At 39.5% G+C, this 57,671-nt stretch carries 54 protein-coding genes (1 of these 54 running past the window's edge); 37 read left to right on the forward strand and 17 right to left on the reverse strand.

Annotated features, from left to right (window positions below):
* From LG34_RS12450 to LG34_RS12480, 7 genes are all read right to left on the reverse strand, one after another.
* Window positions 1-1,141 (reverse strand): prealbumin-like fold domain-containing protein (locus tag LG34_RS12450; RefSeq protein ID WP_242979899.1); only part of this gene is annotated, 1,141 nt, incomplete at its 3' end.
* A 56-nt stretch (window positions 1,142-1,197) separates the two neighbouring features.
* The gene (locus tag LG34_RS12455) at window positions 1,198-4,395 is read right to left on the reverse strand and encodes an ATP-binding protein (protein ID WP_109216358.1); all 3,198 of its coding nucleotides are present in this window, start codon (window positions 4,393-4,395) and stop codon (window positions 1,198-1,200) included.
* Entirely contained in the window at window positions 4,392-5,012 is a 621-nt protein-coding gene (locus LG34_RS12460; RefSeq protein ID WP_181369366.1) for a DUF5038 domain-containing protein, read from the reverse strand. Before LG34_RS12460 ends, LG34_RS12455 begins: the two co-directional genes overlap by 4 nt.
* Before the next feature lie 10 nt (window positions 5,013-5,022).
* Window positions 5,023-6,714: a lysozyme family protein gene (locus tag LG34_RS12465; protein WP_109216360.1), complete on the reverse strand. Its 1,692-nt coding sequence runs from the start codon at window positions 6,712-6,714 to the stop codon at window positions 5,023-5,025.
* Between the two features lies 1 nt (window position 6,715).
* On the reverse strand, window positions 6,716-7,624 hold the full coding sequence (locus LG34_RS12470; RefSeq protein ID WP_109216361.1) for a hypothetical protein: 909 nt from the start codon (window positions 7,622-7,624) through the stop codon (window positions 6,716-6,718).
* A 15-nt stretch (window positions 7,625-7,639) separates the two neighbouring features.
* Entirely contained in the window at window positions 7,640-8,350 is a 711-nt protein-coding gene (locus tag LG34_RS12475; RefSeq protein ID WP_005333522.1) for a hypothetical protein, read from the reverse strand.
* 18 nt (window positions 8,351-8,368) lie between these two features.
* On the reverse strand, window positions 8,369-8,746 hold the full coding sequence (locus LG34_RS12480) for a hypothetical protein (protein ID WP_005333524.1): 378 nt from the start codon (window positions 8,744-8,746) through the stop codon (window positions 8,369-8,371).
* A 448-nt stretch (window positions 8,747-9,194) separates the two neighbouring features.
* Here LG34_RS12480 and LG34_RS12490 point away from each other — a divergent pair, with 448 nt between their 5' ends.
* From LG34_RS12490 to LG34_RS12530, 9 genes are all read left to right on the forward strand, one after another.
* The gene (locus tag LG34_RS12490; protein WP_179960461.1) at window positions 9,195-9,506 is read left to right on the forward strand and encodes a helix-turn-helix domain-containing protein; all 312 of its coding nucleotides are present in this window, start codon (window positions 9,195-9,197) and stop codon (window positions 9,504-9,506) included.
* A 155-nt stretch (window positions 9,507-9,661) separates the two neighbouring features.
* Window positions 9,662-10,375 (forward strand): hypothetical protein, encoded by a 714-nt coding sequence (locus LG34_RS12495; protein WP_005333529.1) that lies wholly within the window; start codon window positions 9,662-9,664, stop codon window positions 10,373-10,375.
* Window positions 10,376-10,460: 85 nt separating this feature from the next.
* Window positions 10,461-10,790, forward strand: coding sequence for a DUF1648 domain-containing protein (locus LG34_RS12500; RefSeq protein WP_022415592.1), 330 nt, complete (start codon window positions 10,461-10,463; stop codon window positions 10,788-10,790).
* A 61-nt stretch (window positions 10,791-10,851) separates the two neighbouring features.
* Window positions 10,852-11,085 (forward strand): LPXTG cell wall anchor domain-containing protein, encoded by a 234-nt coding sequence (locus LG34_RS12505; protein ID WP_005333531.1) that lies wholly within the window; start codon window positions 10,852-10,854, stop codon window positions 11,083-11,085.
* Between the two features lie 55 nt (window positions 11,086-11,140).
* Window positions 11,141-11,524: a hypothetical protein gene (locus LG34_RS12510; RefSeq protein ID WP_226850873.1), complete on the forward strand. Its 384-nt coding sequence runs from the start codon at window positions 11,141-11,143 to the stop codon at window positions 11,522-11,524.
* A gap of 225 nt (window positions 11,525-11,749) precedes the next feature.
* On the forward strand, window positions 11,750-12,424 hold the full coding sequence (locus LG34_RS12515; protein ID WP_109216362.1) for a response regulator transcription factor: 675 nt from the start codon (window positions 11,750-11,752) through the stop codon (window positions 12,422-12,424).
* Window positions 12,397-13,650: a sensor histidine kinase gene (locus LG34_RS12520; protein ID WP_005333534.1), complete on the forward strand. Its 1,254-nt coding sequence runs from the start codon at window positions 12,397-12,399 to the stop codon at window positions 13,648-13,650. Before LG34_RS12515 ends, LG34_RS12520 begins: the two co-directional genes overlap by 28 nt.
* 95 nt (window positions 13,651-13,745) lie before the next feature.
* On the forward strand, window positions 13,746-14,417 hold the full coding sequence (locus LG34_RS12525; protein WP_172676439.1) for an ABC transporter ATP-binding protein: 672 nt from the start codon (window positions 13,746-13,748) through the stop codon (window positions 14,415-14,417).
* 5 nt (window positions 14,418-14,422) lie between these two features.
* Complete coding sequence (locus tag LG34_RS12530; RefSeq protein WP_242979900.1) at window positions 14,423-16,879, forward strand: ABC transporter permease; 2,457 nt, start codon at window positions 14,423-14,425, stop codon at window positions 16,877-16,879.
* 495 nt (window positions 16,880-17,374) lie between these two features.
* Here LG34_RS12530 and LG34_RS12535 read toward each other — a convergent pair whose 3' ends face one another.
* From LG34_RS12535 to LG34_RS12570, 8 genes are all read right to left on the reverse strand, one after another.
* Window positions 17,375-18,298 carry a S1 RNA-binding domain-containing protein gene (locus LG34_RS12535; RefSeq protein ID WP_023921587.1) on the reverse strand — a complete coding sequence of 308 codons (924 nt, stop codon included), beginning with the start codon at window positions 18,296-18,298 and terminating at the stop codon, window positions 17,375-17,377.
* A gap of 19 nt (window positions 18,299-18,317) precedes the next feature.
* Window positions 18,318-20,288 carry a VirD4-like conjugal transfer protein, CD1115 family gene (locus tag LG34_RS12540; RefSeq protein WP_022415647.1) on the reverse strand — a complete coding sequence of 657 codons (1,971 nt, stop codon included), beginning with the start codon at window positions 20,286-20,288 and terminating at the stop codon, window positions 18,318-18,320.
* Entirely contained in the window at window positions 20,278-21,384 is a 1,107-nt protein-coding gene (locus tag LG34_RS12545) for a hypothetical protein (RefSeq protein ID WP_022415648.1), read from the reverse strand. The genes LG34_RS12540 and LG34_RS12545 overlap by 11 nt, the downstream gene beginning before the upstream one ends.
* Before the next feature lie 109 nt (window positions 21,385-21,493).
* Window positions 21,494-22,195, reverse strand: coding sequence for a DUF6100 family protein (locus LG34_RS12550; protein ID WP_005333541.1), 702 nt, complete (start codon window positions 22,193-22,195; stop codon window positions 21,494-21,496).
* Between the two features lie 6 nt (window positions 22,196-22,201).
* Window positions 22,202-22,729, reverse strand: coding sequence for a DUF5697 family protein (locus tag LG34_RS12555; protein ID WP_005333543.1), 528 nt, complete (start codon window positions 22,727-22,729; stop codon window positions 22,202-22,204).
* 328 nt (window positions 22,730-23,057) lie between these two features.
* On the reverse strand, window positions 23,058-23,906 hold the full coding sequence (locus LG34_RS12560; RefSeq protein WP_005333545.1) for a MerR family transcriptional regulator: 849 nt from the start codon (window positions 23,904-23,906) through the stop codon (window positions 23,058-23,060).
* 132 nt (window positions 23,907-24,038) lie between these two features.
* A complete protein-coding gene (locus LG34_RS16550; RefSeq protein ID WP_005333547.1) occupies window positions 24,039-24,569 on the reverse strand; it encodes a hypothetical protein in 531 nt (176 codons plus the stop codon).
* Between the two features lie 2 nt (window positions 24,570-24,571).
* Window positions 24,572-25,747 carry a MarR family transcriptional regulator gene (locus tag LG34_RS12570; RefSeq protein ID WP_023921589.1) on the reverse strand — a complete coding sequence of 392 codons (1,176 nt, stop codon included), beginning with the start codon at window positions 25,745-25,747 and terminating at the stop codon, window positions 24,572-24,574.
* An 897-nt stretch (window positions 25,748-26,644) separates the two neighbouring features.
* On the opposite strand from LG34_RS12570, the gene LG34_RS12575 reads away from it, so the two are divergent.
* From LG34_RS12575 to LG34_RS12635, 14 genes are all read left to right on the forward strand, one after another.
* A complete protein-coding gene (locus LG34_RS12575) occupies window positions 26,645-26,833 on the forward strand; it encodes a helix-turn-helix domain-containing protein (protein WP_021923573.1) in 189 nt (62 codons plus the stop codon).
* A 17-nt stretch (window positions 26,834-26,850) separates the two neighbouring features.
* Window positions 26,851-27,951, forward strand: coding sequence for a site-specific integrase (locus LG34_RS12580; protein WP_109216364.1), 1,101 nt, complete (start codon window positions 26,851-26,853; stop codon window positions 27,949-27,951).
* The gene (locus tag LG34_RS12585; protein WP_109216365.1) at window positions 27,948-28,322 is read left to right on the forward strand and encodes a plasmid mobilization protein; all 375 of its coding nucleotides are present in this window, start codon (window positions 27,948-27,950) and stop codon (window positions 28,320-28,322) included. Before LG34_RS12580 ends, LG34_RS12585 begins: the two co-directional genes overlap by 4 nt.
* 131 nt (window positions 28,323-28,453) lie before the next feature.
* Entirely contained in the window at window positions 28,454-29,419 is a 966-nt protein-coding gene (locus LG34_RS12590) for an AAA family ATPase (RefSeq protein ID WP_330414768.1), read from the forward strand.
* Between the two features lie 114 nt (window positions 29,420-29,533).
* Window positions 29,534-29,905, forward strand: a complete 372-nt coding sequence (locus LG34_RS12595) for a TnpV protein (protein ID WP_055306314.1) — start codon at window positions 29,534-29,536, stop codon at window positions 29,903-29,905.
* Between the two features lie 151 nt (window positions 29,906-30,056).
* Complete coding sequence (locus LG34_RS12600) at window positions 30,057-31,262, forward strand: plasmid recombination protein (protein ID WP_109216366.1); 1,206 nt, start codon at window positions 30,057-30,059, stop codon at window positions 31,260-31,262.
* A 125-nt stretch (window positions 31,263-31,387) separates the two neighbouring features.
* Window positions 31,388-31,594, forward strand: coding sequence for a helix-turn-helix domain-containing protein (locus LG34_RS12605; RefSeq protein ID WP_109216367.1), 207 nt, complete (start codon window positions 31,388-31,390; stop codon window positions 31,592-31,594).
* Window positions 31,595-31,606: 12 nt separating this feature from the next.
* Entirely contained in the window at window positions 31,607-32,509 is a 903-nt protein-coding gene (locus LG34_RS12610) for a Dam family site-specific DNA-(adenine-N6)-methyltransferase (RefSeq protein WP_158564707.1), read from the forward strand.
* 11 nt (window positions 32,510-32,520) lie between these two features.
* On the forward strand, window positions 32,521-33,267 hold the full coding sequence (locus LG34_RS12615; protein ID WP_109216369.1) for an HNH endonuclease: 747 nt from the start codon (window positions 32,521-32,523) through the stop codon (window positions 33,265-33,267).
* Between the two features lies 1 nt (window position 33,268).
* Window positions 33,269-33,754: a hypothetical protein gene (locus LG34_RS12620; protein WP_109216370.1), complete on the forward strand. Its 486-nt coding sequence runs from the start codon at window positions 33,269-33,271 to the stop codon at window positions 33,752-33,754.
* 12 nt (window positions 33,755-33,766) lie between these two features.
* A complete protein-coding gene (locus LG34_RS17265; protein WP_278286493.1) occupies window positions 33,767-33,889 on the forward strand; it encodes a hypothetical protein in 123 nt (40 codons plus the stop codon).
* 11 nt (window positions 33,890-33,900) lie between these two features.
* On the forward strand, window positions 33,901-34,869 hold the full coding sequence (locus tag LG34_RS12625) for a caspase family protein (protein WP_109216371.1): 969 nt from the start codon (window positions 33,901-33,903) through the stop codon (window positions 34,867-34,869).
* 15 nt (window positions 34,870-34,884) lie between these two features.
* On the forward strand, window positions 34,885-35,268 hold the full coding sequence (locus LG34_RS12630) for a TIR domain-containing protein (protein ID WP_109216372.1): 384 nt from the start codon (window positions 34,885-34,887) through the stop codon (window positions 35,266-35,268).
* Window positions 35,269-35,611: 343 nt separating this feature from the next.
* Window positions 35,612-36,019: a hypothetical protein gene (locus tag LG34_RS12635; RefSeq protein WP_118231298.1), complete on the forward strand. Its 408-nt coding sequence runs from the start codon at window positions 35,612-35,614 to the stop codon at window positions 36,017-36,019.
* A gap of 328 nt (window positions 36,020-36,347) precedes the next feature.
* On the opposite strand, the gene LG34_RS12640 is transcribed toward LG34_RS12635, so the two are convergent.
* On the reverse strand, window positions 36,348-37,598 hold the full coding sequence (locus LG34_RS12640; RefSeq protein ID WP_181369369.1) for a site-specific integrase: 1,251 nt from the start codon (window positions 37,596-37,598) through the stop codon (window positions 36,348-36,350).
* Between the two features lie 176 nt (window positions 37,599-37,774).
* Entirely contained in the window at window positions 37,775-38,371 is a 597-nt protein-coding gene (locus LG34_RS12645; RefSeq protein WP_109216375.1) for a helix-turn-helix domain-containing protein, read from the reverse strand.
* A 281-nt stretch (window positions 38,372-38,652) separates the two neighbouring features.
* On the opposite strand from LG34_RS12645, the gene LG34_RS12650 reads away from it, so the two are divergent.
* From LG34_RS12650 to LG34_RS12715, 14 genes are all read left to right on the forward strand, one after another.
* The gene (locus LG34_RS12650; RefSeq protein WP_109216376.1) at window positions 38,653-39,048 is read left to right on the forward strand and encodes a hypothetical protein; all 396 of its coding nucleotides are present in this window, start codon (window positions 38,653-38,655) and stop codon (window positions 39,046-39,048) included.
* Entirely contained in the window at window positions 39,049-39,534 is a 486-nt protein-coding gene (locus LG34_RS12655) for a hypothetical protein (protein WP_181369370.1), read from the forward strand.
* A gap of 71 nt (window positions 39,535-39,605) precedes the next feature.
* Window positions 39,606-39,968 (forward strand): plasmid mobilization protein, encoded by a 363-nt coding sequence (locus LG34_RS12660; protein ID WP_109216378.1) that lies wholly within the window; start codon window positions 39,606-39,608, stop codon window positions 39,966-39,968.
* The gene (locus LG34_RS12665) at window positions 39,947-41,782 is read left to right on the forward strand and encodes a relaxase/mobilization nuclease domain-containing protein (protein ID WP_109216379.1); all 1,836 of its coding nucleotides are present in this window, start codon (window positions 39,947-39,949) and stop codon (window positions 41,780-41,782) included. The genes LG34_RS12660 and LG34_RS12665 overlap by 22 nt, the downstream gene beginning before the upstream one ends.
* A gap of 147 nt (window positions 41,783-41,929) precedes the next feature.
* Window positions 41,930-42,151 (forward strand): helix-turn-helix domain-containing protein, encoded by a 222-nt coding sequence (locus tag LG34_RS12670; RefSeq protein ID WP_015525478.1) that lies wholly within the window; start codon window positions 41,930-41,932, stop codon window positions 42,149-42,151.
* 1 nt (window position 42,152) lies between these two features.
* Window positions 42,153-43,760, forward strand: coding sequence for an N-6 DNA methylase (locus tag LG34_RS12675; RefSeq protein ID WP_109216380.1), 1,608 nt, complete (start codon window positions 42,153-42,155; stop codon window positions 43,758-43,760).
* Complete coding sequence (locus LG34_RS12680) at window positions 43,747-44,871, forward strand: restriction endonuclease subunit S (RefSeq protein ID WP_109216381.1); 1,125 nt, start codon at window positions 43,747-43,749, stop codon at window positions 44,869-44,871. Before LG34_RS12675 ends, LG34_RS12680 begins: the two co-directional genes overlap by 14 nt.
* A gap of 3 nt (window positions 44,872-44,874) precedes the next feature.
* Window positions 44,875-48,309, forward strand: a complete 3,435-nt coding sequence (locus tag LG34_RS12685) for a type I restriction endonuclease subunit R (RefSeq protein WP_109216382.1) — start codon at window positions 44,875-44,877, stop codon at window positions 48,307-48,309.
* A 51-nt stretch (window positions 48,310-48,360) separates the two neighbouring features.
* The gene (locus LG34_RS12690; protein ID WP_109216383.1) at window positions 48,361-51,390 is read left to right on the forward strand and encodes an SIR2 family protein; all 3,030 of its coding nucleotides are present in this window, start codon (window positions 48,361-48,363) and stop codon (window positions 51,388-51,390) included.
* 62 nt (window positions 51,391-51,452) lie between these two features.
* Window positions 51,453-51,734: a hypothetical protein gene (locus LG34_RS12695; RefSeq protein WP_242979901.1), complete on the forward strand. Its 282-nt coding sequence runs from the start codon at window positions 51,453-51,455 to the stop codon at window positions 51,732-51,734.
* 140 nt (window positions 51,735-51,874) lie between these two features.
* Window positions 51,875-55,582 carry a hypothetical protein gene (locus LG34_RS12700; protein WP_109216384.1) on the forward strand — a complete coding sequence of 1,236 codons (3,708 nt, stop codon included), beginning with the start codon at window positions 51,875-51,877 and terminating at the stop codon, window positions 55,580-55,582.
* 14 nt (window positions 55,583-55,596) lie between these two features.
* Window positions 55,597-55,788: an ATP-binding protein gene (locus tag LG34_RS12705; RefSeq protein WP_109216385.1), complete on the forward strand. Its 192-nt coding sequence runs from the start codon at window positions 55,597-55,599 to the stop codon at window positions 55,786-55,788.
* A 132-nt stretch (window positions 55,789-55,920) separates the two neighbouring features.
* On the forward strand, window positions 55,921-56,943 hold the full coding sequence (locus tag LG34_RS12710) for a type IV toxin-antitoxin system AbiEi family antitoxin (protein WP_109216386.1): 1,023 nt from the start codon (window positions 55,921-55,923) through the stop codon (window positions 56,941-56,943).
* Window positions 56,940-57,671 carry the 5' portion of a hypothetical protein gene (locus LG34_RS12715; protein ID WP_109216387.1) on the forward strand. It continues 99 nt past the right edge of the window, so 732 of the gene's 831 nt are visible here — the first part of the coding sequence; it begins with the start codon at window positions 56,940-56,942; its stop codon lies beyond the right edge, outside the window. The genes LG34_RS12710 and LG34_RS12715 overlap by 4 nt, the downstream gene beginning before the upstream one ends.

Below are 57,671 nucleotides of genomic sequence, written 5' to 3' on the forward strand. Positions count from 1 at the left end.
AATGCGGAAGACAGACGGTCTTGCCATCACTGGTATAGTAAAAGGCATCGCCGCTTACAAAGGAATCTTTGGTAAAATGCATCTTTCCGGAAACATCTGTTTTTAATACCCAGGTACGTGCCGGTTTCTTTCCAGCTTCCGCAGGATCACTGTCAGACTGCTCGGTATAGAACTTGACTGTAAATTCTGCGTTTGCAAGGGAAGCTGCTCCCTGTGGGGAGGCTTTCTTTGTTTCGGCATCCAGCTTTTCAAGCACCAGATTCATGGGATTATTCTGCGGAATATCTGTTACGTTTGCAGCAGAAGTCTGTTCTGCTTTTACGGTGACTTTGTGAGCTTTGGTGTCTACAATGTAGCCTTTGGAAGAAGAGAGCTCTTTTATGGTATAATCGCCTTCCTCCAGTTCGCCGGATCTGGCATACCCGTTTTCATCAGTGGTCAGTTTCTGGATGAGCTTCTCACCCTGATAGATCCCATACACAGCACCCTTTAAGCTGTAATTCGGATTCCCGTCCGATACGCTTCCGTTGGCAGAAGATTTTTTCAGTTCGATCCAGCCGTTTGGAACCTGATACCAGCTTCCGGCAATGGTCTGGCTGCCCTGTCCCGGAACGATGAATGCCCGGAAGCCTTCCGGCGGGTTCGGAAGTCCCTGAATGGCACTGGCTACTTCCAGTGCTTTATCAATATAGGACTGCGGGGCGCCATGGAAAGCTCCGGTGTCAGCGGAATTACCGGCATAGATGTAAGCGACAACCAGATGTCCGATGACATAGCTGTTATCATCACTCCAGCCACTGAAATATTTATCCTTGACGACTTTATCGTAGCCGTAACCGCCGTTTAAGTAGTAGAGCGCTTTTCTGAGCGGGGAGTTCTGGCTTAAAAGGTCATAGGAATAGGAACCAGAGGAAGGTGTTTTCTTCAGTGGTTCCACGCAGTAGGCAGTATTGCTCCCGTCAAAGCTCATGCGGGAGGTAAAATAGCTGCCGTAAGGGATATTGGCACCTGCCTTATAGCTGATGGTGCCGTCGGCTGCATGAACCGGAAAACTGCCGGAAAACAATGCGCCGACTGCGACAAGGACTGCCAGCAGCATAGCCAGCGTCCGTCTGGTATAGGATTTGTATGTCTGTAACATAAGTCTCCTCCTTCTTGAAGTTCAAATGAAAAGGGCAGCGTCAGTGCTGCCAAAAGTTACACAGCCTGTTTCTTCTGTTTCGCAAGGATTTCCAGAAGCTCCTGCCGATCTGTGGTAATCAGCTCCTTTTCCAGATTGGAAGCCTTAAATTCCACAGTGATGTTATTGTTGTTGGTTGAGATCAGACCGTTGCCCCGCTGGAAATGGGTGATGTTCATTACTTCTGTTTCCGATAGATGCAGGATAGTCTTCACCCGCTGTGCCTCTTCATCCTCCATGTTCAGGATAATCTTGGTCTTGCAGTTATTGATGATACCCTTGCCGTACTTCCCGTCATCCAGAGCAAAGAAGTCGTTTAAATCCTGTGTGGCAAAGATGCCGGCTCCGGAGTAAGCACGGATGATCTTGGCAATCTCCAGTACGAATTCCGCTGCAAGCCGGTTGCTGGATGCACCGATGAGCTGCCAGACCTCATCGACAAAGATGGCTTTCTCTTCGGTACGGTTTTCCTTCGCTTTATCCCAGACATAATCCAGGGCAACGAACATGCCGACCGTTAAAAGATCGCTGGAACCGGTCAGTTCGGAGATATCCAGTACCGTATATTTATTGGTCAGGTCCACATTGGTCTGCTGGTTAAAGGAAGAAGCAGAACCGTGAACCAGGCGGTTCAGGATATGAGCCAGACGTTTGGTATCCTCGCTTTCCAGCAGGACATTGTAGACATCCTCCAGAATGGGCATCTTTTTGTACTGCTCCGGATGCTGCGGATCTGTCAGGGATTCATTTTTATGTGTAATCCCTTTTCTGGCATAGGTTTTGATTAGGGCTTCATCCAGAAGCTGCTTCTCCTCATGGGACATATCCGGGATCAGCAGACTGAAGAAGATGTGAAGCCTTTGGATCTTGCCTGCCAGTGCGGAGGCATCTAGTGTCGGTCCGTCCAGCAGTTCATTTACAGAATTGTCTACCTTCCGGATTTCCATGATGTTGATACAGTTCTTACTGGCAGGAGAGATCTGGATAAATTCTCCGCCGACATTCCTTGCAGCCCGGTAAAATTCGTGTCCCTTTAGCGGAGCGATGATGAACACCTGGATGCCTTTTCTTCGCATCCTTAGTGCCATGGTCTGCATGGTGAAGGTCTTTCCTGCTCCCGAACAGCCTAAGATACAGATGTTGCTGTTCTTGTACTGCCTGGAATCAAAGATATCCGCAATGACCAAGGAATTGTTATGCTTGTTTACCCCAAAGAGGATTCCGTTATCATCGCAGATACTGTAGCTGACGAAGGGATAGCAGCTTGCCGCCCCGGAAGTCAGTACGTTCCGCTTGGACAGCTTAAAAAGCTTCTTGTCCAGATTTGCCAGCGGCAGAGAGGATAAAAATCCCTGCTCCTGTAAAAAGTAGCAGGAGTGTAAGTTCATATCCTGCGAGATCAGGAGCTTTTTCATTTCCTGAATCCGCCACTGCAGTTCTTCCAACGTGGAAGCAGTAATGGTGATGAGAAGATTCATGTAATAGAAATCTTCGTTGTTGGCAAGTCCCTGCTTCAGAAAATATCCGGAGCGGATGGCAGAATCCAGATCGTCATAATCAGTGTTGGTATCGGACGCATCCTTTAATTTGGAACGGTTGATACGGATCTGCTGACCGAGACGCTGCTGAATCTTGTCCTTTGGCTGTTTCTGGAGAAAGAAATCAATATCAATCCCTTCCCCGGCATTGACAAGGAGTGACAGCCATCCGGGAGTTACCCGGTTTTTGTAGCCGTCAGACGGCACAAGCAGGTAGGAATGGTAAAGCCCATTGATCTGCACATAATGGGAGTGCTTGAAATCCACACTTTCCGGTGCGAGAAACTCGTTGATCCGGATGTGATCCAGTTCCTCCATGCGATTTTCCTTTGTATAGGCGGACAGTACAGTGCTGATCCGGTCCGGAAGCGGAACCTCCGTACAAAGGGTACGGTTTAACAGTGTGTACAGGACATCTGTGGTAAATTCATCCTCATTGTCATGGGTGACCACTTCATTCCCGCACTGGTACAAAAAGGTTTTGGCAGTCTGTGCCGCTGTCTCAAGAGCAGCAAGAATTTCCCGTTCTTCTTCTTTCCGGTTGATATTAAACGGTTCATATTCAAAAATCAGAAAGAATCGTCTGGAAACCGCTTCTCTGGAACTTAAATGCTGAACGAACTGGATATAATCCCTTTGCAGTTCCTGACAGTGGGGATCTGTTTCCCGTTCCAGCTCCAGCCGGGACTGCTCCAGATGCTTATTGATGTCTGCTTTTTTGGAGATCATCTTGATCTGGAGTTTGACCGGGCTGATCTTTAAGTAACTGATAAAGCTGTAGATAATGCCCTGCTGTTCTCTGGCACTTCGAAGCAGGAAGTTGATTGGTTCAATCTCCAGGATCTTCACGTACCGTCCGTCTGTGGTATAGACGATCCCGTTTGCGATTTTTTCCACCGGAAGATAATCCTCCAAGGTCTGGTCTTTCTTTCGCTTTTTCCGGGAAACGGGGTTTGCCGTGGCAGATGAGGCGTCCTTCTTGGAACCCCCCTTCTTTTTCTGCTCTTTTTTTGCCGCCCGCTTTTCGGAAACTGCCCGTTTTTCTTCCTCCTTTCGTCTCCGGACTTCCGTTTTTTTCTGGATTTTTATCTGTTTCGCCGCCTCTTTTTTCTGTCGGCTGGCTTCTTTCTGCTCCCACTTCAGATAACGGATATCTTCCTTTGCCTGTTTTTTGATGCCCCGCTTGGTGGAGGTATCAAACTGCCGGTGTTCTTTTTTTTTACTTTTTGGCGGGGCTGGTGCGTCCGGTTCAGACTGCGGGGGAGCCGATGCCATTACTTTGGAAGGCTTTGCCATTTTTTCTGCTTTCCGGTGTTTCTTTGTCTTTGGCTCTTTGGAACGTGGTTTCCTGAGTGGCTTTCCTTCCGGAAGACTGTCGGACCTCCAGATTACCCTGCGGTTCACTACAAAACGCAGGGCATTCATCAGAAAGGCAGTGATGCTCTCTCCGCCGATTCCAATCAGGGCTACCATTGCCGCCGGAAGTGCGGTCATGCAGAGAATGATGATGCGGGCAGTCAGGGACAGCGGCAGGTGGAAAACAGGGATACCGATTGCCAGGGAAAGAACAATGCTTTCTATGGCATTGCGGATGTCAAAAGTTCCGTTTAGGATCTTGCCTTTCTCAATGAAGTTGGGCGGGATAAAGGAAACCGGTGTTTCTTCTGGCTGTGTCATGGCTGCACCTCCTTTTTCGTATCTTTCGCATCTTCCGAAGGTGTGGAGGCACTGCCGGATTCTGTGTCCGGAGCTTCCGGGCTGTCAGAAGTATCCGGATACCCGCCTTCTTGCAGGTGTTCGATGTCCTGCGAAGTCAAGGACGGCAGGGAATCATCGGTCTGCTTTTCGTAAACAGTCGTATCTGCAGAGACCTGTACCCCGTCTTCTCCAAATAAAAACACACCCGTCGGGGTGTGGTAGGTAACCGGAAGCGTATCCTGATCGGAAAGTGAAAACATCAGGCAGACGGTTGTTTCGGTAGGGTAGCTGGTTTTTTCCGGCAGGAAGGTGATGCTTGTCTGTTCTTTTTTGACATACTCTTTTAGGTAGACAGGAAACTGCTCTTTGAGAGAAGCAATCTGGCTGTCGGAGAAAAATGCTTTTAAAGCAACAAAATCCAGATATTCCGGCATGGGGGTATCGGAATTTGTTTCTGTTGTTTCCTTTGCCGGTTCCCTGCCTTTGTTTCCGGAAGCTTCTTTTTTCTGGCTTTTCCAGAAACTGGGGAGAACCAGTCCGGCAAGCAGCAGAAACAGCATCAGAAAAATGGAAAGAATCACTTTTGTTCTGTTCATAATGGCTCCTTTATCTTTTGTCGAAGATCCAGTAGGCATTTGCCGTGGCATGGATTTCCGACATCATATCAAATTCACGGTTAATATAGTTCTTTGCGTCACTGTCATTGGGATCATTGACCAGTATCTTGCCGTTTGCCGTAACACCCCGGAGCACGATGAAGTGCCCGCCGCTGGTGAAAAGTCCTGCCCGCTGAGAGGAGATGACCGGACGGCCTTCGGAGAGTGCCTGAAGTACCGTATTGGCATTGCTGGTCTGTGTGACGTTGCCACAGCCGAAATGACTGGCTGCAGCCTGAAAGTAGCTCCAGTAGGTTCCAACTCCCGGCTTATAATAGGAATTCCCGCACCATGCCACCGCATCCGGAGGGGTAATAGTGTTCCCGGTCAGGTAGCTGGCGATCATGGCAAAGCTGGTAGGCCCGCATCCGGAAGATGCGATGGAGCTGCCGCCATAAGGGATGTTCCCGTAATCGGTCTGGAGATAGTGCGGAATCTGCATTCCGTTTGCCGGATAGCTTCCGCCGGTATTGGTAATCTGATAATACCGGAGAACATGCTCCACATATTCCTTGTCCCCATACCGGTCATAATGCCAGTTCGGACGGGCACACATCATATCCGAATAAGCAATGGCGTTTTCTTTGGTATAGCCGCCGTCACGTTCCATTGCCCAGTCGATATAGCCGGAGCCGTAATTGTAACCCTGAAGTGCCAGCTTGATGCGGTCCAGGTCGGTAGGTCCGGTACATCCTGCTTTATCCAGTGCATACTTTAATTCCTGAATCCCACATTCGATGGAATAAGCAGGATCGGTGATGCCGTTGGGGACATGGGGGTATTTCTTATTAAAGCCGCCTTCTGCCGCCTGCATGGGATCGCTTCCACGCCCGCCGCTTTCCTGCATCATGACTGCCATGAGGAGTTCCACATAAGCTTCCATGCCGTATTTCTGTGCGACCTGCTGGATGGTAGCCCGGTAAGCCAGCACCTCATCGCTGACACCTACCGCCATGGCAAGACCGGAAGCGGAGCCGCCAAAGAACATGGTCAGGTTTTCCACATAACTGTCTGCCGTTTTTTTCTGCTTATCGGTCAGATGAAAGACGTGATCTGCAAAGTAGGCATCTCCGGCATAGCTGACCGTGTAGGTATGGCGGGTAAAAGTAACCTTTCTGGGTGGTGCATTTTCCTCTTCTGCCGGAACTTCTACCGTGACCGTTTCTGAAGTAACGTCATAAGAAAAAAGCCCGTCCTCGTTTTCCCGGATCAGGCTTTTGAGTTTGCTGATATTTATATTTTTATAGTCATCCTGGCTGGCACAAAACTGTGCGATGAGCTGGTTCGCATTTACGATGATACTGGAAGCGTAAGGATCGCTGATAGAGGCAGTATCTCCTTCTGGGAGTCTGGAAATTCCCGCATTGATCTTAGCAAGCAGTGCATCATGGCTTTCTTGAAGCACCTCCACGATTGCCTGATTGGAAGCCCGGATATTTTCACTGATTACCGTGTTGCTGGTCAGTGCTCCGGTATTTTCAGTGAGGTCTCCGAAGACGAGTCCCGGAAGCATGACAAGGAACAGCATGGGAAGCATCAGTACACCGCCGACGGCTGCTCCGGTTTTCGCAAGGGTGCGCCTGTGCCGGAATACTGTACCGATGACAGCAAGAGGACTGCCCATCAAGGCTGTTTTTGGCATGTTACATACGCTCCTTTCGCTGTGGGGCTGGCGGCAGTTTCTGGACAATGGATTCATTGTAGGCTACTTTGCCGTTGCCGGAAGTATATGGTGTTTTTTCTACCGTATCCTGTGCATACTGCTTGTACCAGGTGGAACCGTCTACGGACTGCACCGTAGAGTAGGAGCCCTGAGTCGGAGCTGCATACTGGTCGGCATGGTACAGGGCAAAATCCCGGTTCCCGGAACTTCCGGTTTCGGTACCGGTGATCCGTCCGCCGCCGATTTCTACATTATCATAGGAAGAACCGCCGCCCGGCTTGATGCCCATATAGGAAGTAAAGGCTTTCTGTGCGTCTGCGCCCTTGATGGAACCCACCTGACCGTAATTTCCCTGTGCAATGTTGCTGATGACCTGATTGGCAAAGTCTCCGCCTTTGTTCAGGGATGACTGGTAAAGCATGTTCCCGATACTGCTGTGTTCGGTATAACCGGTTGCGGAATTGACCGCTTCCCTTTGTACCTGTCTTCCCACCGCTCCGGCAAGCCCGCCGGATAGGAAGCTTCCTGCGACAGCCGCACTTCCGGGAGAAGAGGCTTTGCGGTAGCCGCCACCACCATGGGAACGCATGGAACCGGTCAGGCTCCGTCCTGCAATCAGAAGTTCAGCCATCATGTTTCCTCCGGTATTGCCGACATTGATGCCAAGCGATGCCAGAAAAGAATCAATTTTCTGGGATACCTTTAAAAAGGCAATGGCACACAGGAACCAGACGAAGACATTTCCGGTTACCGCCTCCTTTCCCTGACTGGCAACTGCCGCTTCCACGTCTGCTTCCGTAAGCTCCGCTGCAAAGACCGGCATGGAGCAAAACAGTACCAGACAGGCAGTTAATACCAGGAATGGTATGAGTTTCTTTCTAAGTTTCATTTTGGTCCTCCTTTCTTATAGGGATAACGGATTGGCAAGGAAGGTGCCGACCATAGAAGTAAACAGCCGCAGGCACCACGCATTCATCAGCAGCAAAAAGAACTGGCCGCCAAGCATCCGGCACCAGCTTTTGAAGATATTTCCGGTTGACTGGCTGGCACCCATGGAAAAAGCTGCCGGGGCTGTGTAGACCAGTACCCCCAGAAGAATATAACGTTCTGCCGCTTCAAAGAGCAGCTTGATGTAGTTCCACGCCAGAATCAGTACCAGAATCAGTGCAATGATGGCTACCGCCCCATTTGCACAGACTCCCAGGATGACTGTGACTACGGAGTTAAAATCCGCAAATTTTAAAGGCGGCAGGTCTTCCGTCAAAATCCAGTTGTACGGTGTTCCTGAAATCTTCAGGAGCAGATCCACAATATCTTTCGCATAGAAGGTGAGAAAGATAAAGAGGAAGGAACGGATGGACAGCTTAATGGGATCTTCCGCTTCGATACCGGCTCCCATAAAGTAATTTTTAAAGAGCTGCCATACCCAGTTTAAGAGGATCAGCCCGATGCCCAGTGCCAGAAAGACCTGATACATGGTCTCGGCTGCAGGAAAGTAGCGAAGAAACGTATCCATGGAACAGCCCAGAGCACCGAGGACTGAAGTGGTGATCAGATCCAGAATGTTCATGACCTGTTCGGCAATCCATTCCACGATTCCGTCAAGTATTCCCATAGTGGCATCTCCTTTCGTCTATCCGTTCCATTTTCCGCCTGCAAAGAACGGGGTGATGTAAGCCATGATAAAGCCAAGCCCGTTTAAGATCGCCCAGGTAATGACGATACGCTTGAGCCATGCACGTGATTCGTCCACGGTTTTTCCGCTTTTGGAAAAATTCATCATCAGAAGGGCAACCGATGCAGTTACAACTGCAGCAATGGTGGAAATGAGGATAATCTGGTTATAGACATCCTTCATGATCTCATTGGCTTTGGTCCAGATGGTAGCGGCAAAAACCGGCTGTGTGTATCCGCAGAGGACTGTGACAGCCAGAAATGCAGCATACAGGCATCTGCCATAATTGACATGCCGTTTTGTGTCCGGCGGAGCGTTTTTCAGTTTGTGTTTCACGTAAAAGTACCTCCTTTTTATAAGAGCGGCAGGAGAATTACCTCCCCTGCCTTTGCTTATGGTTTTCCTGCCTCAAGAAAGGACGCAGCCCGGTCAATGCAGGCTGCGTCCTAAATCAAAGTATGAAATTGTAAAGATCCTCCTATCTTACAGAAAAAACGCAGCTTATTTGCCGCAGGAGAGGCTTCCCATACGGCAGTGCTGCGTTTCGTTCTGCATATAATTTTGACAATATCAATTTTAACATGGGTAAATTACCGCTACAATCGCAGGACTGTGCCAGTTACAGACGATGGAGTGCCAAAAATGTGACCAACGCTAAAAGCGTTATAAATGCAATCCTTATGGATACTGTAAGCGTGATTTGCAACCAATTATACTGGATTTACATGACTAATGCTTTAAGCGTTAGTGAATACTGGAAGGAGGAGGTGTGCGTGTGAAAGGAATGGGAAAGGCAATCCGCAGGTACAGGGAAGAGGCAGGAATTACGCAGGAGAGACTGGCTGAACTGGTGGATATCAGTACCAACCATCTGGGTGCGATTGAGCGGGAAGTGAAAACACCTACGATGGAAACATTTGTAAAGCTGTTGAATGTATTAGGTGCGGAACCGAATGAAGTGCTGAAGGAAGTGATTCCTCTTACCAGAATGGAACATACTTCTGTAGTGGAAGGAAAGCTGGAAAGGCTCACACCGAAGAAGCAGGAAAGCGTGCTTCGGATGCTGGATGTGATAATTGAAGAGATGATGAAATAGAAGCTGTCTGCGAAATTGCCGCAGGCAGTTTTTTTGAAAGCTGTATATGCAATAAAACACATAAAAATATGCGATTTATGATGAAAGTGATTGTAAGATTTGATATAGTAATCCTAAAAGCATTATAAAACTAATTCTTAAAGGATGACTATAATATGAAAAAGGGATATGTGGGATTATTGGCATGTGCGTCAGGAATTCTGATCGGACTGGGAATCAGCCGGCTGGATCTGACAGGTTATCTTGAAAAAACACAGGAGCAGGAATATCACCCGGTAGAAAGAAAGGTGCCTGAATCAGTAGAAAGCAAGCTGAAAGATCCAAAACAGTGCTGGCTGTGTGGAAGCGATGAACGGAGTATGATGGATTATTTCCGGAAGTTTGACGATCTGGGAGTGATCTGTACCAATCACTGGTATGTGATGGATATGCATATCCGGAATCATGATGAGGACGGGAATCTTACCGGCCCGCAGGGAAACGGGCATATGGGTTATACCGGGACAGGAGAAGGCGGCTGCTTTTTCCATACGGAGCAGATGTCGGATTACGGGATTTCCGAAGTATCGGTGGATTACGGGGAAGATAGTATCTTCGATGTGAAAAAAGTACAGAACCATCTGTGTCAGGAATGCCTGGATAAGCTGGTGGAAAGCATGGAGGTATTCTGTGAGGAAACGCAAAAACCCAAGCCCCGTGATCTGGTACTGGTGGATTTTCAGACATTGGAGCTGTACGCCATTCAGGAGCATAATGCGGGATACTTTATCCGGGATTATTATGTGGAAATTGAGTCGGAGGAAGATGGGGTGGAAGTAAAGGCATTTTACTGCCCGAAGCTTAATAACGGGAAAAAGGATGGAGAATAAATTGAGGTTTGCATTGGTGAGGAGTATAATGTAAGTACGTGTTATGTATTGGAAAAACTTGAATTTAGCAGAAAGAAGGATTGTTATGAAATTTATCAATACTAGAAAATTCACATGGATAATTTGTATAATAGGATTTTTGCTTGCTCTTGTAAGTATATTTTTTTTACCGAGTATTATTCCAGTACATTTTGCAAATGGGATTGCGGATGATTATGGAAGAAAAATACAAATATTTTTATTTCCTATATTACAAGTGCTTATCACTTTTTTGACTGGACGAGAAAAAGTAAAATATTGCCTGACACATTCAAAAACTTTCTTAACGGACATTCAGTTTAATTGGATGATAGATGGTGTACTTTTATTGGTAATGTTTGCAGAAATATGGGTTATCTATGCTTCATTTGCATAGAAATACTTGCATAACAATTTACATTTGATTGAGCAGATAAAAATGATTTGAGGTGGTAGCAATGAAAAAGCGATTGGGAATCATAGCCGGAATTTTAGGAATTGTATTGGCAGTCATTGGCATTGTACTGAAGCAGAAAGAAAACACAGCCGTTTCTGTTATTGGTGGTGCGGATGGCCCGACTTCTATTTTCATAGCAGGGAAGTTAAATGGTGATAATTTTATTTTTATGATTGTAGTTGGAATTATTTTATTGATTTTGGCAGGAGTTATTTTTTACAAACGTAAGCATTAAGTTACAGTTTTTTAGACTGTGTATGGCGGAAGAACCGGGAAAGTGTAGATATATCATGGGGATTTTGGAAAAAAATAAAAAAAGTAAGGGTACAGCGTTTGTCTATGATGAGAATAATGATTACTATAAGATGGAAATAAACGGGATTGAATTTGTCTGTGACAGTATACATTCCGATTATGAGAAGCATGCAGTTGAACTGGCACAGGCGTATGAGAAAAGGCTGCCGGATATCGTGGATTATCTTATGCCGGATATAAAGGAGATGTTTGGAATTACAAATCCAGATGTAATAGCAAACTCACTAGGAAAGCCGAGTATAGATTTGGATAGAGGAACACTGACTTATCTGGAGCACACAATGGACAGCCTACATATTATTGAAATGGAATTTGACGGTATCTTCACGGCATTCTATAACTCCTGTATTGATGGATAGGACTTTAGTAACATAGAGCTGCAGTTGTCTACAGCTTTTATCCAGACTTCGGATGTTACAGAGAAGCAATCAGAAATGGATTGATCGATTTCTGAAGCAGTATCCGGTGAAATCCTTGAACATATGAAGGAAAAGTATGTATGTTAATTTTATTTTTATTGTAGACAAAAGATAGGACTGATATGATAAAAGAACAGGTTATTACAAATAGAGGTGGAGTATTTGATGCAGAAAATATTATTACTGGAGGATGACTTGAATCTAAATCGGGGAATTGCCCTGTTACTTTCACGGGAAGGGTATGAGGTTCGTCAGGTTTATACAATAAAGGAAGCAAAAGAAGCATTTCAAAAAGGAGATTATGCTCTTGTTATCAGCGATATTACATTGCCGGATGGTACAGGACTGGATTTTGGAAGGATGGTACGTGCAGGTGGAGATACATATCTTATCTATCTTACGGCTTTGGATCAGGAAATAGATATTGTAAATGGTTATGATACAGGGGCAGATGATTATATTACCAAACCATTTTCACTGATGGCTTTGGTGTCGAAGGTGAACGCATTGATGAGACGGCTTTCTAAGGTACAGGCACAGATTATGTCTTCCGGAGAGATTACGGTGCATATGAAAACGATGCAGGTGTATAAAGGGGATGAACCAGTTACTTTAAGTAAGAAAGAATTCTCTCTGTTGCTGTATCTCTGGGAGAATGCAGGACAGATTGTTTCAAAAAAAAGTATCCTGGAGCATGTATGGGATATAGACGGTCAATTTGTCGATGATAATACGGTTACTGTCAATATAAGCAGACTGAAGAATAAACTTGGAACAGAAGAGATAGCGAATGTGAGAGGACTGGGATATATATGGACCGGAAAGGTAAACAAAAATTAAAACGGTATTTTATCGTATATGTAATCTTTGCAGTATTTTTTACAGTAGGAATGTATCTGATAACAAAGTATGAGGAAAATGCGAAAGCAACGCAGATAGCACTGCTCCTTGCAGAACATCCTGAACTGGAAGGGGAAATAGTTGCAATCTGGGAAAAGTCAGGAACAGTAGATTTTATAAGAGACCGGGACGATCAGAAGATAGAAAGAGTCGTACAGATGCTGGAAGAAACTTATGGTTATCACTCAGGGAGTGGATCTTCAGATGTGGTTATAAGGATTATCTGGGGAATTGGATTACTAGTGGGAGTCATAGTATGTAGCCTGTTCTTGTACCTGGACCGAAGAAAAAACTGGAGCAGATACGGTGATGAGGAACAATTACAGCAATTATATGAATGTCTGCAGGAATTCAGAAAAGGAAAATTCCAAACATATCCTGAAGAAACATCAGAATCGGAACAATGGTTAAAGGTGTGGGAATCTGTAAAGGAGCTGGGGCAATATTTCGAAGATTTGAAGGAACGTCTGGAGCAGGAAGAAAATGGTACGAAGAGTCTGATTACAGATATTTCCCATCAGTTGAAGACTCCGCTTGCATCACTCCGGATGAGTCATGAGCTGGTGGCAGAAAATCGGGTTACAGGAGAAGAACAGAGGGAGTTTCTGGAGCAGGAATCACAGGAACTTACCAAACTGGAACAGCTCTTGAATGAACTGGTAAATCTTTCAAGGCTGGAAACACATATGATCCAGATACATTCGCTTCATGAAAGCCTGAAGAAAACGCTAACAGAGGCTGTCAGTCAGATTTATATGAAGGCAAGAGGAAAAGATATTTCCATTCAGGTGGAGATGGATGATGATATAGTTGTGAACCATGATTCAAAATGGACGGTAGAAGCATTAACGAATATCCTTGAGAATGCAGTCAAATATTCACCGGAACATACAACGATTACAGTGAGGACGCAGGAGCTAGCAAGCAATGTGCTTATTGAAGTAGAAGATGAAGGAATGGGCATTCCTGCGGAGGAACTGCATAAGATCTATCAGAGATTTTACCGGGGAAGGAAAGCAAAGGAACAGGTAAAAGACGGAGCGGGTGTCGGTCTGTATCTTGCCAGAAAGATCATAGAAGAACAGGGGGGGACAATAGCAGCCAAAAGAAAGGCTGAGAAAGGTATGATATTTAAAGTGACACTGCCGCTCATAATAGGAGAATAGTCGGAACCCTTACAAAACTGTTATGGTTGTTGTAAGGGTTTTGTAATGCAGGAATGTTATAGTAGGGGTATGAAATGGAAAGGGGACTTGAAGATATGAGTAGTATTTTAAAAGTAGAAGATCTAGTAAAGTATTATGGAGAAGGCGAGAATCAGGTGAGAGCCGTGGATCATACAAGTTTACAGATAGAGAGAGGCAAGTTTACAGCTATCGTAGGACGTTCCGGCTCCGGAAAATCTACACTTCTGCATCTGATTGGAGGGCTTGACAGACCGGATTCCGGCAAAGTATGGATTGATGGAACCGATATCTATTCTCGAAAAGATGATAAACTGGCACAGTTTCGAAGAAAGAAGATAGGATTTATCTTTCAGGATTTTAATCTGATTCCATCGCTGAATGTGTGGGAGAATATCGTTCTTCCGCTGGGACTTGATAATCGCAAGGTAAAGCCGCGGGAAGTGGAAGATATTCTCAAAAAAATCGGACTGCAGGATAAGAAAGATGCGATGCCGTCTGCTTTGTCTGGTGGACAGAAACAGAGAACTGCGATAGCCAGGGCATTGGTGACAAGACCGGCGATAATTTTGGCGGATGAGCCGACTGGAAACCTTGATTCCCAGACTGAGCTAGAGGTTATGAGCCTATTGAAAAGCTGCGTGTCGGATTTCGGGCAGACGCTTATCATGATTACCCATGATGAAACGATTGCCCAGATGGCGGATGAAATGATTATCATTGAAGATGGCAAGGCGGTGAGAAGATAATGAAGATGACGACCAGAGTTGCATATTGCAATATGCGGCATTATAAGAGCAAAAACATACTGATTGGAATTGCCATTATCCTGACAACATTACTGCTGTTCGTAATCCCATCAATCGGAAAAGATATGGTGGAAGTGAACTTTGCGGTAATCAATAAGATTTATCCAACATGGCATGCCCTTTATCGGAACGTGGACGAGAGTACAGTTATGAAACTGGCGGCACATCATGATGTGAAAACTTACGGACTCCGCAGCGATGCGGGGTACATGAATCTGGAAGATGCGACGGTTTCCATGATGTATATGGACAGAACAGGGATGGAACTTTATAAAGTGAAGCTGAAAGAGGGGCAACTTCCGCAGAAAGAAAATGATATTGTGGTTTCAAAAGGAATACTGGAAGCATTAGGACAGAATGGGAAAATCGGCGACACTATCACAGTACCTTATCAGATTCTGAAAGATGACGGACTGGATTATACGAAGGAGAAAGACTTTCGAATCTGTGGTTTTTTAGCAGATAATGAGAGCAGCAAAGAACAAAAACAATATACATCATTGGTTTCAGAGGCCTTTCTGAAAGCGGAGATACCGGTAGAACAGGTGAAATATCGGTTTTTACTTCAGGTGAATGGACAGAAAGGAAATACGACTGCAGATTATACAGAGACGATACAGAATATTGCCAGACAGTTCGGGATTTCCGAGGATGACATGAATATTAATAAAGAGTATCTTGCAGCAAATTATGTGGATCCGGCTACAATTCCGGTGATTGTAGGAATCATGCTTATTGTTGTATTGGCGGGCATTATCACAATTTATAGTGTTTATTATGTATCTATGAACCAGAGGGTTCGGGAATTTGGAAAGTTAAAGGCAATCGGGGCTACGAAACGGCAGCTTAGACAAATCGTACTAAGAGAGGGAATGGGAGTGGCGTTGTTTGCCATTCCGATAGGACTTTTGATCGGAACAGTTGCTGTGAAAGTTGTACTTCTCCAGTTTGTAGAACATGCAAAGGATTCAAACGTACTTATAACAGAGGCATACAAGGTTGTAGCTAAAGGAGAAGTCCAACTTTATTATTGGTGGATTTATCTGTTGGCAATTGCAGTGACTCTGTGTACAGTGTATCTGTCACTGATGAAGCCTATGCGTATGGCGGCGAAGGTATCAGAAATAGAAGCTATGCGTTACCAGGGAGGCAGTAAGCGACAGAAAAGCAGCAGGAAGGGATATCAATTTCTGAATATCGGACGACTGACCAAGAGAAATCTTGCAGAGAATAAAAAGAAGAGTACTATCACGATTGTATCTATGGCCGTTACCGGAATATTTGTCATGATGGTAGCAACGGTGCTGTCTTGTGCAAATCCGATGGAAAGTGCAAAGAGTTCGATTGTGGGGCAATATGAGATTTCTCCAATTGTGGAATCCGGGAATAAAGAGCATCCTGAATATGAATGGGCGGAGGTTCAAAAGAATAATCCATTAAATGAAGGACTAAAGCAGCAGATAGAGGAGCTTGACGGTGTTGAGCGGGTAGATGTGTTTACCGCGTTGAAGGTATCAGGAGGACCTTTTGAAGAAAAAATTGGAACCGAATTTATCAATGGAGTGCCGGAAGAATACGCAGAAGAGCTGAAAAAAGGAATCACTGAAGGCAATGTCACATACGAGGAATTGAAATCCGGGGATAAAGTGATTCTGGACCGCGCGCTACTTCACTGGTATCCAGATATTAAAGTGGGAGATAAGCTGAAACTCAATATTCATGATGGAGATAATACCTTTCAAAAAGAGATTGAAGTGGCAGCAATTGGTGAATATGGAAGAGGTCTGACAAACTATAACTGTCTTATCATGGCAAAAGAAGGGGCAGAGAAACTTACCATAAATAATTCTTCCAGCTATTTTCAGGTGATTGCAGATAAGGATTATGATGAGGCACTGGAAGCATCTCTACAGGCTATTGTGGATGGATCAGGCAGACTGCAGATGCGTACCTGGAAGAATGAGTACGATACATGGGAAAATGCCATGCAGATGACTAGAGGTGCATGTTATGCATTTATCATCATTCTGGCAGCAATCAGCATTATGAACTTGATTAACACAATGATCAATAGTGTCCATGTGCGAAAAAAGGAGCTTGGCATGATGCAGGCAATCGGAATGTCGGACCGTCAGTTGATGAAGATGCTCCAGTTGGAAGGTATATTCTATACAGTAGGCACTCTTATTATCAGTATCGGAGTGGGAAGTCTTGCAGGATATCCGTTGTTTTTATATGCAAAGCGTACAGGAATGTTTGATATCAGCACATACCATTATCCGGTAACAGCAGCTATTATTATAATTTTAACATTGTTTGTGATACAGATGTTATTGGCAATATTCATTGCAAAGTCAGTAAGGAAAGATTCATTGATAGAGAGAATTCGTTTCAGTGAGTAAGAATATAAATTTCTGATGTTTAATGCAGATACTAATCAATGTCATAATAAAAAGGGGGACTTGATTTCTCAAATCCCCCAGTGTATAATGAACTCAAGAAAGGTATTCAGATGCAAAATCTGATGCCCTCAGTTAAATTTTATATTCTATGTATAAGTCATAGCATCCAAAACTTTCCTAGGGTCGTGGATGCTATTTCTTATTATGTCGATCTATATAAGTCAAAGCCGCAAAAATTACCAATAGTAAAGTCAATACTTCCATTGTATTCATGGGCATCACCCTCCTTGGATACTAGAGGGCAAAATCGAAATGCATCCGTCTTTCCGGTTCAGTAATACCGAATCAGTATAACACGTTACCGTTTTCAGTACAATAAGGTAATGGTCTGAAAAATACTTTATTCTGTCACCTTATGTAGCTGTATCGTGAGTATTTGCTGGACTAATTGGTGCTGTATATGAAAAAAAGCTATTTAAAAATAAGGTGGAAGCCTTATATGGTCTGCTTGATGATGCGGGTGATGATGCCGAGGGCAACATTACGCTCTTCATCAATATGCGTCACCACAAAGGATACCTGATCCTTTTTCCCGACTGTCCGGCTGTCATAGCAGGAGTGGGCAATGGCATTGACACCGATGGAGAGCCGGACAAAGACGGTGCCTTTATGGATGTCTTCCACAGTTCCGGCGTATTTTCCCTGAATCTTACATTTTTTCATGTTTTCCTTGCTGGTGTTGCCTTCCACACTTTTGACATCTGCGTGGACAATGACCTGCTCCGGTGAGTCTGCCCGCACATCCAGGATGCGTACCAGGATGTGATCGCCTACCTGGAAGCGTTCTCTGGCATCACCCATCCAGTCGAAGGACAGGTCTCTGGCAAGAATGGAGGTTTCCACACCGAAAATTTCTGCCCGGACTACCTTTTCCGCAACAGCAATGACTCTTGCCTGCACGATACGGTCTTCATAAACTTTCGGCATTCCGGAAGCATCTTTATCCAGATAGAAGATCTGGCGTTTCTTCAGCATCGCTTCTTTCCGGCTGGCGACAATGCTGCGTGTCTTCGGATCTAATCCCTTAATCAGAAAATCAATCTCACATCCAAGCATATTGTTGAGGATTTTGTTCTGCCGCAGAGCAAGCTCCCCATAATCGTGTGCTTCATCCTGCATGAGATGGATCATCATCTCAGTTACTGGGATGACAGTACGGAAATCCTTGTAGTAAACCACGGCAATGAGGCTGCCGTTTTCTGTTTTCTCGATACCGCCAAGCATTCCGGTTAAGATCCGGCGGGTACGGTAGGCATTCTGGATCTCATGCCAGGTAAGGTCTGAAATGGACTGGGCTGTTTCCAGCTTCGCATCGGAATCCAGAGTTAAAATAGGTGTGTTGGTTGTTTCGTTTGGCATCATAGTGTCTCCTTTCAAATTATGACATGATAGAATCTTTATCTAAAGGAACCATGTCTGTGTGATCCGAATAGTTATCTGCTGAGAAGTCATCCGGGAAATCGTGATAGCCAGGTTCCTGATAAACGCTTTGCTGGTCAAAGTGCGGTTCAGCTTTTTTCTTTTTCTGCTTTCCATAAGAAGCGGTTTTTTTCGGGTGGGAAGCAGGAATAGTTGGAGTGTACGTATATTCTTCACTACATGCTCCTTTTCTCCATTCCGGAATATGTTCGGAAGCCTTCCGGGGAATGAGTTTTTGGGCATCCGGGTGCAGGGTGTAATCGTATTTTTCTACCTGCAGTACCTTCTGACCACGCAGGATAATCAGTGCAGTATCCAGCGGGAGCCGCAGGATCTCATCCGGAGTTAAGAGCTTTCGTTTCCCGATGGATCTGGTCTGGCGGTATTCCGGTGTATAATCGGATACCCTCCAGCTATTTAATTGTTTGGCTTCGCTGCTGACACCAACGGTCACATCACCGGAGCGGTTAGAGATAAATGTAGCAGTTACCTCATCCGTACAGCCTAAAAATAGCTGAGTGTCGCAGTTCCCGATGATTTCCTGCCATTGGTTTAAGGGATACCGGTTCTGCATCTGAGGCAGGTTTTGGAAAATGCAGGAAATACTGAGGTTTCGACTTCGGATCACGGAAATCTTTTTGTTGAGCGATAGGATTGCTCCCGTATTCGCCAGCTCATCAGCCAGGATATGTACCGGAACCGGCAGTTTTCCATCTTCCCCATAGGTGTCTGCATAACGGACCAGTTTGATAAATACGAAGGTCATAAACAGGGAAGAAAGAAAATCAAAAGTGCTGTCTTGATCCGAAGTGATGCAGAAGTATGCACATTTTTCTTTTCCCGGCAGCGTCAGGTTGATCTCATCATAGGAAGTGATCTGGCGGATCAGCTTGTTCTGGAATACCTGAAGTCTGGAACCGAGTCCGATGATGACGCCGGAACGTACCGTGTCACTTGCCTGCTTATAGATGCAGTAGGGGACTTTTGCCGGATGGGAGACCGGAAGCAGGTCAAAGAGGCTGTTCAGTTCTTTTTCCGAACTCATGGTCAGGAGTTTGTATACCTGTCCGATATTCTTTGCCTCCGGTGGGAATCCCTGATCCACATAGAGAATCAGAGCTTTTAATAAGTTCATCTCGGCATTGTCCCAGAAGTGATCGCCTTTGGCAGAACCGGTATTCTGGATGATGACATCAGCAAATACCTGTGCCATGGTTTCCTGTCCGCCAATTTCACCCAGACAATTCCAACTATCCGAGTTTTCCGGGTTTACAAGATTAAAGGATTTCACGATATATCCGGCATTCTCAAGGTAAGTGGCTGTACTTTCGTACAATTCCGATTTTGGATCGGTGATGATGAGGCTTTCCCCGCGGGCAACACACTGGAAGATCATGTTGCGTGCAAAGGCCCGGCTTTTCATGGAACCGCTGGCACCGTAAACGGCAATATTCCGGTTCATGCGGGTATCCTTCGGGAGACAAACGGCTTTTCCGTTCAGTTTTCCAAGAATGGTTCCCTTGTGTTTCTTGACATCATTCGTAAGCTCCAGTACCTGATGCATTTCCTCCAAAGTCATAAAACCGGAAGTCCCATAGGTTCCCTTTGTGGAATAATTCAGGTTCCGGCCCCGGTCTGTTATTTCCCCGTTTCGGTCAAATCCCATACGCATGAGAAGGAAGGTCAGGAGTCCAAAAGCTGCCAGACATAGAAAAATCCCATACAGATTGTACGGGAAAGCAGTCAGGGCATCCAGACAGGCGAGCGGGTGCGGGGAGGGGATCTGCGGGGCAGTTCCGTTTCCGGCAAAATTGCCGGCAGATTCCCAGGTCTGATAGTTGCGGATAAATTGAGCAACATAGCCTCCTGCATAGAGGGTGCAGAAGGTGATCGGAAGCATATAAATGAGCTTCCACCATTTACGGTTCATGTAAAAACCCCCTTTTGAATTTGCAAAGGTCAATACTGGAGAAATGGATTGTGGCAGTTAAGTATTTTTTCAGGACCGGAATCTGAAAATCGAAACAGATCAGGTTCCCGGATCTGCCGTATACATTTAAGCCGGTATTGAACCGGTTGATTCGCTGCATGTCAAAATCATAAGCAAGAAGGATGGGGTTCCCGGAAGCATCCGTGGCATCATGTTCCAGTGGAATTGAATCGCTGCGGCAGCCCAGATCGGACAGCAGGAGGTTGTCCAGCTTTTCCATGATCTCAGGGTGAACCAGCAGTTTTAAAAGCACTTCCCCTTCCGGAGTATTGGGAAGGTAATGGAAATGCTCGAAGGAGGTGTCCAGCATAAACAGGCTCTTTTTGTAGCCTCCGGTACTGGTAAACAGCCGGAAAGCCATTTCCATGTCGGTTCCGGTCATGATTGCCCGGATCTGTGGATGTCCGTTGTAAGGGTAGCCTTGCAGGTAATGCTGCAGGAAGGCGTTTAAGCGGACTTCCGTTCGATATTCCCATTTCAGGACTCCGTTTCCCGTGTTATAAAGGACATAGACACATTGCGGTGCCATCAGGATGCCCATGCTGCGGGAGTTCCTAATCTTCGTGGTCTCCGGGCCCAATTCCTTAATTTCTCTGGAAGCGTAAAAAAGAGGAAGGCTTCGCATACCGATGGAACCAGCTTCGCGGTGATTACAGAAGATGTCAGGTTTTACATCCGGATAAAAGGGAATCCCGGCATGAAGGAGTGTCAGATACGTTTCGGCTTTCTGATGTAAGCGGATACGTCGGGATACTTCACTTCGGATGAGGTTCGTCTCGGTATTGCCGGTCAGATAGCACTGGAAGCGTAGCGGCGAGACAGATAACAGCATCTCTTTCGCAGCTTTTGTAAGACGGTAGCCTCTGAGAGCATCCCGGTAGTGGGTACGGATGAGGTGTTCCGCCTTCAAATCCGTAATGAGTTTTTCCGCATAGGAGGCACTTGGGATGAGTCTGTTTAGCTGGTCTGCGGGAAATTCCCCGCACATCCCTATCATTTCCAGTAAGCGGTATTTCGTAGTGTCAGGTCTTATCAAATAAGCATCACCTCAATTCAGTTCTTACCCATGCAAGCCTATACTTGGGTAAATCTCCGGTGGTTTGGAGATAAAAAAAGCAAGAAAACAAAGTTCCCTGCGGTGGTTCTTACCGATGTCGGATTTCTGCCTGAGAAGTCAGGAGATTTTCCGACATGCTTTCGTGATGATTTTTCTGGTTCTGCAGCCATTTCGGAAAGTCAGCTTTTTCCATAACCGATACCAGTGTACAGTCCTTTAAGCCAAGCTGTGTCGTGTAGTAGGAATCACAGAAAAAGCCGCTGTCATCTGTCAGAACATAAGTACAAAGTGTATCCAGAATCTGTTTAAACTCCAGATTGTCATAATCCCGGATACGTCTTTGAGGAAGTTCCCTGTCATATATTTGACTGAAACATATCACGCAGTCACGATAGAGGGGCAGGGCATTTTGTTTTACATACTCCCGAAGCATATAATTAAGCGGTTCATGGAGAAATGCAGTGTTTGTGTGGACTCTTCGTTTCGGAAGCAGTCCGGGAAGCGTAATGGTGAGAATCCCCTGCTGTTCTGCAATCCGCATTCCCTGTGCATCTGCCGCTTTGGGAAGATAAGCTGCTTGATTTGGGGAGAGAGCCGGACAGACAAGGTTACGCATCTGGCAGGCAATCCGCTCCGCCCGAAGAGCAGCACTGACGCTCAGTTCCTCAAAATTTTTATCATAATTCTGGATATCAGTGACCTTCAGAGCGTAAACGGTATTCGTCAGTTTTTGCAGCTCCCCTTCCAGTTTTTCAAGCCGCTGGTAAATGGTTGGTGTATTTTGCGTCATAATAACCTACTTTCTCATGTAGTAACTGACAGCACCGGATTCATTTACAAGGCAGTAAGCGGCTACATCATCAATGGTGATTTTGGCAGCCTGGCTTTCGGATTCTAAGACAATCAGGCGTTTGGAACCATGTGATGGGATACTTTCCATCACATGATTGATCAGAGCCTCCTGTTCTTCACCGATATAGATGATTTCGTATTGTTCATCTTGCGAAAAGAAATTGAGCTTGATTGGAAATTCGCCACTGGTGTGGTATACAACACCTTTCTTAAAATCCAGCAGTACCCAGAAGCATGTAATTATAGCATAGTCAGGATTCTCAGCAGACTGCTGGCTGTCACAAAGAAGGTCATGCTCTTTATCGTAAATGATGCGCCCTTGTTTGATGAGGCTGGTAATCAATGACTTGATAGACTGCTCATGTCGGGAGAAAAGTTGTAAAACCTGGTCATACCTCAGAGTATGGTAAGTGGTAATGAACCGTAAGAGCTTGGCTCCCTCTCCTTGATAGATTTCGTTCCTTGTTTTCATGATTGACTCCCTTCTATATATAATAGGAAACTTTATACATATGGCTGTACGTACAGGATACGTTTGGTATTGTAAGTATAGTGTACGTACAAAGTACATAGAACCTGCTGTCAGCGATTGAATTTACAGGTACAAAAAAAGCACCATCTATGGGTGCTGGAAATAAGGAAAACTATAAGCAATACCTATTGTAGCATGGGTAATTTTACGCTTCAATCGCAGAAGCAGGTCATTTCTGTGCCATTTTCACTGGTTGGCATAAAAAAAGCAGGAAACCATTTTGATTCCCTGCATGGTGTATTGTTGTGCTTTTGTGTAGTTCTAATGATTACTTGTCTTTATAAAATGCTTCGAAAGCTTGTGCGAAGAATTCGGCTGTACCATTGCCGTATTTTTCATCTATCATAGGTTTGATTTTTTCATTACGGTAATATTGAGCCTGTGCAACCATCAGACCGTGTTCTTTCTTTATCTGTGAAAGTTGTTTCATAAGAAAACCGTATTCGGAAACAAGTTCTCTTACTTCAGAAGAATCTGGTGAACATACTTTTTTAGCTGCTAATTTGTATAAAAGATTGTCAAATTGTTGGTTGTAACTTTCTGCAGCCTCTTTGCTAATAGGATTGTTGGCAACAGACAGGAATTGCTCTTTTCCTCCATACCACTCAACAACTTTAGCATAGCCTTTCTGCATTTCTTCTGATGAAACTGTCTTAATATAATGCTTTTTCCATTCTTCAATGCTTCCAAACTCTTTTACAGCAAGTTCTTTCATATTGTCAGGCATATGTTCAAACATAGTTTGGAACATTTCTTCAACTTCCGTTTTACTAAAAATCGCAAAATCCATTTTATTCTCTCCTTTCAGGATATCATCAATGCTGGCAATCAGATGTTCCATACGTTCTTTCTTTGCTACCAACATTTTTCTCTGCATTTGCAAGATCTGGTTCCTTTCAAGAGCAGGATTCTCCAGAACAGCTTTGATTTCTTTCAAAGGAATGTCAAACTCACGGAAAAACAGAATCTGCTGTAATATTTCCAATGCCCTATCGTCATAAAGCCGGTATCCCGCATCACTTTTTTGTGTTGGTTTTAAAAGCCCGATTTCATCGTAATAGTGAAGCGTGCGAACGCTGATACCTGTAAGTTCTGATATTTCTTTGACTGTCCTCATAGTTGCTGACCTCCTGTTCCTGATAAGATAACTGTACGCTATGACGTTCCGTGAGAGTCAATATATATTTTGCATTTTTTAGTATAACATTTTTATGATATTACGAAAAGCCGAGGAGATAGGCGATATGTATTACTCTGGAAAGAACTTGTTGAGCGTATCCAATGTCTCTTTTGCAGTAAATCCCCAAAGGATGGTACTGAGTGCTTCAATCGCAGCCCTGCGTTTCCGGTAATAGGTGCGGTAGGAAATATTGGTGATGTGGTGAGCCAGCTTATCCAATATCTCATCTGTATTTTTCATTTCCTGTGGAGAGAGAAAAGCGTAGTAGAGAATCCAGTAATACTGTTCCCCATGCTTGTGATTGTTCCGGAGGAGATCGATGGATGATTCCAAAAGCTTCAGCATCTGGTTGCTTCTGGCAATACTTTTTGCCCGTTGTTCGATGTCGCTTCCGGTAAGATCAGCCCCGGCAGCATAGATGGAGTCCAGAAATTTGTCGATGTCATTGTCGTATTGGAGCTTAAACTGGTGCTCCATCTGGTGTACGACTACCTTCAGGCTGTAGGTTGCATCCCGGTATCTGCGTAAAAACTGATAGGTGTCGTGAAAACGTGGATCTTCTTCGGGTGAAGGAAATCCCTGTGTATTGCGGTTTGCCATGTCTATTCCCCCCCTTTCAGTGCAGAAGGCTCTGCCACGGCAGGCATCTTTTGGGCAGACTCATCCCCTGGACTTACGGACAACTCAAACCGATAAGCGGCATTTCCGTAGGGACAGATAATATTTAGAGTAAATGTATTAAATATATCTTTGCAGGCTGATAATGGAGATAATATATAGCGGGTTTTGGAGCAGTGGCAACATGGAATCCCTTGTGAATCCAATAGTTCTGCGACTTTTTGCACGATAAATTTCATGTGTGAATCTGGAACGCAGGAATCATTTTTTGTAACGGTGATTTGTGAGTCTGTGACAGTTTCTGAAACGCTAACAGAAGCAGAATCCTCAATAGTGATTTCTTCAGGTACATGGATTGGTAATTGCATCTTCATAGCGATCTCCTCCTTGTCAATCATAACGTCGCTGATATTAAACATCACGGACAGGTAATTGTTGAGATAAATTACGCTTCCGTGTTTTCCTGTAAATGAGATAAGTGTAATGTATTCTTTTTCCTCCAGTTTCTTCAAGAGTCGTGATACCGATGCCTTTGACAGACTCCACCTTTCACCCAGTTCATTAAAGCTGGTAAGGGGATTTCCGGTATTATCCCGGTAATAGACAATGGGACCGGAATCAGATCCCAGGACAGAGGAATCGTTGTAAACTGCATGAATCCACAGATCCAGAATAACATCCATTTCCGAGCATTTTCCAATGCCAATTAGTTCGTGAACTTTGGCAATCGGGAAAAAGAAAAACCCTGTATCTTTTTTACAGGGATAGTTGTATTCCAATACGGTATTGTCTTTGGGCCAGTCTGATATTTTGAATTTGACCAGGCGGTTTTTGCCGAGAAGAGAGTAGGTAATGTAATTCTGCTCTTCAAAAAATCGAAGGATGGACAACGCTTGATGTTGGAAACGGCAGCGAAACCATTCCTGAAGATCTGTGACTGTGCAGATCCACTCTCCTGGACCAATGGTATAGGTAATGTGTTCCATCCGGCGGTAGGATGTGCGGTAATTTGCATAGGAGCATAATACCAGATAATAAAAAAGAAAAGAGCCCCCGGTAGTTCGGATGCTCTTGGTAGTGATTAAAGTTTGTATGAAGTCACGGTAAATGCGACAGCGTGGAAATTCCACGATTTGTTTGAGTTCTAATTTGTAATTCATGGTGATCTTCCTTTCAAAGTATATTTAATTGTAATCGGACTTTTCATAGTGTTGGTATCAAGAAGAAGCCGATGGAAGTATAGCAAGTAGTCGTGTCACTCATTGCATTTTTATTGCATTTTTAAAATTTAGATTATGTGGCTATGTTGCTCTTAACTGGTTAAAAAGCCTTTAAAATCGTCTATATGCGTTAATACTCCGTACTGTCTGTCTGGAGTTTGAATAGTAAACAGAGCTTCATAAATGGCGAAAACAAGCCATTTATGGGGCTTTTTCTTTTATCGTGATACCTATATGATACCTGTTTTGATAGTACCACAGATATTAATGAGTACTAAACAGAAGTGTCATAGGTATTATCTATTATCACATTTCTTTTTATTTTCAAAAATTATCCCAATTATATGAAGCACCAAAAACTGGTGCAAATTAGTGAAAATACACCAGTGGTGTCACTTCCGTAATTTGTGGGTTGGTTATAGAATTTATCTCACAGAAAGTTTTTAACACACAATGTGCCAGTATTGCCACAATGTTACCTGATGACTCCGACAATGTTTGTAGAGACATCTTTATAGGTTTAAGTATGGATTAATTGTACTTAAAGATAAAAAAGTCCGTCAGAGAATATGTTTTGACGAAAAAAGTCCATGAGAGAATATTTAGCAAATTCATGCTTTGAATTAGAATAAGTGATGTAATCAAGAGACAGGGATGCTGCTATGTTTGTAAAAAAAACCGCTATTGTACCCTTATCAGAGAAAAAGGGGCGGGTTTGTCCCTTTTAAAATTTAAGACAAGAAAATACAATAGTTGCAACGAGTTATATATAAGTAGCTGCCAATACAAGTGCTTGATACATACCGGTAATTGCCGGGGAGAGGAGGTGAATGCACCATGGAAAAGTTATATTACACAGCAAAAGAGGTTGCTGAGATGCTTGATGTATCGGTATCTCATGCATACAAAGTAATAAGAGAAGCTAACAGGGAATTATCTTCTAAAGGCTTCTATGTCAGAGCCGGCAGAGTCAGCCGTAAGTATCTTGACAGTAAAGTATATGACTTATGTGATAAGACAGCATAAGGGAAAGGAGCAGTTGTATGGCAGCATACAAGGATGAGGCGAGGGGGACATGGTATGTCTCCTTCCACTACAACGATTGGACAGGTAAAAACAAAAGAAAGCTAAAGCGTGGCTTTCGGACGAGAAAGGAGGCATTGGAATACGAGCAGAAGTTTCTGCTGCAGCAGGCAACAAATCTGGATATGAGGTTTGAAGGTTTCTACAAGCTGTATGAGGAAGATTTAAAGCCTAAGCTGAAGCTTAACACGTGGCGTACAAAGGATGTCATTTTTCAGAAGAAGCTGATTCCATATTTCAAGGACAAGAAGATGAATGAAATCAGTCCTGCGGATATTATCAAATGGCAGAATGAGATGATCAAGAAGAGACAGGCAGACGGTAAGCCCTATAAGCCGACTTATCTGAAAACAATGCAGTCAGAGCTGTCAGCCATATTTAATCATGCGGTACGCTTTTACAATCTAAGAGAAAATCCTGTAAAGAAGGCTGGGACGATAGGTAAAGGCAAAGCTGATGAGATGGATTTCTGGACAAAAGAAGAATATCTCAAGTTCATAGAATGTGTAAAAGACAAGCCAATATCTTATTATGCATTCCAGATTCTTTACTGGTGCGGAATAAGGGAAGGTGAACTGCTTGCCCTGACACCAGCAGATATTGATTTTGAGAATAAGAAACTTCATATCACAAAGTCTTATCAGTATATCAATGGTGAAGATATCATCACAGATCCTAAGACGGAAAAGAGCAGAAGGGATGTTGTAATACCTGATTTTCTGGTAGAAGAGTTAAGACAGTTTATCGGAATGTTGTATGGATATGGCAGAGATGACAGAATATTTCAGATTACAAAATCTTATTTGCATCACGAGATGAGCAGAGGAGCTAAAGCGGCTGGAGTAAAGAGAATAAGAATTCATGATCTCAGGCATTCGCACATTTCTTTACTTATTCGCCTGGGTTTTTCAGCGGTAGCCATTGGAAACAGGGTTGGACATGAGAGCCAGACAATAACATTTCATTATGCACATATGTTTCCGACAGAGCAGATTGAGATGGCTGATAAGCTTAATGAAGAATTTGTGCCGGGTACAGGGAATGGAGGTGATGTTCAGTGAGTGGAGTTCATAAAAATCCGACAATCAGTTTTCGCATATCAGACTATGAAAGGCGTGAAATTGAAGCAAGAATCAAGGCAAGTGGAATGACGAAGAAAACATTTTTTACAAGATGCTGTATCTATGGTCGAATCTGTGTTGTAGGTAAGAAAGAAACTGTATATATGCTTGTGCAGACGCTTGAGAAGATGCAGGCAGATATTCACAAAATGTATGATGAAATCATAGAAACAGGACAGATAAAAGAAAAAGAATCACCGGTTGATGGTGAAGCTTATACAGATATTGAAGAATTGCAGCATGACTATCTTGCTATGATAAAAACAGTTGTGGATATGCTGGATGGAGCAAAATACCTCTGGCAGAAATAGTGGCTTTCCTGACGGCAATCGGGAAAGCCACGGCAGATAACAAAAGCGGGCTTCTGTTACCAAAACACCAATTAAAGTATAACAGCAGCCCACTTTTGAGACAATGATTATTTACGAAAGTGAGGCAGACAGTGGAAACAAATACAGAATTAAAAATGATACACCTCTCTGAGGTTGAATCACAGCAGATTAAATGGCTGTGGTATCCATTTATCCCTTATGGAAAGCTGTCAATAGTGCAGGGAGACCCCGGTGATGGGAAATCTACGCTGATACTTAATATTGCAGCAAAGCTGTCAATGGGAGAATGTATAGATGAAAATATGAATATTACTGAGCCTGTAAATGTAATATATCAAACGGCAGAAGACGGACTTGCAGATACAGTCAAGCCAAGACTTGAAGCAGCAAATGCAGACTGTAGCAGAATATCAATCATAGATGAGTCTGATAAGAGTGTTAGTATGACGGATGACAGGATAGAGGAAGCTATAAAAAGAGAAAATGCGAAGTTGTGCATCTTTGATCCGATACAGGCTTATCTTGGCGGTGATACTGATATGAACCGGGCAAATGAAGCCAGAGAAATGACGAAGAAGCTGGGAAGTATTGCTGAAAGAACTGGCTGTGCCATTGTTCTTATCGGTCATATGAATAAAGGCTCAGGAGGAAAGGCTGCTTACAGGGGAATGGGTTCCATTGATTTCTTTGCTGTGGCAAGGAGTGTAATGCTTGTCGGCAGAATAGAAGGGCAGAGTAATCTCAGGGCAATGATACAGATAAAGAATAATCTTGCAGCATTTGGTCATCCAAAAGCGTTTGAATTGGCAGAGGACGGATTTCATTGGTTAGGTGATTATGAAATTACTGCTGATGAAGTACTGGGCGGTATGGTGCCAAAGGCAAGTAAACTTGAGATGGCAAAGCAATTTTTAAGAGAACAGGCAGAAAGAACACAGAAAATTTTAAGTACAGAGATTATAGAACTTGCAGCACAGGAAGGAATATCGAAAAGAACACTTGAGACAGCAAAGAAGGAACTTAAGATAAAGGCTGAGCGTTGCAATAATAACTGGTACTGGAATTTGCGAGCATAAAAATCTAACATCGCAACATTGCAAAGTGTCAGGTTTTGCAATCTTGAAGCTTGCAAGGTTGCAAAATATATAGACCTTGCGATGTTGCGGTCTTGAAAAGAAAGGACAATTACTATGACATTATTTGAAGAACTTGGTGTTGAGTATAAAGAAGTGGATGGCATTTTATATCCTATTTTATCTGTTGATGAAGCAGAATACAATCTTGCGGATATTGGAAAATATGGTTGGATGTGGCTTAGGTATATGGAAGAAAATGAACCTTCTGAGTATCGTCATATGGCAAGAACAGGACAGCTTAGAAAGCAGGCAGAAGCAGTAAATGAAGAAGCTTATGAACGATTGGATAATATTGAAGCGGCGTGGTTGAAAAAGCACATGACAGGTAAAAAGAAAACATTTATGGAGCAGCTGCATTTGCTGAATCAGGCGAGAGCGATGGCAGAGGAAATAGTGATAAATGAGATTGTGTTTAAGTGCAGATAGGCTTTAAAAGGCTGATGCCAAAACCCTCGGAGAGCCCCCGCAGTTTTGTCAGTATGACGAAACTGCTAGGGGGTTATCATCTATGGCAGAGCCAAGATGATAATTGTATCTCTCCGACAGAAAAATACGAATAAGAAAGGACAAAATGCCTATGGGAAATGTATCATACTCTGCTCATATAAGCAATGGCAAGAGTGCGATAACAAGTAAAAAAGCACTTGCAGGAGTTGCAAAGCATAACTTGCGTAAATATAAATCCGCAGATTACAGCTCAGATAATATTAGGCTGATTTATGGAACAACAGATTTGTTTCAAGATGTTAAGAGGGTATATCACAGAGAATTTGATGATGTGGTAAAAGAATATAACAGTAGACAGAAAAGAGAAGACCGAAAGATAAAGGATTATTTTGAACATGTTGCAGGTCTTAATCAGGATATGGCGGTAGAGATTATTTTTCAATGCGGGGACAAGAAATATTGGGACGAGCATTGGAAAAACAAAAATTATATGTCTGAGGTATTTGATTATATTCTTGAATGCTTGCAAAAGCTACTGCCGGAGTTCAAGATTGCAAATGCGGTCATACACTTTGATGAAGCCAGCCCGCATATGCATGTGGTAGGCGTTCCAGTATGGGAAGGAGCAAAGCGTGGCTTATCTAAGAAAGTATCAAAAAGAAATGTATTTACACCACAAACATTATCTGTGATTCTTCAAGATAAATTGAGAGCGGAGGCAAGTTATGGATTTGAATGTTATTTCAAGGAACAGCTGGCAGAAAAGAAAAAAGGTCGCAACCATGACTTGTCTGTGACGGAATATAAGGTAGCACAGGAGAGTAGGAAGCTTGCTGATATAAAGCAGCAGAACAATGAAGAACAGGAGAAAAACACTAAACTGAGAAGCAATAATGCAAGCATATCATATCAGATTGCTACACAGGAACAACGCCATAGCAGAAATCTGGATGTTATAGCTGCTGATGAGGACAGGCTGGAGACAGTCAGGAGTAGTATTAATGCAGCAGAAACGGAATATGCAAAATATGAAGATATGATTACGGATAAAAAGAATAATTTGGAACTTCTTTCTTCTAAGGAACGTGAACTGATAGAGAAAACGAAAATTGCAGAGAGTGTATATGATCTGTTCCGACAGGGTGGAAATGATGATGTCAGGGATAAGCTTATTGATGTGATGTATGAGAATCAGAAGATTAGAGAGGAAAATACGACATTAAAGGAACTGCTGGGAAAGGCGTATGAGTTTATGAAGCAGTTTGTGATCGATGGGGTTAATCTGTTGGAGAGGTTCCTGGAGAGTGTGGGGAAGGTGATTGGAAAGATAAGATAATCTTTGATATAATATGATATAAATTAAGAGAACTCATAATTAATTAAGAAAAGAGCTTGATAGAAAAAGAAAAGTGTGATAATATTATTATGAAATGCGAAAATATGTTCGAGGAAGAAACGAAAATGAAAATAAGCTATAAGAAATTATGGAAGTTATTAATTGATCGAGATATGATGAAAAAAGATTTAGCAAAGGAGGCTGGGATAAGCACAGCCTCAATTGCTAAATTAGGAAGAAATGAAAATGTGAATACAGATATTTTGCTTCGCATTTGTGTTGCTTTAAAATGTGAAATAAGTGATATATTAGAAATTGTTGTTGATGAATAAAGGAGAATGGTCATGAAAACACCTCATTTAGTACAATATCAGGGAAGTAAGAGAATTATAGCCCCAGAAATAGTTAAATTTTTTCCAACAACATTTGATAGACTCATTGAGCCATTCGCAGGTACATGTGCCATTACAATTTTATCCGCTGCACAAGGACTATGCGATGAATTTTGGATTAATGATATTAATCAACCTCTTGTAAATCTTATGGAAGAATGTATAAACAATCCTTTAAAATTAATTGATGAATATGAAAATATATGGAATGGACAATTTGCTGAAGGAGAAAATAATATAGATTATTTCTATAAAATTAGAGAAGAATTTAATAAGGGTAAAAAAGATTCAGCTAGGATGCTTTTTTTATTAGCAAGGGTAGTAAAGGGTGCGGTGAGATATAATTCAAATGGAGAATTAAATCAGTCATGTGATAAAAGACGCTATGGAACAAAACCGAATGTTATTGCCAATAATGCATTAGCAATATCTGGATTGTTAAAAGATAAGGCATCATTTTCGAATTTAGATTATAAAGATGTATTATCTAGAGCACAAAAAGGAGACTTGGTTTATATGGATCCTCCTTATCAGGGAACTTCAAAAAGAGACAATACTAGAGATAATAGATATATTCAGGGCGTAGAATTTGATGAGTTTGTAGAACAGCTAAGAGAATTGAATGATAGAGATATAGATTATATAGTTAGTTATGATGGTAAAACAGGTGATAAATTTATTGGAAAAACTTTACCTAAATCATTAGAATTAACACATGTTTATATAAATGCTGGGTTATCAACACAGGCAACACTTAATGGCAAAAATGAAATTACATATGAGTCATTATACGCTAGCAAAAATTTAATAAAAAGGCAAGAAAAATATGAACAAATGAAATTGTGTTTTGCATAAGGAGAAAAAATATGGATTTATCACAGGATTTTATAAGTGTTTTAAATGCAGTAACAAATAAGAGGGCAAGGTTTGTAATAGATACGATTCTGGAAAAGGGATATTGTAGTACGGAGGATTTAAAAAATGGTGGATATGAACATGCTCCAAGAGCTGCACGAGATGTAAGAGAATTGGGTATTCCATTGGAAACTTACAAAATAAAAGATTCTACAGGGAAAAGTATTGCAGCTTATAGATTTGGTGATTGGGAAGAAGCAAAGAGAAAAAATCAGTTATCTAAAACATCCGGAAGAACGCAGCTTACAGAAAAATTAAAAAATGCATTATTGGAATATTATGGTGCTAAGTGTAATTTATATGGTGAAGAATATCCTGCAAGGTTACTTCAACCAGATCATCGCATTCCATATGAAATAGGTGGAGATCCAGAGAATATGATGGATTTAGATCGATTTATGTTGTTATCGCCTTCAGCAAATAGAGATAAATCTTGGGCATGTGAGCATTGTGAGAACTGGATTAAGAAAGATATAAGTATGTGTAAGAAGTGTTATTATGCATATCCGGAAAATTACAGTCATATTGCTGGAAAATTAGAGAAAAGAGTTAATGTGATTTTTAATGATAAAGATATGCATTTGTATAACGAATTGCTTAGTCAAGCTAGTGCAAATGGTATTACATGCGAAGAAGAAACAAAAAGAATGATTGCATATTATCAGAAGATGTTAAAAGTGCGAGGTGATAAAAAATAAAATGCAAGAAAAATATTGGAATTATATGGTTCAAATAAAAGCGTGGACTTTTTATTTGGATATATATGCAGAGGATTCGTATAAATGGGATAGAAGAATTAATATATATGGAGCAATTGCGTCATCATCGAGCATAGCGGCATGGACAATATGGCGAAGTTGGTCATTTATATGGGCAGCAATTATAGCAATATCGCAAGTGCTTACTGCAATAAAACAATATTTGCCATTTGGAAGAAGGTTAAAATATCTGCAACCATTTATTGAAGATATGAAGTTGCTTTATTTAAAAATGGAGTATGATTGGTATAAGGTTGCAGCAGGTGAATTATCAGAAACTGAAATTAATGGATTGTTATATTCATATAAAAAGGAATACTCAGGCATTGAAAGTAAATATTTAAAAGAAGAAATCTTAGTTGAAAATGTTAAATATAAAAATAAAGCTGACATAAAAACAGAAGAATATTTTAAAAATAATTTTTAGGAGGTAGATAGAATGGCAGATAAAACAAATCAGTCACCAGAAACACAAAAGAGAGGATTTTCATTACCAACAACATCTGTAAAACCACCAATGCCACCAGTTAAGGAACCTAAAAAAGAAAATGATAAGAAGTAAAGGAAGAATAAATGAGAAAAGCATTATGTGTAGGAATTGATAGCTATCAAAATATAGATGATTTGCATGGATGTGTGAATGATGCTAATGCGGTCAAAGCAGCTCTAGAGCGTAATGGTGATGGAACATTAAACTTTGATGTAAAGATTATGTGTTCAACAAGTGAAAATTCATATATTAATAGGGGAGAATTACGTGATGCGGTGGAGGAATTATTTAAGAGCGATTCGGAAATAGCAGTTTTTTATTTTTCAGGACATGGATCTATTGATAGTCTTGGAGGGTATTTATGTACCAGTGAGGTCAATAGACCAGATGATGGACTTTCGTTAAATGACATTATGGGGTTTGTTGCAACTTCGCGGGCTCACAATAAGGTAGTAATTCTTGATAGTTGCTTTAGTGGAGATATTGCTAATAAGACCGAAATGCCAAATTTTTCAGTCATACATAATGGAACGACATTATTGGCTGCCTGTGGAACGACAGAGTATTCTACGGAGAAAGATGGTCATGGAGTATATACATCATTATTAGTTGAGGCGTTATATGGAGGTGCAATGAATTTGTTGGGAGAAGTCTCTCCGGGAAGTATTTATTCGTATATAGATAGATCCTTGGGAGGATGGAAACCACGACCAGTATTTAAAGCAAATATCAATGGTTTTGTATCATTAAGAAAGAATACACCTCCGATTTCAATATTTGAATTGCAGAAGATAACAGAAATATTTAAATCAAAATATGATGAGTATCATCTTGATCCTACATATGAACCGGATAAACATGAGGCAGATATAAAAGAGGTAAATAAGGATCATGAGGCGATTTTTTCAACATTGCAGAAGTATGTAAAATTAAATTTAGTTGTACCTGTTGGAGAGGAACATATGTATTATGCTGCAATACATCATAAGGCATGTAAGCTGACTACACAGGGACAGCATTATTGGAACCTTGTAAAGAAAAACACTATATAAATAAAGGAGATTATTATGAGAATTAATGTATTTATACCACACAGATGGAATTATAATGATTATGAGGAGATAAGTGCTTTATTAGATAGAACCAAATATAATGTGAGAGATTATTCGGTACCAAGTACATCACCATTTGATAGCATTGATAGTAGGTACAATGTTGATCCACAAATAAAAAGGCAGATACGATATGCTAGTGTAATTGTATGCTCTAATCGACCTGCAAATAGTAATGGTATGTCAATTGAGGAAATTAAATTTGCTATTGAGATAGGAAAACCAGTTGTTGCGGTAAAGATAACAAATAGCACAGCCTCGGATTTGATAAGTTTGAATGTTCCTGTTATTTCAAATAGGAAAGACTCATTAGAAAATTGGATAAGTCAAAATGTATAATATTCTGTTAAGTATGATCAGCATTGCAGATAATATTAAAAACAATAATATAAAGCTTTCGTATATTAAGAGGAGATAATATGGGAAATAGTTATCTAGATGTATTAGAACGAATAGCAAATGCACTGGAGCAACAGAATGGGATACCAATATGGGAAATATTAATTAATATAATTCCTTGGATAGGGGTTATTATACCAATAGTTGTATTGTTTATGTAAAGAAAACAAAGGAAGATTATACAAGGGCACAAGTTATTATACCAATAGTTGTATTGTTTATAGAGCGTGGGGAAACTAAACGACCATATGTTGAAGTGTCATTTGAACTTGTGCGGAGCACAATGGCATGCTTAGTAATAAGAAATGTAGGTAGGGTTCCAGCAGAGTTAAAGTCTATGACTTTTAATGATTGTTTTATACAACAGTTAACCCCTGAGAAGGCAGAAATATTAAAGAATAAAAATAAAATGAATGTCACAATATTTCCGAATAGATATTGGGTACTCTCTTTAGATAAAAATGTATTTGATGTTATTAAGTTTGAAAATACAAAATTAGAGGTAACATATACTTATTCAAAAATTGGAAAAAGGAAAGAGTATAGTGATTATACAGAAATAGATTTTAAAGAATATAAATCTTTTTTAGTATATTTATCAGAAATAGATGAATTTAAAAATATGGCAGAAAAAAAGCTTAATGATATTACAACCTTATGTGATAATATAAATAAGCAAATGAAGGCATAAAGCATATAAATCTATTTATTTTTGAATTAATATGTGATACCTATATGATACCTAAATTTTTGAAAATATAAAATAATTGTGATAAAAGGTGTAATAATCGCCATTAAAAGTTCCAGAAATCAAGCCTTCACAGGGATGATAAGTTTCTCTGCGGGGAGTTTGAATAAGAGCCACAAGTCTTGGAATCCGCTAAACAAGCGGATTCCGAGACTTTTTCTTTTGCTCTGCTACTAATTTGCTACTAATAGCAACTACTCTTTTTCTATCGTTTTCAGTTGGTTGTCATTAACTTTAATAGCAAGAAACCCTGATGACTGCTGGATTTCTTTTATATGATCTTTCTTTGTGGCATCTGGATGATTTTCCCTGATGCGGTATTTGGTGGTACTAACGCAGGTCCAAACTGAGGTCGGATTGTTACATCTGAGCCGTTGTCTTGAGTCTGAGGCACTTCACATGTGATACCTGCGGCTTCAAGCAGAGGGTTATCAGATGGTGGTTCAGGTGTTGGCGAATCTGTCGCCTGCAATGATTCCAGACTATGCACAAGCTCCTGCTGTTTATGTGGAAACAGATGAGAGTATGTGTTAAGTGTTGTGGATACTTTCTCGTGTCCGAGTCTGTCTGCTAACATCAGCGCATCACAGCCCTGATTAATAAGTAAGCTGGCGTGCGAATGCCTGATATCGTGGATTCGTATCTTCTTTACATCTGTGTTTTTGCAACCTCTTATCATCTCGTGTGAGAGATATGATTTTGTTACCGGGAACAGCCTTTCATCTGCGTCAAGCATATACCTTGACTGGATATAGTCTGATAGCTCCTGGCAGAGAAAATCCGGAATCGGAATCTTTCGCTTACTTTTTCTTGTCTTTGGTGATGTAAATACATCTTTTCCTTCTATCCGCTGATATGTTCTGTTGATGGATATTGTCTTGTTATCAAGGTCAATATCAGCAGGTGATAGAGCAAGCAGTTCACCTTCTCGCATACCAGTCCAGTACAGGACTTCAAAGCATATATACGATAGCGACTTGTCTTTTACACCCTCACGGAAAGCAATATATTCATCATAAGTCCAGTAATCCATTTCCTCAGCCTTTGCTTTTCCAATGGTGCCTGCCTTGCCGCAGGGATTGGTGTTAAGGTCATAGAAACGCTTGGCGTAATTGATGATGCTGTTAAGCTCCGTGTTAATCTTTTTCAGATAGGTCTGGGAGTAATTATTCGGCGAACTCATAAGCTTCGCCTGCCATCTTCGTACATCAGAGGCTTTGATTTCATTTATCGGCTTGCTACCGAAGAATGGAAGAATATGCGTCTGTAGTACCGCCTTTTTTGTCAGAAGAGTTGACTGCTTAAGTCTTGCAGCCATATCCTCCATATAAATTTCATAAAGGTTTTGAAATGTCATGTCAGGATTGGCAGACTGCTTTTCCAGAAAATCCCTTTCAAATCCTAAGGCTTCCTTTTTGGTTGCAAAGCCTCTTTTCCACTTCTGTTTTTTGATTCCCTGCCAGTTCGTATAATAGAACTTGGCGAACCATTTACCAGTTTTTTCATCTTTGTAAGCTGGCATGAATATCATCTCCTTTTTGTAAAATTGTTGTGCAATCATCAAAAGGCTATGATATAATCTACTTGTTCAGGGTGATTATAAAGCCTTCGGGTCAATCACTTACATAGCTTCGGTTATTCCTTTTGCGAGAAGGAGTGTGCCGGAGCTTTTTCTTTACTAAAGGTGTAAGCCTGCAATTATTCAGTTTTTGAATCGGCTTCATTATCCAGTCTGGAATCCTTATAATATGCCAACATATCTGATTTCCATGAATCAAACTTTTCTTTTGAAATTTTTCCTGTCTGAAGCATATTCTTCTTTGTTATCCAGTTTTCCATAAAGAGACAGAAGTCTGCATCATATTTTCCATTGCCTTTGCCATTAACCTTAATCCCGGCAGTCCATTCAGGACTTTCAGGAGGTTTGGTGTTGGTCAGCTCAAATGAAAAATCAGTAAGTTCAGTTATGGCAAAGAGAGCATTGATTACATCTGACATAGTGTGGAATTCATATGCCGGGTACTCAGTGGCCGTATTATCTTTGGGAATATTATTATCTTCTGGAGATAAAAGTTCCTGCCATGGAACATTTAATTCATTTGCAATCTGTTTTAAAACATCTATCTTCATTAGTATTTCACCAGACTCATATTTCTGGATAGTGCGTTCTGATTTACCAAGATGCTGTGCAAACTCTTTTTGAGTAATCTTCTGTGCTTTGCGCTGTTTCTGTATTGCCTTCCCGATTTCTTCTGGAGAAGACATAGTGATTTTAATGGAATGAGAATTAGTCATTCTGTTCACCTTCCTTTACATGAAATAGTCCGTTGTAAAGATACGTATCAGATTGATGTTAAATGAAATACGTATCAGTAAGTGACTTGTTTATGATTGTACGATTACTTTATCATAAATAAAAACGAATTGCAAGTGCGTAATTATAAAAGTTCTATTGACAAATTCTGAAAAGGATATTAAGATAAACACGAACTAAAAATACGGAATAAATAAAGAACAGGATAGCTGCTTTGTGAAAACACGTATTTAAAATAACAATTTATGAAAGGAGGAGCTGTATGAAGGGTATAAAGGAAGCATTCATAGATGCAGGTGAGATAAGCCAGATGCTTGGTATTGGGATGACAAAGGCATATGCAATTATAAAGGAATATAATGCAGAGTTTGAGGCAAAAGGTTATTTCACCATGCGGGGCAAATGCCCACGGAAGTACTTTGAACAGAAAATCTATGGTTACGAAGATTATTACAATCCGGATTATGAGCCGCAGCGTAACCGGAGCAAGGTTGCAGAAGAAATGGATTATGAAGCGGCAGTTGGGGATTCTGTGATAAGTGAACAGGATGAAGTGGATATACAGCCTGAAACAAAGGTATTGCCGGGAGATGGTGCTGAGATAGCAGAAAATGTGAGGTCGGATGCAGATGTAATGGTGAAAGAGACAACTGAATAGGTGAAACCGGTGTGGGGGCAAAAAGCGCCGCCAAAACATGCAAATGGGGGCAGTAAGCGCCCCCAAAACCACAAAGTGGGGGCAGAAAGCGCCCCCGCACAAATCAGAGCCGAAAAAGTGTGGGGGCAAAAAGTGCCGTCAAAATGCAAAAGTGGGGGCAAAAAGCGCCACCAAAACAGTAAAGTGACGGCAAAAAGCGCCACCACTCAGATAAGCGAGAAAAAAGTCATGGTGGCGGAAAGTGCCATCAAAATGGAAAAGTGGTGGCGGAAAACGCCACTAAAACAGCAAAGTGATGGCAAAAAGCGCCACCATATCAGTAATTGTGGTGGAATATTAACCACCACATATCATATACAGGGTGCAGGTGCTCCTGCCAAGACGAAAAATTATGTAAACGCTGATGGCGTTTATATTTTTTCAGGAAAAGGTCCGACCTTTTCCGCATCTTGCAAAACCTATGAACACAATTTTAAGAAAGGTTGAAAAAGCAATGGTACAGATAAAAAGAGATTGGTTTGATACAGCATTAGAAAACTACGAAAGGGGAGAAACGTATGGCAGATGGAAAGAGAAGATACAAGTCTGACAGGAAAGATTATAAGGTATCTGTGAAGCTGTCAGAGAAAGATATGGATATTCTAAAAGCAGCACTTAAACGAACAGGAATGACAGCAAGTGCCTATATAAGAGAATTGATCCAGACAGGCGGCAACATTGATACAAGTTATCCTGAGGATAGGGCAAGAGCAATCCGTATCATAGCCGGTATTGCAAATAATATTAATCAGGCAGTAAAGCTTGGCAATTCGCAGGGGAAATTGTATTACAGCGATATTGAAAAGCTGCAGAACAGTCTGGATGATGTAAAGAAAACATTCGGGGAGGTGCTGGAAGTATGGCGATTACAAAAATCCTGAATATCATGGAATCGGAAGGAAGAAATCCGGCAACACACCTGAAGAATGCTTTGGAATATATCCAGAACCCGGATAAGACAGAAGAATGTATACTGGTGGGCGGTATTAACTGCCTGCCAGATACAGCATTTGAGCAGATGGAAGAGACAAAGAATATATTTCATAAGACAGGTAAAAGGCAGGGCTATCATGTGATTATATCGTTTTCGCCGGAGGAAAAAGTAACGGCAGAGCAGGCAATGTATGTCCTCGAGCATTTCGCAAAGGATGTGCTTGGTGATGATTATGAGGCTGTGTATGCAGTCCATACTGACAGGGAACATATGCATGGGCATCTGATCTGGAACAGTGTAAGCATGACAACCGGCAAGAAATACAATTCACCGAAAAGCAACTGGAAAAATCATCTCCAGCCAATTACAAATAAATATTGTGATGAACTTGGACTTTCCATCATGCCGGCAGAGTACAGCAGGAATCCGAAAAATATCAGCAGGGACAAGTGGGAAAGAGAAATGTCCATGAAAGAGATAATTCTTAGGGATGCCAAGATGTGTGCATATGCTGCCGGGAATGTGGAGCATTTTAAATATCTGATGAAAAGACTTGGATATGTATTCAAGAAAGATGCGTGGATGGAAGTGCAGGCACCGGGATTTCGGTATTATCATAAGCTTGCAAAGATGGACGAGATGTTTTCAGCGGAGACGTTAAGGCATCATGTGGATATGCCTTGGATGGCAAAGCCTTACTTTTATTCGTCGGATATCAGGAAATTGCACAGGGCGAAGCTGTCATCATTTCAGAAGAAGTTTTATGCAAAGCTATACAGATTAAGGATTGTAGAGCAGAAACGTTTTGCAGTCGGTGGAGCAAAGTATACAGAGGATTTGAAGCGGTTTCATCAGTTACAGGACGAATATCTGCTGATTGTAAATAATGACATTAAAAGTGTTGTGGATCTTGTGGATTTCATAGGTGAGCAGGAAGAAAAAATCCAGCAGATTGAGGACAGACAGCATGAGATATACAGAGAAAGCTCTAGTCGGAAACGCAGTATAAAGAATGAAGAGCAGTACCGGGAATATCAGATATGGCATGTGGAAGTGCAGGAAGAACTGTACGAACTGAAGCAGGAGAAAAGGGAAATTAAGAGGCAGATACAGCTTGCTGATGACATTATAAAAGAAGATTTGTATACGGCTTATTATGCGTTGTCGGAGAATGAGAAGATTGTTGCTGACAGGGATATTGAGATACCGGGGATGGAAGAGGATATGTTAGTTGAGAGAACAGCGGGAGCAGTTGTTGAGTCGGAGAGAAATGTTGTTGTAATGAATCAGCCTGCTAATAGCCATAATGATGGAAATGGACAAGAGGAGCAAATTAATGTTGCCGGTAAACAACAGATAGATTTAGAAGGAACAGAAATGTCAAAGGTTCACAATTTGTCTGATGAGAATGTGACAAGAATGGACGAAGGTATAACTGATGTAACAGGTAAAAGCAAATTGGTGGAACATGAAGAAAAAGAGTCTGTGGACGAAGTTGGATGGATTGTCAGGAGAATATCAGATTTTGGTGGTTTTGAGAATGTCAGTGATTCTGTTAAGGCAGATGTATTCGGATTTGATATTGCTGATATTAGTGGAAGCATAAGGTTGTTTTCGGATGTAATGAAAAGGCTGGAGATAAAGCTGGCTGGAGACGAGCTTTATGAGGAGTTCCAGAGGATTTATGATGAGAGTGTTGGTAGAGATACTAATAATGAAAAAGTAGAAGACAAGATGTGGAATAGGGGCAGAGGAAGATGATTCCTCTGTTTATTCTATAAATATGGGTTAGATATAGACAGAAATATAACAGATTGAAAAAATCAATTTCAAATTGAAATAAATTGAATTCGATGATATAATGAAAAAGAAACGATAAATAGTTGTAATGATACGAAAGGGATAATAATGGCAATCAGATACAACAAATTATGGAAGAAATTAATAGATGAAAATATGATGAAAGTTGACCTTAGAGATCAGGCAGGAATTACAACAAATGCACTGGCGAAACTAGGGAAGAATGAACATGTAAGTACACAAGTTTTGGAAAAAGTATGTAAAGTATTGCATTGTGAGATACAGGATATCATGGAATTTGTTCCAGACGAGGAAAGGGAAGAAAAGTAATATGGCTAAGAAGAAAACAACTGAAAAGGCATTGAACATAGATAATATTTTATTTAATTGTAGAGATTATTTGCGTGCGGCACGTAATTCCGGCTCATTCTTTGAAAAAAGAGATATGATGCTTACGCTAGTGTTCTTGAGGTTTATCGGTGAAAAGTATGAGGATGGAATTGAAAATCTAAAACAGACACTTAAAGAGCAGGGATTAGATCCGGAAGATGAGAACATTAGAGCAGCCTTCTTTGATGATGCTACTTTTGCAGATGGTACATATAATTTACCACCAGAAGCAAGATGGTCGACTATTATCAGTACACCGGCACCACAGCTTAATGTTGCACTAGATACAGCTTTGCAAAGGCTTGAGGAAGAAGATCCACAGTTGAAAGGCTGTTTTGTTAAAGGAACATTTACAGCACGCAATTTAGCAGCTAATGATATAAAGAAAATTGTTGATGAAGTGAACAAAATCAGTCATAAGACATTTGGAGAGGAAAAAGACCTTATTGGTCGTGTATACGAATACTTCCTTAAGGAGTTTGCGGTAAATGCTACAAAGGAGGAAGGAGAATTTTATACACCTCATGACGTAGTTCAACTCATTGCAACGATGATTGAGCCTTATGATGGCACCTTATATGATCCTTGCTGTGGTTCGGGAGGAATGTTTATTCAGAGTGCTGAACTTGTAAAGTCAAAGCAGGGAAACTTAAATGGTATCAATGTATATGGTCAGGAAAAAGAACCGGCTACATATCGCCTTGCGAAAATGAATTTGGCTTTGCGTGGAATAAGCCATAATTTAGGAGAAGAAGCAGATTCATCATTTACACATGATTTACACAAGGGGTTGCACTTTAACTATATTATGGCAAATCCACCTTTTAATCTGAAAGGCTGGTATAATGACAATTTGAAAAATGACGGACGTTGGTCTGACTATCAAACACCACCTGAAAGTAACGCAAATTATGCCTGGATTTTACATATACTTTCACATTTGAAGAAAACTGATGGAGTAGCAGGATTCCTTCTTGCGAATGGTGCATTGAATGATAGCGATACATTGGAAATACGTAAGGAATTGATTCAGAATGATAAAATTGAGGCTATCGTTGTTCTACCAAGAGAATTGTTTATTACAACAGATATCAGTGTTACTCTTTGGATACTGAATCAGAATAAAAAAGGCGGAAAATATCATGGAAGAAATCTCCGAAACCGCGAGCATGAGATACTCTTTATGGATTTACGCCAATGGACAGAAAATGCTGTTAAGGGTGAGAGCAAAAAGAAAGTTCGGTTGGATACAGAACAAATTGAGAAGGCAGCAGATATTTATCACATATGGCAATGTGAGGGAACTGATGGAGCAGCCTATGAGATGCCAGAACTTTACCGTAGTGTGTGCATTAATGAAATTGAAAGTAAAGGTTGGGCACTTACACCAAGCAAATATATTGAGTTTATTGACCATGATTTAGATATTGATTATGAAAAGGAAATGGTTCGTATTCAATCTGAGATGAAAGATATATTAAAGCAGGAAAATAAATCCCAGCAGATGCTGGAAGCGGCATTTAGGGGGATTGGTTATGGGATTGATTAATATTAGATTGGGAGATTACATTGAACGCTCCACGATAAACAACAAAGACTTAAAGTATGGGGTTGATTTGATAGTTGGTGTAAATAGTCAAGGCGTTTTTGCAACTCCTAAAGGGAATACAGATGGAGTAGATTTAAAACCTTATAAAATTGTCGAAAATGGAGCTTTTGTGTACAACCCAACTCGACTTGAATTAGGTTCAATTGCCTACCGTACTGAGGGATTATGTATAGTATCTCATTTATATATGGTTTTTTATCTGACGGATGAGGGAAAGAAAATCATTGATCCAATGTGGTTATATATTTATTTTAGGCGTTCAGAATTTTGCAGAGAAGTAACTTTTAGAAATTTTGGAAGCCAGCGACCGGAATTCAATTTTAATGATATGAGTGACATCATTATTCCGTTACCGGATATTGAAATACAGAAAAAATATGTTGATGTATACAATGCCATGATTGAAAATCAGAAAAGTTATGAACGAGGACTGAATGATTTAAAACTCGTTTGTGATGCGTATATTGATAAATTGAAACATTCAAAAGAAAAGGTACCAATTGGTAAATTTATTGTTCAAATTGATAATAGAAACAAGAAAAATTGCACATATAGTTTTAAAGGACTTAGTATGGACAACTATTTTATTAATTCTATCGCAGATTCTAATGGATTAGATTTCTCCAATTATAAAATTGTTGTACCAGGTGAGTACGGTGCAGTTTTAATGAAAGTTGGAAGAGACGGAAGGCTTACGATTGCTAGGAATGATTCAAAAGAAAATTATTTGATATCACCAGCTTATTATACTTTCGAAACTATTGGTATTGATTCTGATTATTTTATGGCAAATGTTAATCGTTCAGAATTTGAAAGAAGAGGCTGGTTTTCTTGCGACACAAGTGCAAGAGGGAGTTTGTCATGGGAGGAGTTTTTAGGTTTATCTATTCCAAATGCTGATGAAAGAGAGCAAGAAATTGTAGCGGAACTGCATAATATTTTAATATTAAGAACTCAAATTAACGAAAAACTCAAAGCACAGATAAAAGACATCTGTCCTATTCTTATCAAAGGTTCTATAGAAGAGGCAAGAAAAGCAAAGGAGGCATAGCCTATGGCAAGATTAAAAGAATACAATGGTCATTATTGTGAATCAGAATATGAATATGCCTTCATTGGATTTTTAGAAGCGGAAGGTTGGAAGTATTCTTCTGGCAATAATATCCATCGTGTCACAAAAAGAGATGTCCTGATTGCTGATGATTTCAAGAAGTTTATTGCAGACACTAACCCGGATTTGACAGAAGACGAGGTGACACAGATTTACGATAATGTCCGTCTTGTAGGTGCGGAAAGTAATTTTGCTACTTTGCACAAAGTATATGGCTGGATGGTAAATGGTGTTCAATTTACGTCGCAGGATGGATTGCCAAGAATGATATCACTTATTGATTTTGATAATTGGGATAAGAATATCTTCAGTGTAGTGAATCAGTTTATAGTAGAATATACAAATAATGGTCAAAAAGAAAATCGCAGACCAGATGTGCTTCTGTTTGTAAATGGTATGCCATTGTGTGTCGTTGAACTTAAAAATCCCGTTGATGCCAATGCGACTATTTATGATGCTTGGGAACAAATTAATATTCGATACTGGAGAGATATTCCACACCTTTTACACTATTGCCCTTTGGCTTGCATTTCAGATGGTGTGAAAACAAGATTAGGTACAGTACGTACACCTTACGAGCATTTTTATGCTTGGCGTAGAGTAAACGAAGGAGATGTTGTATCCACTCTTCCTTTTGCAGAAACAGAAACTATGATAAAGGGTGTTTATACGCCAGAGCGGTTCGTGGAGATTTTTAGAGACTATATCTATTTCCAAGATAGTATTTACGACAGTGATGAAGTAGAAATCGTATGCCGATATCCTCAGTTCTTTGCAGCAAAACTTTTAAAACAAAGTATTGTAAATTCTGTTGTTACGAGGAGTGGTAAAGGTGGTACATATTTTGGAGCAACCGGATGTGGAAAAACATATACGATGGCTTTTCTTGCACGTCAGCTTGCACTTCGTTGTACTGATATTCCGGAAATCGGTTCACCAACAATTATATTAATTGTTGACAGAGATGAACTGCAAAAACAAGGTTCAAAGCTTTTTACAAAGAGTAAAGAGTTTCTTAATCTGGGAGAAGTATCTGTTGTAAAAAACAGAACACAATTAAGGCAGGAACTTGGTGCAAGACAAAGTGGTGGTTTTTATATTTGTACCATTCAGAAATTCTGCGATAGGGAAGATGACAAAATCGGACTTATCAATGATAGGCAGAATATTATATGTTTTTCAGACGAGGCTCACAGAACTCAGCTTGAACATTCTAAGAAAATTCAGTTTAGTAAAGATGCCGATGAAAATATGAAAGCTATGGTTTCAAAACCATATGCAAAAGTATTGAAGGAAGCATTTCCACATGCTACTTTCGTTGGTTTTACTGGAACGCCTATTGCGGAAACTTATCAGACCTTTGGTGATGAAATTGACCGATATACAATGGATCAGGCAGTTGCAGATGGACTTACTGTTTCCATTAAGTATCATCCGCGTATTGCAAAGGTATTGCTTGATAATAAAAAAGTCAAAGAAATTGAGAATTATTATAAAAAATGTGCAGATGATGGTGCAACATATGAGGATATCGAAGCAAGTAAGAAAGCAATGAGCTCCATGGAAATAATTCTTGGCGAGCCTTCCAGACTTGAGCGTCTTGCTACAGATATCCACAACCATTATGTTGCGTCTTGTGCAGGTGATCCGGATAGAATACAAAAAGCAATGGTTGTATGTTCTAATAGAAAGATTGCTTATGCATTATTACAGAAGTTTAAGGATAAATACCCGGAATGGTTTGAGGAAAAGAAATCACCGGATGGGGTTTCTGTAACAGAAGAGGAACTGAAAGAATTGAAACCGATGCCATTTATGGCAATGGTATCTAGTGTCGGCAGTAATGATGAAAAAGATATGTATGATTATCTTGGCGGAGTTAAAAATGATAAGCGTTCAGAAGAATTGGATGCTGCTTTTAAACAGGAAAAATCAAATTTCAGTATTGTCATTGTTGTAGATATGTGGATTACGGGCTTTGATGTTCCTTGCCTTACATATTTATATAATGATAAACCTCTCAAAAAACATTTGCTGATACAGACAATAAGCCGTGTAAACAGAAAATATCCGGGGAAAGAATATGGTATGGTTATCGACTATATTGGTATTCGCGATAATATGCGTGAAGCTATGAAAGTATATGGAGGAGATACATCTGTTGCACCGACATCCGATGATGTTGAGCAGGCTACATCAGTGTTTAGAGAAGAACTAGAAGTGTTGAAAAACATGTTCACAGGTTATGATTTATCACCATTTTTAAATCCGGAATGTGATCCTATAGAACGATACAGACTCCTTGCAAAAGCAGCGGAATATGTATTTGTATCAACAGAAGAATTACAGTCGGAAGGAAATAAAGGTGTTCAGAAAGTTTCTTTCAAAACCTACTTTTTAAAGACAGTAAAACGAATGAGGGCAGCTTTTGATATTTGTCAGCCTTCCGGTTATCTTGGGGAAGAAGAATCTGCACTTGCACAATGCTTTATGGCTATAGCAGGTTTTGTTCGTAAGATGAGCGGAACAAGTGAAGTAGACACTGATACGATGAATCGTGCAGTTTCAAAGATGGTTGAAGAAGCATTAAAATATAATCAGGTGGAAAGTGTTCTTGAAAGCGGAGAGGAAGAAGATATTTTTTCTCCGGAATATTTTGAAAAATTATCTGATATCAAAATGCCGGCAACTAAATTGGAACTTCTTGTGAAAATGCTCCGTAAACAAATTAAGGAATATGGAAAAGTTAATCAGTTAGCTGCAAAATCATTTCAGGAAATGTTGGAAAAGACGATTGCAGAATATCATGAAAGACGTAAACATCTTACTGCTGAAGAAGCCGGTGAGGCACAGGAACAAGTTTCGGAAGACATTATTAAAATTGCAACAGAGCAGGCGTTAGCTATACTTAGAGCAATGGATGAAAATAGAGAAAGCTTCCGAAAAATAGGACTTACTTTTGAGGAAAAGGCATTTTATGATATTTTGATTTCTATGCGTGACCAATATAATTTTGAGTATGGAACGGATAAAGAGGTTGACGGTATTGTAATCAATGATAAGTGCAAAAACTTGGCAATAAAGGTAAAGGAAATCATTGATACAAAATCTTCCTTTGCTGATTGGCTTAACAATCAAAATGTAAGAGACCAGTTGAAATTGGAAATAAAGATTTGTCTAGTTAAGAATGGTTATCCACCACAATATAGCCCGGAAGTATTTAAGAAAGTTATGGAGCAGGTGGAGAATTTTGAGGAGTATTCTAGTGAAACAGTAGAAAAAGGTAATAATGCTTCTGCGAAGATATATCAATATGAGATGCCAGAAGGTAATGTGATGATGGTTGCAGAGGAGACGACACCTTATGGTAAATTGTGAAATAATATTGTGTTGTGACTATATGATTTGAATTGGAAACAGGAGGAAAGAATGAGAACAATAGATGTTAACATATTTGTAAATAGTTTTAAAATAAAGCCAGATAAAAGTATGTCTTTCCTCTTGGGAGCGGGAGCATCTGTATCATCTAATATTCCATCAGGTGGACAAATGGTATGGGATTTTAAAAGAACATTGTATTGTACAGCAAATAAGATTCGGACAAGTTTGTATGGTGATTTGTCTAAGGAAAATGTACAGAAAGAGATACAATCATATTTTGATGGTAAAGATGGATATCCGAAATTGTGGTCAACAGAAGAATATTCGTTTTATTTTGAAAAATGTTATCCATCAAGAAGTGATAGAGAGTATTATATTCGGGATAAAGTGCGAGACATAAAACCATCGTTAGGGTATTTATGTATGGGAGAGATGATAATCAACGGAAAAATAGATTTGGTTGCAACGACTAACTTTGATAATTTAGTTCAAGCTGGTGTTCATTCAATTAATCCGGGGTTTTCAATCAAAACAATATCATCTGCAGTGAGTAATAGTGTTGGTTTTGCATTGAATGAGGGGTTTCCTAATATCATAAAGCTGCATGGGGACTATTTGTTTGATAAATTGAAAAACACAACATCTGAATTACAAAATCTGGAAGACGAAATTGCAGACATATGGAAATCGTCAATAAAAGAAAACGGATTAATTGTTATAGGATACGCTGGCAATGACAATTCTGTTATGTCGGTATTGGAAGACTTGATCAAGGAAGGCGACATAAAGAAAGGTGTTTATTGGTGTAAGACCAAAGATAGTAAGCTTAGTGAACGGGCACAAAAGTTTATGGAGAATGTGTGCAATGATAATGAACAGTCTGCCGTGGTTGAAATAGAAGATTTTGATGACCTTATGTATAGTATATATGTGGCAATGAATTTAAATAATTCTAATATAGATGAATTATGGAAAGCTAATGATAAGAAGCAAGAGATTACATATAATTCAATAGGAAGGCATACCGAAATTGCGATAACCAATGCTTTGCGTGCAATACAATTCCCTAAAAAATGTTATGTATTTAGTTCAAACATTAGTACTTGGAAAGAATTAAGGGCAACAATAAATGATTCTTGTGTTGCAATTTTGCATAAAGGAAAAGTATGGGCATTAGGTAGCAAGAACGGAATATTAGAAGCTTTTGCAGATAAAATTATTAGTAATATTGAGGAAATGGATATTCCTACATACATGATGAAATTGGAAAATTCTGATGTTATTGGCATGTTTTATGAAATCATAGAAAAATTCTTGATAAGTAAAGGCTTGATTGCATATGGGAAAAATAAATATTTTGATAGAAGTAGCAGACGATTAATAAATAATTGTTTTGTCTATGATGCAATTAAAATATCATTATCATTTGTTGATGATAATGTAATTATGAATTTATTACCTACAGTACATGTATTAAAAAGTGATGAATCCCAATTGGACAGGTTTAGCTATCAAAGTATCGTAAATAATGAAATATCAAAACTGTATAATAAGCAAATGAATGAAAAGATTGATATCTGGATTAGGAAATTATCAAACAATAGGAAATTAATCTTTGAATTAGGAAATGCAATAATAGAATTTAATACACAAAGAATTCGCTTTTCTGGAACAGGTAGTATTGATAAATGTTATTTGGCAAAGGAAACAGAACTTGTTTTTGATTATGATAATGATGGTTGCGTTGCGGTTAATCAGTTAAAAGGATTAATTAATTATGGACCATTAGAATCATATGTTAATAGGAGTGTGCGATTAGCGGTATTGTCGCCTAGAGAATGTGCAAAAGATATATGGAAACACTTAAACGAACTAAATAGGCATCATGCAACAACTTTAAAGCAGGATAAGACTTTTTTGCCAGAGTATATTGGATTTCAAGATGTGTTTAGATGTGGATTAAATATTCCAAATGGTAACGATGCAAAAAGGTTTAGGGGATATTCTTTAAGCGGAGCTCTAAAAACATCTGCTCAAGATTTTTTTAATGGAATATGTAAATATATAGATGCTATGGAAAGAGAAAAGCATGAATTTGATGTACTAGTAATCTATATTCCAAATCAGTTAAGTAAAATGCGAGAACTTAAAAACGAAAATGTATATTTTGATTTGCATGATTCATTAAAGATATATTGTGCAGGAAAAGGAATTGTTACGCAGATAATAGAAGAAAGATCAGTGCATACGAAGAATGATATGGCGAAAATTATGTGGGGACTTTCTACTGCTATATATGCAAAAGCTATAGGAAAACTGTGGAAGCCTAGGATAACAAGATATGATACCGCATATATTGGATTAAGTTATGTACAATCAATAAAAAATGACGAAAAAATATCCATCGGCTGTAGTCAGTTGTTTGATTCAGAAGGAAATGGTATGGAGTTGTATTTACGTCCGTTAAAAGATCCTCAGATTATACAGAGAAATCCATATATGAGGAGTGGAGACGCATGTCGTCTTATGAATAATTTGAAAAGAATTTATGATGAATCAGTTCCTTTGCATAAACTGAATCGAATTGTAATACATAAGACAACGCATTTCACAAAGGAAGAAATGGAAGGCATAACCAAAGGACTTGCAGGCGTGGATAATATTGAACTATTGCAAATTCAAGAATTTTCGGCATGGAGGGCAATAAGATTTCAGAATGATATTGCAACACCTTTTCCAATTCAGCGAGGTACAGTTATTCCACTTGACAAAGATACATTTTTAATTTGGACACATGGAAGTGTTCAACATGATGAATTAGCTGGAAAAAAATTGAATTATTACAAGAATGGTAGAGGAATACCAGCACCATTATTGGTAAAAAGATTTATGGGAAAATCATCAGCACTGGAATTAGTCAATGAAATTTTAATGCTTACTAAAATGAATTGGAATAGTGGTGATGGATTATATAAAATATTACCTGTAACATTGGATTTTGCTAAAGCATTGTCACGAGTTGCTAAGCAAGATTTAGTGATTTATGACAGACCTTATGATTTTAGATATTTTATGTAAGTATTATCAATAATCAAGAATGAAATCTGTTTAAAGGATAACACTGGAAGAGGAGTTGTGCTATGAGATATTTATGGACAGAGGATACCTATGCAGGGCTTCATTTCTGGGAATTAGTTAATCAGATTTTTTTTAACAATGAGCTTGTTGTTGAAAGCAAAGGGAGTAATAAGGGATTATTGGATGCATTAATAGACTTGGGTACTAAATATGATTATGAATACTATGTTGCATGTGTGATGAAGTCCTTGGTAGGTGAATTTACACAAAGTGGAAAGTGGTCTGTTAAAGGTGCTCTTATGGGTGAATGCTGGAAAAAGTTGTGTGTCGGAATATACGGATAATCTTAAGTATGGTAAGCTGAGGAGTATAAATTAGACAGTTAAAAGAGAAATAAGAGTGTAGTCGATATGAGTTTTGGAAATAGCAATGGTATATATCATGGGCTGACACAAAATAAATGGCATATGATAAGGAGAAGAATATGACACAAAAATATTATAATTTCGAAAAGCTTACACCTGATAAAGATGCGGATATATCAGTGTATGAAGAAGCAATTGAATTCGTATTTGATAATTCGGATGTTACAAATATTGCAATTTCTGGAGCTTATGGTGCCGGTAAAAGCAGTGTTATAGAATCATATGAGAAAAAACACGATGATAAAAATTTCCTGCACATTTCTTTGGCACATTTTGAACCTACAGAACGTAATGAATCAGAGGATAGTGTGAAAGAAACTACTCTTGAGGGTAAAATATTAAATCAGTTAATACATCAGATTCCGGTAGATAGAATACCACAAACAAATTTTAGAGTAAAAAAGGATGTAGGAAGAAGGAATATAATCATTATTACAATACTGTTATACGTGTTGCTTGGTAGCATAACATTCATATCAATGTCAAATAAAATCCAAAATTGGGTAGATGCATTATGTGATGGAAGATTGAAAAGTTTATTGGCTATCTTCACGAATGACTTTACTGTTTTTTTTGCAGCTATTGCGTTAGCTGGTAGTGCATTTATTTGCATATATAATGCTGTTAAAGTACAGAAAAATAAAAATTTATTCCATAAGGTTACAGTTCAAGGGAATACTATTGAAATATTTGAAAATAAAGATGAGTCATATTTTGATAAGTATCTGAATGAAGTACTTTATCTCTTTGAACAAGTAGAAGCAGATGTAATCGTATTTGAGGACATGGATAGATTTAATTCCAATGTTATTTTTGAACGTTTAAGAGAAGTAAATAATTTAGTTAATGTACATAAATATAATAAGTTTAAAAACAAAAAGCGGCATAAACTGATTAATAAGATTTTTCGCAGGAAAGAAAAACAGTACAAACCCTTACGATTCTTTTATTTGTTAAGGGATGATGTTTTCGTTACAAAAGACAGGACGAAATTCTTTGATTATATTATTCCAATTGTTCCAGTGCTGGACGGAACTAACTCATATGACCAATTTATAAGACATTTAAAGCAAGGAAATATATTAGAAAAATTCGATAGTACCTTTTTACAAAGACTTGCATTATATATAGATGATATGAGAGTTTTGAAGAATGTGTATAACGAATTTCTTGTATATATGTATCGTTTAAATAATACAGATCTTAATTGGAATAAAATGTTAGCTATAATTGTGTATAAGAATATATTTCCAAGAGATTTTTGCAATCTTCAGTTAGGTAAAGGATATGTTCATGAATTGTTTGAACAAAAAGAAAATCTTAGCAAAGAGACAATAGGAAAACTGGAAGAAGAAAAGCAACTTATACAGGAGAAAATAACATATATAAATAAAGAGAATCTGACTGATGTACAAGAATTGAATGATGCATATGAAGCAAAGTACAATAGATTACCAAGAGATTCGTGGTATAACCAATTAACCCAAGAAGGTCGAAAAGAAAAAGATAAGTTAGAAAAAGAAAAAGAAAAAAGAATAGAGGTAATAGATAACAGAAATAAGGGGATGATGACTGAATTAGAAGTAAAACTTCAGGATATTGAACAAAGAATTTCTGCTACAAAAACAAAATTATTAAGTGAATTAATTACTAGAGATAATACTGATTCGATATTTATGATAAAGAGCATAAATCCTATTGGTGAGGAGAATCAATATAATGAAATTAAGGGGAGCGATTATTTAGAACTACTAAAATTTCTTATTAGTAATGGGTATATTGATGAAACATATAATGATTATATGACATATTTTTATGAGGATAGCTTATCTGCTCATGATAAGATGTTCTTGAGAAGGATAACTGATAAAAAGGGAAGTGATTATGAATATTCTCTTAAGGATGTTGAGAAGGTACTATCCTCTCCAGTTTTAAGAGTTGTTGATTTTTACGAGGAGGAAACTCTAAATTTCAATCTTTTAAAAGGGCTTCTTGTTAATCAGGAAAATCCTAAATATCAAAAATATTTATCGGCATTAATAAAACAGATGAAAGATAATAAGGATACAGAGTTTATATCAAAATTCTACGATAGCACACAGTTTGATAAAACATTTATTATTAAACTGAATGAACAGTGGACAGATTTCTTTAGTTATATTGCTGTGAATAAAATCTTACCATTGAAACAGATAAGAGGATTTTCGCTGGATTCGCTATGTTTATTAGATGAGAATAAAATACAGGATATTAATGTAGAGGGATGTCTTACTGATTATATATCAAACCAGAGTGATTATTTAAACATTCAAAATCCAGATGTTGCAAAAATAATTTCTCAATTTTGTATTCTTGGTGTAAAATTAAAGAAAATTGAGATTGATACAGCAAATAAAGATTTGATTGTAGGAGTGTATGAAAATAATTTATATGAATTAACATTTGAGAATATCAAATTAATGATTAAGTCAATGTATGGGGAATATGATTCATATAATATCGAACATAGAAATTATACAGTTATTCAAGGAAAATCGGAATCTCCATTAGCTAAGTATATTGCAGAAAATATAAATAGATATGCAAATGAGTATTTAAAAAATTGCAATGGATATATTGAAGATTCAGAGGATGTTGCCATTAAATTTATTAATGATGAAAATGTTTTAGGCGATATACAGGAAAAGTATGTAAATGTATTAAAAACAGTTATTTCAGATATATCGGTAATACAGAATAAAAAATTGTGGAATGAAATGCTTGACAAAAGGATAATTAAAAAGACAGTTCCGAATATTATACATTATTATACAGAGTATTGTTGCGATAGCCAGTTAATCAAATTTATTAATGAATGTGATGCGGGTATGGACTATTCTCATATTGAGAATGAGTTTGGTGGTGAAATTGCAAGACAATTCTTTGATTCTGTAGCGGTAAACAATGAGATTAAAACAAGTAGATATCAAGAAATTTTGTGCAATATGGGATATGGTTATGATGTTTATGATACGTATGATATTTCGGATGATAAGATGGAGGTGCTGATAAAGAAGGATGTTATAGAAATGAATAATGTCGGATTAGAATATATTCGAAATCATTATAAAAAATATACAGCATTGTATATAGACGAAAACATAGAAGCATATTTGAGAATTATTACCTCAGATAATTTTAGTTATGAAGAAGCTTTGCATATATTAGGTATGGAAATAGGAGATAAAGAAAAAATAGATTTACTTGGATTAACAACAGAACCTATATCGGTAGTTGGAAAAGGTTATTCGAGTTCTCTTATTAAATATATTCTTGATAATAATTTTGATGAACATGATGAGAATGAATTATATCAACATTTTTCGGAATATGAAGAAGTTATTCAATCATCAATATATAGAGTTGCGAAATCGAGAATTGCTAATATAATTGATAATTCAACTATAGTACTTGATGATAATTTGTTATCAAAACTTTTGACAATGAGCAAATGTAGTATGGATGATAAGATTCAATTGTGGGCGAAGGCGCTTCCTAATCTGACAGAAGAAACATGTAAAAAACATTTTGATGAACTTGGATTTCCGGAACTTAAGGGGATTTTTACAAAACGAAATAACTATACAAAGACATATGAAGATAATAGCTTTATAAGGGATATACTATATATGCTAAAGAAGAATACATGGATTTTTGATTATTATAAAAAGAGTGATGACGAAGGTTATGTTGTTGTGAAGAATCCAATCAAAGATAAAAGATATTAGTTTTGATTAAATGAATGAATATAGGGGGAAGTGAAGCTCACATTGACATATATGATGACAGAATGGAACTCTATTCTCTGGGAGAAATGCCAGATGATTCCATGATTCAGGAAAGAAATCCGCTGACTGTATCTTCTACCAGAAGAAATCCAGTTCTTGCGGATCTGTTTCATGCGGTTTTGATATATGGAGTGCAAAGGCAGTGAATTCGGAAGAATTATTGGTAAATTTGAATTTCAAATCAATTATAGTGAGAAAATAGATAATGTTTTGAGTTGACCTAATTGAATTTCACTGATATAATAAGTTTCACTATATGAGTGAAAGTGGTGATGTAAGTGAAAATAGATAGAATTGGATTAGAATGTGTTGAGAATAAGTTTTTAAAACTTCCCAATATTCAGAAGTATGAAGTTATCCACAGGACAGAAGGCGGTTTTATTGCATCTGTGGAGATGGATGATGGGTATGAGTTTCAAATAAATGCGTACTTCTTGGACAGGGTGTTTCCGTCTACAGTTATAAAATTGATTGAAAAGCAGAATAAAAGTCAGGGAGTTAACATTTTGGTTGCTCCATATATTTCAGAAAGAACTGCACAAATATGTGAAGATAACGGAATGGGTTATTTTGACTATGCAGGAAACTGTTGGTTTGTGGGTCATTCTATTTATTTGTCCGAGAAAGGAAATAAGAATCCAAGACCAAAAGAGCAAAGTTCTGTGTCTATATTTGAAAGGACTTCCGTGGTGTCTTCCTGTATTTTGCGTGAGTTGTTTGCGGATGTAACTAAGATATGGAAGCTTAAATATCTATCGGAAAAGGTAAAATGCAGCATTGGACAGGTATCCAAACTGATGAAAGTTCTGGTGGAAAACGCATGGGTAGAAAAGTTACCAGATGGTTATAAGGTTATTGATCCGGAATCACTCTTGTTGGAATGGAGCAAGGATTACGGTAAAAAAGAAATAACATCCTATGCTTGCTATAGTTTAGATAATATATCTGTTATTGAGGAGCGATTAAAAAAATTGAAGATAGATATGGGGCTTGATTCTTATCTTACAGGATTGTCCGGGGGAGTGCGTTATACACCAGTGGTCCGTTACAATAAGGTACATGTTTATATAGCACCGGAAGATATTCAGGAAGCAATTCGATATTTGGATATGAAAGAGGTAAACAGTGGTTCTAATGTGGTTATTTTTCCATTAGAGAACGATTCCTATATCAAGGATTATAGGGTGATTGGTGATTCTGCAGTAGTATCCCCTCTGCAAATATATTTGGATTGTATGCAGATAAAGGGCAGGGGAGAAGAAATGGCGGATGCGGTTTTGAAAAAGGAGATACTTAGATGATAAGAGATGAAGACTTGAAAAGTAGCGTAGACTATTCGGAGGGTCAGAAGCGGGCTGCACATAGAGTTTTGGTAGAGTTGGTTAATATTTTTGAGGAATATGAAGATGAAATCCGTGTGGTAGGAGGTTGGGTTCCAGATTTAATGTTTCCCCAAGAAGGTCATGTGGGAAGTGTGGACGTAGATATTATGATTAATCATCTGACTTTGCAGGATGAAGGTTATCAGAATATGTCGAGGATACTTCAGAAAAATGGATACAAGGAGCATCCGGAAAAATATTTTTCCTTTGTAAAGACAGTGATGGTGGACGGAATATCTTATGATGTGGATGTAGATATTTTAGCTGGAATGTATGGTGGTACACAATCGAAGAGAAGAAGTCAGCATGTGCAGGGCGTTAAGGCGTTAAAGGCAACAGGTGGTAATTTTGCATTTGAATTTCCAGCACAGAAGATTAGTGTGGAAGCAGAACGACCAGATGGCGCAATAGATGTTGCAAATGTCAGTGTTGTAGCAGTAGTTCCTTATTTAATAATGAAAACAGCAGCTATGGGCAGGGGAAAAGCGAAGGATGCGTATGATATTTACTTTATTATAAAACATTATATTGGTGGAGTAAGAGAACTGGCAAAAGAATTTGAACCTGTAAGGGGTAAAAATATTGTGATAGAGGCGAAAGCTAAGTTAGCAGGTAAATTTGCTTCTGAAAATCATTCTGGTCCAAAA

It is taken from the genome of Eubacterium ramulus (assembly GCF_003122485.1).
Classification (GTDB): Bacteria; Bacillota; Clostridia; order Lachnospirales; family Lachnospiraceae; genus Eubacterium_I; species Eubacterium_I ramulus_A.

Coding starts and splice junctions, on each gene's coding strand:
- LG34_RS12550 (WP_005333541.1), bottom strand. CDS start 22,195: ATGACGCAAAATACACCAACCATTTACCAGCGGCTTGAAAAACTGGAA.
- LG34_RS12600 (WP_109216366.1), top strand. CDS start 30,057: ATGGGAAATGTATCATACTCTGCTCATATAAGCAATGGCAAGAGTGCG.
- LG34_RS12640 (WP_181369369.1), bottom strand. CDS start 37,598: ATGCCAGCTTACAAAGATGAAAAAACTGGTAAATGGTTCGCCAAGTTC.
- LG34_RS12580 (WP_109216364.1), top strand. CDS start 26,851: ATGGCAGCATACAAGGATGAGGCGAGGGGGACATGGTATGTCTCCTTC.
- LG34_RS12525 (WP_172676439.1), top strand. CDS start 13,746: ATGAGTAGTATTTTAAAAGTAGAAGATCTAGTAAAGTATTATGGAGAA.
- LG34_RS17265 (WP_278286493.1), top strand. CDS start 33,767: ATGGCAGATAAAACAAATCAGTCACCAGAAACACAAAAGAGAGGATTT.
- LG34_RS12505 (WP_005333531.1), top strand. CDS start 10,852: ATGAAAAAGCGATTGGGAATCATAGCCGGAATTTTAGGAATTGTATTG.
- LG34_RS12570 (WP_023921589.1), bottom strand. CDS start 25,747: ATGAATTACAAATTAGAACTCAAACAAATCGTGGAATTTCCACGCTGT.
- LG34_RS12575 (WP_021923573.1), top strand. CDS start 26,645: ATGGAAAAGTTATATTACACAGCAAAAGAGGTTGCTGAGATGCTTGAT.
- LG34_RS12650 (WP_109216376.1), top strand. CDS start 38,653: ATGAAGGGTATAAAGGAAGCATTCATAGATGCAGGTGAGATAAGCCAG.
- LG34_RS12665 (WP_109216379.1), top strand. CDS start 39,947: ATGGCGATTACAAAAATCCTGAATATCATGGAATCGGAAGGAAGAAAT.
- LG34_RS12700 (WP_109216384.1), top strand. CDS start 51,875: ATGACACAAAAATATTATAATTTCGAAAAGCTTACACCTGATAAAGAT.
- LG34_RS12515 (WP_109216362.1), top strand. CDS start 11,750: ATGCAGAAAATATTATTACTGGAGGATGACTTGAATCTAAATCGGGGA.
- LG34_RS16550 (WP_005333547.1), bottom strand. CDS start 24,569: ATGGCAAACCGCAATACACAGGGATTTCCTTCACCCGAAGAAGATCCA.
- LG34_RS12455 (WP_109216358.1), bottom strand. CDS start 4,395: ATGACACAGCCAGAAGAAACACCGGTTTCCTTTATCCCGCCCAACTTC.
- LG34_RS12660 (WP_109216378.1), top strand. CDS start 39,606: ATGGCAGATGGAAAGAGAAGATACAAGTCTGACAGGAAAGATTATAAG.
- LG34_RS12560 (WP_005333545.1), bottom strand. CDS start 23,906: ATGAGGACAGTCAAAGAAATATCAGAACTTACAGGTATCAGCGTTCGC.
- LG34_RS12495 (WP_005333529.1), top strand. CDS start 9,662: ATGAAAAAGGGATATGTGGGATTATTGGCATGTGCGTCAGGAATTCTG.
- LG34_RS12460 (WP_181369366.1), bottom strand. CDS start 5,012: ATGAACAGAACAAAAGTGATTCTTTCCATTTTTCTGATGCTGTTTCTG.
- LG34_RS12520 (WP_005333534.1), top strand. CDS start 12,397: ATGGACCGGAAAGGTAAACAAAAATTAAAACGGTATTTTATCGTATAT.
- LG34_RS12645 (WP_109216375.1), bottom strand. CDS start 38,371: ATGACTAATTCTCATTCCATTAAAATCACTATGTCTTCTCCAGAAGAA.
- LG34_RS12555 (WP_005333543.1), bottom strand. CDS start 22,729: ATGAAAACAAGGAACGAAATCTATCAAGGAGAGGGAGCCAAGCTCTTA.
- LG34_RS12595 (WP_055306314.1), top strand. CDS start 29,534: ATGACATTATTTGAAGAACTTGGTGTTGAGTATAAAGAAGTGGATGGC.
- LG34_RS12475 (WP_005333522.1), bottom strand. CDS start 8,350: ATGGGAATACTTGACGGAATCGTGGAATGGATTGCCGAACAGGTCATG.
- LG34_RS12680 (WP_109216381.1), top strand. CDS start 43,747: ATGGGATTGATTAATATTAGATTGGGAGATTACATTGAACGCTCCACG.
- LG34_RS12470 (WP_109216361.1), bottom strand. CDS start 7,624: ATGAAACTTAGAAAGAAACTCATACCATTCCTGGTATTAACTGCCTGT.
- LG34_RS12695 (WP_242979901.1), top strand. CDS start 51,453: ATGAGATATTTATGGACAGAGGATACCTATGCAGGGCTTCATTTCTGG.
- LG34_RS12540 (WP_022415647.1), bottom strand. CDS start 20,288: ATGAACCGTAAATGGTGGAAGCTCATTTATATGCTTCCGATCACCTTC.
- LG34_RS12675 (WP_109216380.1), top strand. CDS start 42,153: ATGGCTAAGAAGAAAACAACTGAAAAGGCATTGAACATAGATAATATT.
- LG34_RS12620 (WP_109216370.1), top strand. CDS start 33,269: ATGCAAGAAAAATATTGGAATTATATGGTTCAAATAAAAGCGTGGACT.
- LG34_RS12465 (WP_109216360.1), bottom strand. CDS start 6,714: ATGCCAAAAACAGCCTTGATGGGCAGTCCTCTTGCTGTCATCGGTACA.
- LG34_RS12610 (WP_158564707.1), top strand. CDS start 31,607: ATGAAAACACCTCATTTAGTACAATATCAGGGAAGTAAGAGAATTATA.
- LG34_RS12630 (WP_109216372.1), top strand. CDS start 34,885: ATGAGAATTAATGTATTTATACCACACAGATGGAATTATAATGATTAT.
- LG34_RS12490 (WP_179960461.1), top strand. CDS start 9,195: ATGGGAAAGGCAATCCGCAGGTACAGGGAAGAGGCAGGAATTACGCAG.
- LG34_RS12535 (WP_023921587.1), bottom strand. CDS start 18,298: ATGCCAAACGAAACAACCAACACACCTATTTTAACTCTGGATTCCGAT.
- LG34_RS12685 (WP_109216382.1), top strand. CDS start 44,875: ATGGCAAGATTAAAAGAATACAATGGTCATTATTGTGAATCAGAATAT.
- LG34_RS12615 (WP_109216369.1), top strand. CDS start 32,521: ATGGATTTATCACAGGATTTTATAAGTGTTTTAAATGCAGTAACAAAT.
- LG34_RS12705 (WP_109216385.1), top strand. CDS start 55,597: ATGAATATAGGGGGAAGTGAAGCTCACATTGACATATATGATGACAGA.
- LG34_RS12605 (WP_109216367.1), top strand. CDS start 31,388: ATGAAAATAAGCTATAAGAAATTATGGAAGTTATTAATTGATCGAGAT.
- LG34_RS12530 (WP_242979900.1), top strand. CDS start 14,423: ATGACGACCAGAGTTGCATATTGCAATATGCGGCATTATAAGAGCAAA.
- LG34_RS12635 (WP_118231298.1), top strand. CDS start 35,612: ATGGCATGCTTAGTAATAAGAAATGTAGGTAGGGTTCCAGCAGAGTTA.
- LG34_RS12670 (WP_015525478.1), top strand. CDS start 41,930: ATGGCAATCAGATACAACAAATTATGGAAGAAATTAATAGATGAAAAT.
- LG34_RS12625 (WP_109216371.1), top strand. CDS start 33,901: ATGAGAAAAGCATTATGTGTAGGAATTGATAGCTATCAAAATATAGAT.
- LG34_RS12690 (WP_109216383.1), top strand. CDS start 48,361: ATGAGAACAATAGATGTTAACATATTTGTAAATAGTTTTAAAATAAAG.
- LG34_RS12510 (WP_226850873.1), top strand. CDS start 11,141: ATGGGGATTTTGGAAAAAAATAAAAAAAGTAAGGGTACAGCGTTTGTC.
- LG34_RS12500 (WP_022415592.1), top strand. CDS start 10,461: ATGAAATTTATCAATACTAGAAAATTCACATGGATAATTTGTATAATA.